The organism is Acidovorax sp. sic0104 (genome assembly GCF_019219095.1).
Taxonomy (GTDB): domain Bacteria; phylum Pseudomonadota; class Gammaproteobacteria; order Burkholderiales; family Burkholderiaceae_C; genus Acidovorax.
The window spans coordinates 1-55,686 of the sequence record NZ_JAHUWH010000025.1; the positions used below are offsets into that span (position 1 = coordinate 1).

General features: G+C 67.0%; 53 protein-coding genes (1 of these 53 only partly in view). 28 read left to right on the top strand and 25 right to left on the bottom strand.

Annotated elements, in window-relative coordinates; all coding sequences use genetic code 11:
* Both KW835_RS24690 and KW835_RS24695 read right to left on the bottom strand, forming a co-directional pair.
* Positions 1–925 (bottom strand): hypothetical protein (locus tag KW835_RS24690; protein WP_218387339.1); only part of this gene is annotated, 925 nt, incomplete at its 3' end.
* A 594-nt stretch (positions 926–1,519) separates the two neighbouring features.
* Positions 1,520–2,323, bottom strand: a complete 804-nt coding sequence (locus tag KW835_RS24695; RefSeq protein ID WP_218387340.1) for an exodeoxyribonuclease III — start codon at positions 2,321–2,323, stop codon at positions 1,520–1,522.
* Between the two features lie 10 nt (positions 2,324–2,333).
* Here KW835_RS24695 and pyrE point away from each other — a divergent pair, with 10 nt between their 5' ends.
* Together pyrE and KW835_RS24705 are read left to right on the top strand one after the other, a co-directional pair.
* On the top strand, positions 2,334–3,035 hold the full coding sequence (gene pyrE, locus KW835_RS24700; protein ID WP_218387410.1) for an orotate phosphoribosyltransferase: 702 nt from the start codon (positions 2,334–2,336) through the stop codon (positions 3,033–3,035).
* A 1-nt stretch (position 3,036) separates the two neighbouring features.
* Positions 3,037–3,726, top strand: a complete 690-nt coding sequence (locus KW835_RS24705; RefSeq protein ID WP_218387342.1) for a DUF4124 domain-containing protein — start codon at positions 3,037–3,039, stop codon at positions 3,724–3,726.
* Between the two features lie 113 nt (positions 3,727–3,839).
* On the opposite strand, the gene gatB is transcribed toward KW835_RS24705, so the two are convergent.
* The 3 genes from gatB to gatC are packed head-to-tail and all read right to left on the bottom strand — an operon-like array spanning position 3,840 to position 7,135.
* Positions 3,840–5,321: an Asp-tRNA(Asn)/Glu-tRNA(Gln) amidotransferase subunit GatB gene (gene gatB, locus KW835_RS24710; RefSeq protein WP_218387343.1), complete on the bottom strand. Its 1,482-nt coding sequence runs from the start codon at positions 5,319–5,321 to the stop codon at positions 3,840–3,842.
* Position 5,322: 1 nt separating this feature from the next.
* Complete coding sequence (gene gatA / locus KW835_RS24715; RefSeq protein ID WP_218387345.1) at positions 5,323–6,825, bottom strand: Asp-tRNA(Asn)/Glu-tRNA(Gln) amidotransferase subunit GatA; 1,503 nt, start codon at positions 6,823–6,825, stop codon at positions 5,323–5,325.
* A 10-nt stretch (positions 6,826–6,835) separates the two neighbouring features.
* Entirely contained in the window at positions 6,836–7,135 is a 300-nt protein-coding gene (gene gatC, locus KW835_RS24720) for an Asp-tRNA(Asn)/Glu-tRNA(Gln) amidotransferase subunit GatC (protein WP_218387347.1), read from the bottom strand.
* Between the two features lie 205 nt (positions 7,136–7,340).
* Between gatC and KW835_RS24725 the strand changes: the two genes are divergently transcribed.
* From KW835_RS24725 to KW835_RS26995, 5 genes are all read left to right on the top strand, one after another.
* The gene (locus KW835_RS24725; RefSeq protein ID WP_063460976.1) at positions 7,341–8,384 is read left to right on the top strand and encodes a rod shape-determining protein; all 1,044 of its coding nucleotides are present in this window, start codon (positions 7,341–7,343) and stop codon (positions 8,382–8,384) included.
* 172 nt (positions 8,385–8,556) lie between these two features.
* Positions 8,557–9,480 (top strand): rod shape-determining protein MreC, encoded by a 924-nt coding sequence (gene mreC, locus KW835_RS24730; protein WP_218387348.1) that lies wholly within the window; start codon positions 8,557–8,559, stop codon positions 9,478–9,480.
* Positions 9,477–9,995, top strand: coding sequence for a rod shape-determining protein MreD (mreD, locus tag KW835_RS24735; protein ID WP_218387349.1), 519 nt, complete (start codon positions 9,477–9,479; stop codon positions 9,993–9,995). The genes mreC and mreD overlap by 4 nt, the downstream gene beginning before the upstream one ends.
* Positions 9,996–10,159: 164 nt before the next feature.
* Positions 10,160–12,100: a penicillin-binding protein 2 gene (gene mrdA / locus KW835_RS24740; protein ID WP_218387350.1), complete on the top strand. Its 1,941-nt coding sequence runs from the start codon at positions 10,160–10,162 to the stop codon at positions 12,098–12,100.
* A 200-nt stretch (positions 12,101–12,300) separates the two neighbouring features.
* On the top strand, positions 12,301–13,365 hold the full coding sequence (locus KW835_RS26995; protein WP_255593921.1) for a hypothetical protein: 1,065 nt from the start codon (positions 12,301–12,303) through the stop codon (positions 13,363–13,365).
* A 179-nt stretch (positions 13,366–13,544) separates the two neighbouring features.
* Here KW835_RS26995 and KW835_RS24750 read toward each other — a convergent pair whose 3' ends face one another.
* From KW835_RS24750 to KW835_RS24775, 6 genes are all read right to left on the bottom strand, one after another.
* Entirely contained in the window at positions 13,545–14,441 is an 897-nt protein-coding gene (locus KW835_RS24750; protein ID WP_218387352.1) for a DMT family transporter, read from the bottom strand.
* Between the two features lie 219 nt (positions 14,442–14,660).
* Entirely contained in the window at positions 14,661–15,962 is a 1,302-nt protein-coding gene (locus tag KW835_RS24755) for a DcaP family trimeric outer membrane transporter (protein WP_218387354.1), read from the bottom strand.
* A 178-nt stretch (positions 15,963–16,140) separates the two neighbouring features.
* The gene (locus tag KW835_RS24760; protein WP_218387356.1) at positions 16,141–16,887 is read right to left on the bottom strand and encodes an amino acid ABC transporter ATP-binding protein; all 747 of its coding nucleotides are present in this window, start codon (positions 16,885–16,887) and stop codon (positions 16,141–16,143) included.
* Entirely contained in the window at positions 16,884–17,666 is a 783-nt protein-coding gene (locus tag KW835_RS24765) for an amino acid ABC transporter permease (RefSeq protein ID WP_218387358.1), read from the bottom strand. Before KW835_RS24765 ends, KW835_RS24760 begins: the two co-directional genes overlap by 4 nt.
* Before the next feature lie 36 nt (positions 17,667–17,702).
* Positions 17,703–18,467: an ABC transporter substrate-binding protein gene (locus KW835_RS24770; protein WP_218387359.1), complete on the bottom strand. Its 765-nt coding sequence runs from the start codon at positions 18,465–18,467 to the stop codon at positions 17,703–17,705.
* 363 nt (positions 18,468–18,830) lie between these two features.
* Complete coding sequence (locus KW835_RS24775; RefSeq protein WP_218387360.1) at positions 18,831–19,589, bottom strand: TSUP family transporter; 759 nt, start codon at positions 19,587–19,589, stop codon at positions 18,831–18,833.
* A 366-nt stretch (positions 19,590–19,955) separates the two neighbouring features.
* Between KW835_RS24775 and KW835_RS24780 the strand changes: the two genes are divergently transcribed.
* Positions 19,956–21,314, top strand: coding sequence for an ammonium transporter (locus tag KW835_RS24780; protein ID WP_218387361.1), 1,359 nt, complete (start codon positions 19,956–19,958; stop codon positions 21,312–21,314).
* A 197-nt stretch (positions 21,315–21,511) separates the two neighbouring features.
* Positions 21,512–21,844: a hypothetical protein gene (locus KW835_RS24785; RefSeq protein WP_218387362.1), complete on the top strand. Its 333-nt coding sequence runs from the start codon at positions 21,512–21,514 to the stop codon at positions 21,842–21,844.
* A gap of 24 nt (positions 21,845–21,868) precedes the next feature.
* On the opposite strand, the gene KW835_RS24790 is transcribed toward KW835_RS24785, so the two are convergent.
* On the bottom strand, positions 21,869–22,219 hold the full coding sequence (locus tag KW835_RS24790; RefSeq protein ID WP_218387363.1) for an antibiotic biosynthesis monooxygenase: 351 nt from the start codon (positions 22,217–22,219) through the stop codon (positions 21,869–21,871).
* Positions 22,220–22,281: 62 nt separating this feature from the next.
* A complete protein-coding gene (locus tag KW835_RS24795; protein ID WP_218387364.1) occupies positions 22,282–23,982 on the bottom strand; it encodes a GMC family oxidoreductase in 1,701 nt (566 codons plus the stop codon).
* Positions 23,983–24,279: 297 nt separating this feature from the next.
* Between KW835_RS24795 and KW835_RS24800 the strand changes: the two genes are divergently transcribed.
* The 4 genes from KW835_RS24800 to KW835_RS24815 all read left to right on the top strand — a co-directional run bounded on the left by KW835_RS24800 (position 24,280) and on the right by KW835_RS24815 (position 28,224).
* Positions 24,280–25,407, top strand: coding sequence for an ABC transporter permease (locus tag KW835_RS24800; protein ID WP_218387365.1), 1,128 nt, complete (start codon positions 24,280–24,282; stop codon positions 25,405–25,407).
* Between the two features lie 220 nt (positions 25,408–25,627).
* Complete coding sequence (locus tag KW835_RS24805; RefSeq protein ID WP_218387367.1) at positions 25,628–26,476, top strand: ABC transporter ATP-binding protein; 849 nt, start codon at positions 25,628–25,630, stop codon at positions 26,474–26,476.
* On the top strand, positions 26,476–27,441 hold the full coding sequence (locus tag KW835_RS24810) for an MlaD family protein (RefSeq protein ID WP_218387369.1): 966 nt from the start codon (positions 26,476–26,478) through the stop codon (positions 27,439–27,441). Before KW835_RS24805 ends, KW835_RS24810 begins: the two co-directional genes overlap by 1 nt.
* 96 nt (positions 27,442–27,537) lie before the next feature.
* Complete coding sequence (locus tag KW835_RS24815; RefSeq protein ID WP_218387371.1) at positions 27,538–28,224, top strand: ABC-type transport auxiliary lipoprotein family protein; 687 nt, start codon at positions 27,538–27,540, stop codon at positions 28,222–28,224.
* Between the two features lie 108 nt (positions 28,225–28,332).
* Here the strand turns inward: KW835_RS24815 and KW835_RS24820 are convergent, their stop codons facing one another.
* The 3 genes from KW835_RS24820 to KW835_RS24830 form a co-directional block, all read right to left on the bottom strand.
* Positions 28,333–29,730: an NAD(P)/FAD-dependent oxidoreductase gene (locus KW835_RS24820; protein WP_218387373.1), complete on the bottom strand. Its 1,398-nt coding sequence runs from the start codon at positions 29,728–29,730 to the stop codon at positions 28,333–28,335.
* Positions 29,731–29,835: 105 nt separating this feature from the next.
* Entirely contained in the window at positions 29,836–31,284 is a 1,449-nt protein-coding gene (locus tag KW835_RS24825; protein ID WP_218387375.1) for a DUF1501 domain-containing protein, read from the bottom strand.
* Positions 31,285–31,301: 17 nt separating this feature from the next.
* Positions 31,302–33,308 carry a DUF1800 family protein gene (locus KW835_RS24830; RefSeq protein ID WP_218387376.1) on the bottom strand — a complete coding sequence of 669 codons (2,007 nt, stop codon included), beginning with the start codon at positions 33,306–33,308 and terminating at the stop codon, positions 31,302–31,304.
* Between the two features lie 423 nt (positions 33,309–33,731).
* Between KW835_RS24830 and KW835_RS24835 the strand changes: the two genes are divergently transcribed.
* The 4 genes from KW835_RS24835 to KW835_RS24850 all read left to right on the top strand — a co-directional run bounded on the left by KW835_RS24835 (position 33,732) and on the right by KW835_RS24850 (position 36,556).
* The gene (locus KW835_RS24835) at positions 33,732–33,950 is read left to right on the top strand and encodes a CsbD family protein (protein ID WP_218387378.1); all 219 of its coding nucleotides are present in this window, start codon (positions 33,732–33,734) and stop codon (positions 33,948–33,950) included.
* A 72-nt stretch (positions 33,951–34,022) separates the two neighbouring features.
* Positions 34,023–34,604 (top strand): hypothetical protein, encoded by a 582-nt coding sequence (locus tag KW835_RS24840; protein ID WP_218387387.1) that lies wholly within the window; start codon positions 34,023–34,025, stop codon positions 34,602–34,604.
* 234 nt (positions 34,605–34,838) lie between these two features.
* Positions 34,839–35,360 carry a hemerythrin domain-containing protein gene (locus tag KW835_RS24845; RefSeq protein ID WP_218387388.1) on the top strand — a complete coding sequence of 174 codons (522 nt, stop codon included), beginning with the start codon at positions 34,839–34,841 and terminating at the stop codon, positions 35,358–35,360.
* 149 nt (positions 35,361–35,509) lie between these two features.
* Positions 35,510–36,556, top strand: coding sequence for a sensor domain-containing diguanylate cyclase (locus tag KW835_RS24850; protein WP_218387389.1), 1,047 nt, complete (start codon positions 35,510–35,512; stop codon positions 36,554–36,556).
* Positions 36,557–36,646: 90 nt separating this feature from the next.
* Here KW835_RS24850 and KW835_RS24855 read toward each other — a convergent pair whose 3' ends face one another.
* Positions 36,647–37,012 carry a hypothetical protein gene (locus KW835_RS24855; RefSeq protein WP_339385495.1) on the bottom strand — a complete coding sequence of 122 codons (366 nt, stop codon included), beginning with the start codon at positions 37,010–37,012 and terminating at the stop codon, positions 36,647–36,649.
* On the bottom strand, positions 37,009–38,454 hold the full coding sequence (creD, locus tag KW835_RS24860) for a cell envelope integrity protein CreD (RefSeq protein ID WP_218387390.1): 1,446 nt from the start codon (positions 38,452–38,454) through the stop codon (positions 37,009–37,011). The genes KW835_RS24855 and creD overlap by 4 nt, the downstream gene beginning before the upstream one ends.
* 196 nt (positions 38,455–38,650) lie before the next feature.
* On the opposite strand from creD, the gene KW835_RS24865 reads away from it, so the two are divergent.
* A complete protein-coding gene (locus KW835_RS24865) occupies positions 38,651–39,025 on the top strand; it encodes a phosphopantetheine adenylyltransferase (protein WP_218387391.1) in 375 nt (124 codons plus the stop codon).
* Between the two features lie 10 nt (positions 39,026–39,035).
* Here KW835_RS24865 and creC read toward each other — a convergent pair whose 3' ends face one another.
* From creC to KW835_RS24890, 5 genes are all read right to left on the bottom strand, one after another.
* Complete coding sequence (gene creC, locus KW835_RS24870) at positions 39,036–40,514, bottom strand: two-component system sensor histidine kinase CreC (RefSeq protein ID WP_218387392.1); 1,479 nt, start codon at positions 40,512–40,514, stop codon at positions 39,036–39,038.
* Between the two features lie 79 nt (positions 40,515–40,593).
* Entirely contained in the window at positions 40,594–42,027 is a 1,434-nt protein-coding gene (locus KW835_RS24875) for a hypothetical protein (protein WP_218387393.1), read from the bottom strand.
* A gap of 49 nt (positions 42,028–42,076) precedes the next feature.
* Positions 42,077–42,772 (bottom strand): two-component system response regulator CreB, encoded by a 696-nt coding sequence (creB, locus tag KW835_RS24880; protein ID WP_218387394.1) that lies wholly within the window; start codon positions 42,770–42,772, stop codon positions 42,077–42,079.
* Positions 42,773–42,926: 154 nt separating this feature from the next.
* Complete coding sequence (locus tag KW835_RS24885; RefSeq protein ID WP_218387395.1) at positions 42,927–43,562, bottom strand: MarC family protein; 636 nt, start codon at positions 43,560–43,562, stop codon at positions 42,927–42,929.
* A gap of 113 nt (positions 43,563–43,675) precedes the next feature.
* A complete protein-coding gene (locus KW835_RS24890) occupies positions 43,676–44,431 on the bottom strand; it encodes an SDR family oxidoreductase (protein WP_218387397.1) in 756 nt (251 codons plus the stop codon).
* A gap of 143 nt (positions 44,432–44,574) precedes the next feature.
* Here KW835_RS24890 and KW835_RS24895 point away from each other — a divergent pair, with 143 nt between their 5' ends.
* Positions 44,575–45,264 (top strand): dienelactone hydrolase family protein, encoded by a 690-nt coding sequence (locus KW835_RS24895; protein WP_218387399.1) that lies wholly within the window; start codon positions 44,575–44,577, stop codon positions 45,262–45,264.
* 20 nt (positions 45,265–45,284) lie between these two features.
* Complete coding sequence (locus tag KW835_RS24900; RefSeq protein ID WP_370633687.1) at positions 45,285–46,211, top strand: amidohydrolase family protein; 927 nt, start codon at positions 45,285–45,287, stop codon at positions 46,209–46,211.
* Between the two features lie 62 nt (positions 46,212–46,273).
* Here KW835_RS24900 and KW835_RS24905 read toward each other — a convergent pair whose 3' ends face one another.
* Together KW835_RS24905 and hemB are read right to left on the bottom strand one after the other, a co-directional pair.
* A complete protein-coding gene (locus KW835_RS24905; RefSeq protein ID WP_218387400.1) occupies positions 46,274–47,413 on the bottom strand; it encodes a magnesium transporter CorA family protein in 1,140 nt (379 codons plus the stop codon).
* 59 nt (positions 47,414–47,472) lie between these two features.
* Positions 47,473–48,483: a porphobilinogen synthase gene (gene hemB / locus KW835_RS24910; RefSeq protein WP_218387401.1), complete on the bottom strand. Its 1,011-nt coding sequence runs from the start codon at positions 48,481–48,483 to the stop codon at positions 47,473–47,475.
* Between the two features lie 409 nt (positions 48,484–48,892).
* On the opposite strand from hemB, the gene KW835_RS24915 reads away from it, so the two are divergent.
* From KW835_RS24915 to fusA, 8 genes are all read left to right on the top strand, one after another.
* Positions 48,893–49,321, top strand: coding sequence for a CopD family protein (locus KW835_RS24915; protein WP_218387402.1), 429 nt, complete (start codon positions 48,893–48,895; stop codon positions 49,319–49,321).
* Between the two features lie 13 nt (positions 49,322–49,334).
* The gene (locus tag KW835_RS24920) at positions 49,335–50,432 is read left to right on the top strand and encodes a VanZ family protein (RefSeq protein WP_218387403.1); all 1,098 of its coding nucleotides are present in this window, start codon (positions 49,335–49,337) and stop codon (positions 50,430–50,432) included.
* 208 nt (positions 50,433–50,640) lie between these two features.
* Positions 50,641–50,988 (top strand): ferredoxin, encoded by a 348-nt coding sequence (locus KW835_RS24925; protein ID WP_218387404.1) that lies wholly within the window; start codon positions 50,641–50,643, stop codon positions 50,986–50,988.
* A gap of 87 nt (positions 50,989–51,075) precedes the next feature.
* The gene (locus KW835_RS24930; RefSeq protein ID WP_218387405.1) at positions 51,076–51,729 is read left to right on the top strand and encodes a serine aminopeptidase domain-containing protein; all 654 of its coding nucleotides are present in this window, start codon (positions 51,076–51,078) and stop codon (positions 51,727–51,729) included.
* Between the two features lie 147 nt (positions 51,730–51,876).
* Positions 51,877–53,046, top strand: coding sequence for a D-alanyl-D-alanine carboxypeptidase family protein (locus KW835_RS24935; RefSeq protein WP_218387406.1), 1,170 nt, complete (start codon positions 51,877–51,879; stop codon positions 53,044–53,046).
* A 385-nt stretch (positions 53,047–53,431) separates the two neighbouring features.
* The gene (gene rpsL / locus KW835_RS24940) at positions 53,432–53,809 is read left to right on the top strand and encodes a 30S ribosomal protein S12 (protein ID WP_015012185.1); all 378 of its coding nucleotides are present in this window, start codon (positions 53,432–53,434) and stop codon (positions 53,807–53,809) included.
* A gap of 172 nt (positions 53,810–53,981) precedes the next feature.
* The gene (gene rpsG, locus KW835_RS24945; RefSeq protein ID WP_005798541.1) at positions 53,982–54,455 is read left to right on the top strand and encodes a 30S ribosomal protein S7; all 474 of its coding nucleotides are present in this window, start codon (positions 53,982–53,984) and stop codon (positions 54,453–54,455) included.
* Positions 54,456–54,609: 154 nt separating this feature from the next.
* Positions 54,610–55,686, top strand: the 5' portion of a protein-coding gene (gene fusA, locus KW835_RS24950) for an elongation factor G (protein ID WP_218387408.1). The gene runs 1,026 nt beyond the window's last position; 1,077 of the gene's 2,103 nt are visible here — the first part of the coding sequence; it begins with the start codon at positions 54,610–54,612; its stop codon lies beyond the right edge, outside the window.

Genomic DNA, 55,686 nt, shown 5'->3' on the forward strand with positions numbered 1-55,686 from the left:
CATTGGCTGCAGTGGTGAAGGTGACGTTGCTGCCCGCGACAAAGGTGTTGATGTTGCTGGCCGAACCGGTCAGTGTCAGGGCCGTGGCTGTGCCGCCCACGGTCACACCGCCGCCGCTGGTGGCCGCGAGCGTGCCGCCGGACACCGACAGCGTGGCAGTCACGCTGCTGCTGCCAGCATCCACATCCGAGAAGCTGATGCCGGTCAAGGCGGTGGCCACATCTTCCGTGACGGAAATGGTCGCAGGCACTGTGGCCACGGGGGCGTCGTTGACCGCCGTCGCATTGAGCGTGATGGTGCCATCCGCAGGGCCCGTACCCGCCGCATCGCGGATGCGGGTGGTAATGGTGGTGTTCTGCGACCAGTTGGCTGCCGGTGTGAAGGCCACGGCTGCAAGGGCCGCGTTCACATCGGAAATCGAGCCCGAGACCGTCCATACGCCGGTGCCCGCGTTGTGGGTGGAGGTGGCCGAGCCAAACGTGCCTGTGCTCAGGCTGCCTGCCGAGGCGTTGCCCAGCGTGAGTGTTGCCGTGAGGGTGTCGCCCGCGTCCGGGTCGGTGATGGCGATGTCGGCCAGCGCCACGCTGCCCGCGTCTTCGGTGAAACCCAGGGACTGGGTCAGGTTGGTGGCGGTGGGAGCAACGTTGGGGACGACTGCCGGCTCGAAGTTCAGGTCATCCACAGCAACGATGGTGTCGGTGCCGGTGATACGGATTTCATCGATGTTGTACCAGTCGCTGCCGAAAGTGAGCGTGCCACCAAAGCCAGCTGTCACGGCATTCTTCGAATACACCACTGCATTGCCACCGCTTCCACTGTTTGTTCCGGTGTCGAACGTGTCGGAAGCCACTTGCGAGCCATTGCGGTAGCCCTTGATCGTGAGAATCGAAGATGTCCCAACGCCAGCTCCGGTGTCGATTTCCATGGAGGCGATGCGGAAATCATCCCCCCCCGCGGACCGAATACGGGCATCAAATGCGCCTGCTATGCCTGTTCCTCCGCTGTCCATATTGAACACCACGGCAAGATCGGCGTTGTTCGGAGTGATACTGAAGACGGCGTCGGAAGATGTCAGTGAATTGAAGCCCGGATCTGGGGACGCCAGGGAATAGGTCACACCGTTGATAGTGACCCCACTGGCCAACAAGTCACGCGGGGTTTCGGAGTCAAAGTTCTGGTCGGCTGGAGCTGGCATCGTTCCCTACTTTCTTCACTGCTGGAATTGAAATATCGGAGGCCAGTGATACGCGGCTGATCAATTGAGACTGGCTATCGATTCAAGTTTAAGGCCCGGCTTTTAAATAGCGGCATGCTTTGTGCGCAATGAATTTCCGGTGGCGAGGAGCACACTGACCTTCAGTCACGCGATCAGCGCGAGACCTTCATGGCCCAGTGCAAAACCGCCGTGGGCCTTGGGGTCGAGACGCGCAATGGGGCGCCCTCGGGCATCGCGTCGGGACGGTGCGTTGACGGGCGGCCCTTTGCGCAACGCAACGGCGATCACTCCCGTGGTGCACGGTTAGAGACTGAAGTCGTAGTCCACCGAGATCGGTGCGTGGTCCGAGAACTTCTCGCCCTTGTAGATGGACTCGCTGCGGGCCAGGGCCGCCAGCGCGGGTGTGGCCAGGTGGTAGTCCAGCCGCCACCCCACGTTATTGGCGTACGCCTGGCCACGGTTGCTCCACCATGTGTAGGCCGTGTCGGTGGCGGTTGGTTGTAACTGACGGTAAACGTCTATCAGCCCACCGCCTTCATCAGTTGTGTGCAACAACTTTGTCATCCAGGCCCGTTCTTCGGGCAGGAATCCGCTGTTCTTCTGGTTGCTGCGCCAGTTCTTGAGATCGATCTGCTGGTGGGCGATGTTGATGTCGCCGCACAGGATGAACTCGCGTTCGCCCTTGATGCGCATGAGATGGGGATGGAACTCCGCCAGAAAGCGGAACTTGGCCAGCTGGCGTTCTTCGCCCGACGAGCCGCTGGGAAAGTAGGCACTGATGATGGACAGCTTGCGCGCGGGGGTGTCAAAGCGCAGTTCCACGTAGCGGCCTTCAGCGTCGAACTCGGCCGAGCCATATCCCACGACCACGTCCGAGGGCGCGTGGCGGGTGTAGATGCCGACACCGGAGTAGCCCTTTTTCTGAGCAAAGTGGAAGTGCCCCTGCAGGTCCGCCAGGCGCTCGAAGCGGTTGGCAATGTCTGCCGCCTGGGCCTTGACTTCCTGCACGCAAATACAATCCGGCCGCGTGGCTGCCATCCAGCTTTCCACGCCTTTGCTGGTGGCCGAGCGGATGCCATTGAGATTGAGGCTGGTTAACTTGAACAAGGATTTCCCCATGGTGGATGTTGGCGCACAAAAATATGGACAAGGCCAGCTGGCGCAGGATTTCGTACGTTTTGCCGTCGAATCGGGTGTGCTGCGCTTTGGCGAATTCAAGACCAAGGCCGGCCGACTGAGCCCGTACTTTTTCAATGCCGGGCTGTTCGATGACGGCAGCAAGATGGGCCGGCTGGCGGAATTCTATGCAAAAGCCCTGATCGCCAGCGGCATCGAATTCGACATGGTCTTCGGCCCCGCCTACAAGGGCATTCCGCTGGCTGCGACCGTGGCTGTGGAGCTGGCCCGCCTGGGCCGCAACGTGCCGTTTGCCTACAACCGCAAGGAGGCCAAGGACCACGGGGAGGGCGGCACGCTGGTGGGCGCCCCCCTCAAGGGTCGGGTGCTCATCGTGGACGACGTGATGTCCGCCGGCACGGCCGCGCGCGAGTCCATCGCCATCATCCGCGCGGCTGGCGCCACACCCCACGCGGTAGCTATTGCGCTGGACCGGCAGGAAAAAGCCACCGAGAATGGACTGGACGTGGACCACAGCGCGGTCCAGTACGTGCGCAACCAGCTGGGCATGCAAGTGTGTGCGATCGCGAGGCTGGCAGACTTATTGCTGTATCTGGCGGATAGCGGGGAAGAGGGGATGCGCTCCCACCACAATAAAGTGCTGGCCTACCGCCAGCGGTACGGCGTTAACGAGGGTCAATGATTTGAGCAGGTTGGCGTGGATCGTCGGTGTGTTGATGGGCGCGACCTTGGTCGCGGACTGCGCGCGCGCGCAGCCGCAGGGGCCGGTGGGCGGCATCTACACTTGTGTGGACCGCAACGGACGCCGGCTCACCGCCGACCGCCCCATTCCGGAGTGCCTGGACCGCGAGCAGCGTGAGCTGAGCCCATCGGGCACCGTGCGCCGCCAGATTGGCCCTTCGCTGACAGAGAACGAGCGCGCGGCCCAGGAAGCGCAGCGGCGCAAAGAGGCTGAAGAACGCGCCCGTGTGGTCGAAGAGCGTCGGCGCGAGCGGGTGCTCACGGCGCGCTACCCTGACAAGGCCACGCACGACGTCGAGCGCGCCGCTGCCATTCAATTGGTCGACGACGTCACCGCCACGGCAGAAAAACGGGTCGCCGAATTGAGGCAGCAGCGCAAAGGCTTCGATGCCGAGATGGAGTTCTACAAAAAGGATCCCAACAAGGCACCCATGACGTTGCGCCGCAAGATCGCAGAGAACGAAGACAGCATCACCGAACAGCAACGCTTTCTGGCCGGTCAGGACCAGGAGAAGCGCAGGGTGCATCAGCGGTTTGACACAGAGCTGGCGTTGCTGCGCAGGCTGTGGGATGAGCAGCGCGCACCCGCGGCCGGTACGTCACAGGTCACGGCTCCTGCTGCGTCGCGCTAGACAGCACGGATTGCCTCCGGTCTGCGCGGCGCGGAGAGGTTGCATACGAAGAGAAAGGGGCGTGAAGCCTCTTTCTCTTTGGTCCATGCCAATGCGTCCTCGTCGTAGCGTCCTCAGCCCGCCAGCTTTGCGCGCAGCACCTCGTTGACCTGCTGTGGGTTCGCCTTGCCTTTGCTGGCCTTCATGATCTGGCCGACGAGGGCGTTGAAGGCCTTGTCCTTGCCGGCGCGGAACTGGGCCACGTTGTCGGCGTTGGCCGCGATCACCTCGTCGACGATCTTCTCCAGCGCGCCGGTGTCGTTCATCTGCTTGAGGCCCTTGGCCTCGATGATCGAATCAACATACGCCAACGCTGTGTCGTGTGAGGTGCCTGGAGCGTGGGTTAGCTCTATAAAAACAGTTTTCGCGGCTGAGTTCGATATCGTTTGATCGGCGATGCGAGTAACGAGTGCCGCAAGATTGCCCGGGGGTACAAACTCAGCAAAGTCCTCGAATGTGTGATCCTCGACGGCATTCAGCCATTTGGAAACTTCACCCATGATCCAGTTGCTGGCGAGCTTGGCCTGGCCGCAGGCCTTGGCCGTCGCTTCGAAGTACGCTGCCATGGCCTTGCTTTGGGTGAGGGTCGTAGCGTCGTACTCGGGCAGGCCGTAGTCGGACACGAAGCGAGCGGCCATGGCGCGCGGCAGTTCGGCCATCTGGGCGCGCTGCTCCTGCACCCACTGCTCGGAGATGTGCAGCGGCGGCAGGTCCGGATCGGGGAAGTAGCGATAGTCGGCCGCGTCTTCCTTGGTGCGCATGGCGCGTGTCTCGCCCGTGTCGGGGTCGAACAGCACCGTGGCCTGCTGGATCGCTCGGCCGTCCTCGATCTCTTCGATCTGCCAGCGGATCTCGTAGTCGATGGCCTGCTGCATGAACTTGAAGCTGTTCAGGTTCTTGATCTCGCGGCGCGTGCCCAGTGGCTGGCCGGGCTTGCGCACCGAGACGTTGGCGTCGCAGCGGAAACTGCCTTCCTGCATGTTGCCGTCGCAGATGCCGATCCAGGTCACGATCTTGTGCAGCTCCTTGGCGTAGGCCACGGCTTCTTCGCTGGAGCTCATGTCCGGCTCGGTCACGATTTCCAGCAGCGGCGTGCCCGCGCGGTTCAGGTCGATACCGGACTGCCCGATGAAGTCTTCGTGCAGCGACTTGCCGGCGTCTTCCTCCAGATGGGCGCGCACCAGGCGCACGGTCTTCTTTTCGTCACCCAGAAAGAACTGCACTTCGCCGCCCTGCACGACCGGGATCTCGAACTGGCTGATCTGATAGCCCTTCGGAAGGTCCGGGTAGAAGTAGTTCTTGCGGGCAAAAATGCTCACTGGCGCAATGTGGGAGCCCAGGGCCAGTCCTAATTTGATAGCGCACACCACGGCTTCGCGGTTCATCACCGGCAGTGTGCCTGGCAGGGCCAGGTCCACGGGGGATGCCTGGGTGTTGGGCTCGGCACCGAAGGCGGTGGGCGAGCGGCTGAATATCTTGGATTGCGTCGCGAGCTGGGTGTGGGTCTCGAAGCCGATGACGACTTCGTAGCCGTGGATCAATTTGCTGGTCGTCATGTCACAGGCCTCCGGGTTGGCGGAGGTGGAAGTCGGTGGCTTGCTGCAGGCGGTGCGCAGCGTTCAGGAGGCGGGCCTCCTGGAAGTAGTTGCCGATGAGCTGCAGGCCCACGGGCATGCCGGCCTCGCCAAACCCTGCAGGCACGCTCATGCCGGGCAGGCCGGCCAGCGATGCGGGCAGGGTGAAGATGTCGGCCAGGTAGTCGGCCAGCGGGTCGTTGCCGTGTTCGCCCAGCTTCCAGGCCACGGTGGGGGCCACGGGGCCGGCGATCACGTCGCAGCTGTTGAACGCGTTCTGGAAGTCGTCGGCGATCATGCGGCGGATCTTCTGCGCCTGCAGGTAGTACGCGTCGTAGTAGCCGTGGGACAGCACGTAGGCGCCGATCATGATGCGGCGCTTGACTTCGTCGCCGAAGCCTTCGGCGCGGGTCTTCTTGTACATGTCCACCAGGTCGGTGTAGTCCTTGGCACGGTGGCCGAACTTCACGCCGTCGAATCGGCTGAGGTTGGACGACGCCTCGGCGGGCGCGATGATGTAGTAGACGGGGATGGACAGCTCGGTGCGGGGCAGGCTGATGGGCACGAGCTTGGCGCCCAGCTTTTCATACTCCTTGAGGGCGCTGTCCACGGCCGCTCGCACATCGGGCGCGAGGCCCTCGCCAAAGAACTCGGCGGGGATGCCAATGCGCAGGCCGTCGATGCTGTCGCTCAGCCTGGCGCCGAAATTCTCGGCGGGCACATCCAGGCTGGTCGAGTCCCGGTCAGGGTCGGGGCCGCACATGGCGGACAGGAGCAGCGCGCAGTCCTCTGCCGAGCGGGCCATGGGGCCGGCCTGGTCCAGGCTGGAGGCGAAAGCGATCATGCCGTAGCGGCTGGCGCGGCCATAGGTGGGCTTGATGCCGGTAATGCCGCAGAACGAGGCGGGCTGGCGGATGGAGCCGCCCGTGTCGGTCCCGGTCACGGCCGGCGCCAGGCGCGCCGCCACGGCCACGGCGCTGCCGCCCGAGGAGCCGCCCGGGACGCGGCTGGTATCCCACGGGTTGCGCACCGGTGCGGGAGCTTCGAACCCCACGGGGGCCACGGCCGAATTTTCGTTGGCCGAGCCCATGGCGAATTCATCGCAGTTGAGCTTGCCCAGCGTCACCGCGCCGGCCTCGGCCAGCTTGGCGACCACGGTGGCGTCGAAGGGCGACCGGTAGCCCGCCAGCATCCTCGAGCCGGCGGTGCTGGGGAAGTCGCGGGTGACGAAGATGTCCTTGTGGGCCAGCGGCACGCCTTCGAGCGCGCCTGCGGTGCCTGCCGCGATGCGGGTGTCTGCTGCCCGTGCCTGCGCCAGGGTGGCTTCTTCGTTCAGCGCCACGAAGGCGCCCAGTTGCGGGTGGGCCTGCGCGCGCGACAGGAAATGCTGCGCGGCTTCTACCGCAGAAAATTGCTTGCCGCGCAGGCCGGCGGCCAGTTCGGCCACTCCCAGGTCGTGCAGGGCTTGGTTCGTGCTGGTGGTCATGCGGGCCTCCTCACTCGATCACTTTGGGAACGAGGAACAGGCCGCGCTCCACGGCCGGCGCGCTCTTCTGGTTGGCTTCCCGCTGGTTGGGCTCGCTGGCCACATCGTCGCGCAGGCGCAGGGCCACGTCCTGGATCGCGGCCACCGGGTGCGCCAGCGGTGTGAGGCCCGATGTATCCACAGCCCGCATCTTTTCCACGATGTCAAAGAAGCCGTTCAGCTGTGTCAGCATGCGCTCACTTTCGGAGGATGTCAGCTCAAGCCGCGCCAAATTGGCAATGCGGCCGATGTCCTGGGGGGTCAGTGCCATAGGGAGGAGAATCTAGAGAAACCAGAAGTAAAGCTGTGATCCGGGGTACGCCGGAGGGAGTTATTCACAGGGGATGGGGTATTATCCCGGCTTTGCCGCGAGGCTCCCGAAATGGGAGTCAATTGCGTGAAAAAAGCCAATAAACACCCCTGAATACCCGGCGATGGCAGGCCGACGTGCATGCCGTGCCTGAGAGGACTTTTGAATGTTCGGAGCTTTCCGTCGGTACTTCTCCACCGACCTTGCCATTGACCTTGGCACAGCCAACACCCTCATCTTCGCCCGCGACAAAGGCATCGTCCTCGACGAACCTTCCGTCGTCGCCATCCGCCACGAGGGCGGGCCCCACGGCAAGAAAGTCATCCAGGCCGTAGGCCACGAAGCCAAGGCCATGCTGGGCAAGGTGCCCGGCAACATCGAAGCCATCCGGCCCATGAAGGACGGCGTGATCGCCGACTTCGTGATCACCGAGCAGATGATCAAGCAGTTCATCAAGATGGTGCATCCCCGCACGCTGTTCACCCCCAGCCCGCGCATCATCATCTGCGTGCCCTGCGGCTCCACCCAGGTCGAGCGCCGCGCCATCAAGGACGCCGCAGAAGCTGCCGGCGCCACCGCTGTCTACCTGATCGAGGAACCCATGGCCGCCGGCATCGGCGCGGGCCTGCCGGTGTCCGAGGCATCGGGCTCCATGGTCGTGGACATCGGCGGCGGCACCACCGAAGTCGGCGTGATCTCGCTGGGCGGCATGGTCTACAAGGGCAGTGTGCGCGTGGGCGGTGACAAGTTCGACGAAGCCATCATCAGCTACATCCGCCGCAACTACGGCATGCTGATCGGCGAGCCCACCGCAGAATCCATCAAGAAGAACATCGGCTCGGCCTTCCCCGGCTCCGAAGTGCGCGAAATGGAAGTCAAGGGCCGCAATCTCTCCGAAGGCGTGCCGCGCAGCTTCACCATCTCCAGCAACGAAGTGCTGGAAGCCCTGACCGACCCGCTCAACCAGATCGTCTCGGCCGTCAAGAACGCGCTGGAGCAGACCCCGCCCGAACTCGGCGCCGACATTGCCGACCGCGGCATGATGCTGACCGGTGGCGGTGCGCTGCTGCGCGACCTGGACCGACTGCTGGCCGAAGAGACCGGCCTGCCCGTGCTGGTGGCCGAAGACCCGCTGACCTGTGTGGTGCGCGGCTGCGGCATTGCGCTGGAGCGCATGGACCGCCTGGGCAGCATTTTCACGAGTGAATGATGTGCCACCCCCCTGAGCCGCTTCGCGGCTTCCCCCCGCTCTCGCAGCGCCGGGCGCTGCGGGCAGGGGGACGCACCCGGTGGCCTGGCGGAGCCAGTTCCACGGGTGCACTGGCGTTGACCGCGCCAGTGTTCTAAGCGGGGGTTAGCGCGAAGCGCTATGAATCACTGACATGCCGCTGGGTACCCTTGAGCGCAGCGCTCCTCCTTTTTTCAAACAGGGCCCGTCGGCCCTGTCGCGTTTGGCCGTCTACAGCGCTTTGGCGCTGTTTCTCATGGTGGCGGACGCGCGCTTTCAGCTGACCGGGCCATTTCGGCAAGCAGTGGGCACGGTGCTGTACCCCGTGCAGTGGCTCATGCTCAAGCCGGTGGAAATGGCCAGCCACAGTTCGGACTACTTCCAGTCGCTCACCACTGCCCAGCAAGAGCTGGATGACGCGCGCAAGAAGATGACCACCATGGGGCAGCGCGCCAACCAGGCCGAGCAACTGGCGCTGGAGAACACGCGGCTGCGGCAGCTGCTGGCGCTGCGCGAGCGGCTCGAAACCCCGGCCCAGGCGGCCGAGGTGATCTACGACACGGCCGACCCCTACACGCGCCGCGTGGTGCTCGACCGGGGGCAGATGGGCGGCGTGGAACTGGGCTCGCCCGTGATGGACGAGGCGGGCGTGCTGGGACAGGTCACGCGCGTGTTTCCGCTGGTGAGTGAGGTCACGCTGCTTGTGGACCGCGACCAGGCGATCCCCGTGCTGAACATCCGCACCGGTGCCCGCGGTGTTGCTTACGGCGACCCCGTGGCGGGCCACGGCGGTGGCATGGAGCTGCGCTTCATGCCCGCCAACGCCGATGTCCGCGAGGACGACCTGCTCACCACCAGCGGCGTGGACGGCCTGTACCCGTCAGGCCTGCCGGTGGCGAAGGTGGTGCGCGTGGAGCGCCGCGCCGACTCGGCCTTTGCCCGTATCTACTGCATGCCGCTGGCACAGGTGCAGGGCGCCCGCCACGTGGTGGTGCTCAAACCCCTGGCCGACAACAACGCGCTGCCCCGGCCTGAGCCCGCGCACCCCGTACCTTCCCGCAAAGGAGCGCGCAAATGATCATGCCGCGCGGCGAGCCGCTGCTGCTGCCCGTCAACCCGGTGTTCATCGGGGCCAGCCTTGCCACGGGCCTGGCCATCAACATGCTGCCCCTGGGCCGCATCGTCTGGACGCCCGACCTGCTCATGGTGCTGCTCGTCTTCTGGGGCGTGCACCAGCCCCTGCGCATCGGCATGGGCGTGGCGTTCGTGCTGGGGCTGTGCATGGACGTGAGCCAGTCGGCGCTGCTGGGGCAGCATGCGCTGTCATACACGGTGCTGTCGTTCGGCGCCATTGCCATCCACCGCCGCCTGCTCTGGTTCAGCGTGCCTTCCCAGGCGCTGCAGGTACTGCCGCTGTTCGCGCTCGCCCATGCGATAGAGCTCCTGCTGCGCATGGCGGCAGGGGGCATATTCCCTGGCCTGTGGAGCTTTCTGGCGCCGCTGATCGAAGCGCTGCTCTGGCCGCTGGCCAGCTGGGTGCTGCTGGCGCCGCAGCGCCGTCCTCCGGACCGTGACCAGAACCGGCCGCTGTAGCATGAGGCAACCCCCTGAGCGGCTGCGCCGCTTCCCCCTTCTCTCGCAATGCTGCGCATCGCGGGAAGGGGGGCGCCACCCGTGGCCTGGCGGAGCCAGTTCCACGGTGGCGCTGGCCTGGGCCGCGCGACTTCCGACACCTATCCGCATCTTGGTGAGCGGCCATGACTGAACTGCGCAGCAGCGAAGCCGACGCTTCGCGCTTTCGGTTGCGTGCGATGGTCATCGGGCTGGTGGTGCTGTTCGCGTTCGGACTGGTGGTGGCGCGGCTGGTGTATCTGCAGGTGATACGGCACGACGACCTGGCGGCGCAGGCCGAGAGCAACCGCACGGCGGTGGTGCCCATCGTGCCCAACCGGGGCCTCATCCTGGACCGCAACGGCGTGGTGCTGGCCACCAACTACTCGGCCTACACGCTGGAGATCACGCCCTCGCGCGCCGGGGTGCTGGATGAAACCATCGACGAGCTTGCCAAGATCGTGGACATCCAGACCCGTGACCGCCGGCGCTTCAAGCGGCTGATGGAAGAGTCGCGCAATTTCGAGTCGCTGCCCATCCGCACGCGGCTGACCGACCAGGAGGTGGCTCGGTTCACCGCCCAGCGCTACCGGTTCCCTGGTGTGGACATCAAGGCCCGGTTGTTCCGCAACTACCCGATGGGCGATGTGGCAGCCCATGCCATCGGCTACATCGGCCGCATCAACCAGACCGAGAAGGCCCGCATCCAGGATTCGGAAGACGAGGCCAACTACCGGGGCACCGAGTACATCGGCAAGCTGGGCATCGAGCAGAGCTTCGAGTCCGCGCTGCACGGCACCACCGGCGTAGAGCAGATGGAGACGTCGGCCGGTGGCCGCGCCGTGCGCAAGCTGTCCAGTCACGCGGCCACGCCCGGCGACAGCGTGATGCTGTCCATCGACATCAAGCTGCAGAAACTCGTGGAAGACCTGTACGGCAATCGCCGTGGCGCGCTGGTGGCCATCGACCCGCGCAACGGCGAGATCCTGGCCCTCGTGAGCAAGCCCACGTTCGACCCCAACCTGTTTGTGGAAGGCATCGACGTGGAGAACTGGACGGCGCTCAATGAGTCGATCGACAAGCCCCTGCTCAACCGCGCCCTGCGGGGTACGTACCCGCCCGGCTCCACCTACAAGCCCTTCATGGCGCTGGCAGCGCTGCAGCTGAACAAGCGCTCGCCCAGCATGGTGGTGAGCGACCCGGGCTTCTACACCTTCGGCGGCCACACTTTCCGCAGCCACGAGGGCGGCCTGGGCGGCGTGGACATGCACCGTGCGATCCAGTTCTCCAGCAACACGTACTTCTATTCGCTGGCGGTCGAGATGGGCGTGGACGCCATCCACGACTTCATGAAGCCGCTGGGCTTCGGCCAGAGCACCGGCATCGACTTGAACGGCGAAGTGCGGGGCACCTTGCCCAGCACCGAGTGGAAGCGCAATACCTACAGGCGCCCGGAAATGAAGCGCTGGTTCCCGGGCGAGACGGTGTCGCTGGGCATCGGACAGGGATACAACAACTTCACCATGCTGCAACTCGCGCTGGCCGAGGCCACGCTGGCCAACGGCGGCACCCGCCATCGCCCGCACATGGCCAAGGCCATCAAGAATTCGGTCACCGGCGTGGTGACCGAGATCGTGCAGCCACCCGGCGAGAACCTGGGCTATTCCCCCAAGAACGTGGAGATCGTTCGCAATGCGCTCGTGGCCGTGAACAAGGGTGGCACCGGCACGCGCGTGTTCGCTGGCTCGGCCTACACCTCGGCGGGCAAGACCGGCACCGCCCAGGCCGTGAGCCTGGGCCAGAACGTGAAGTACAACGCCAAGGCGCTGGAAGAGCACCAGCGCGACCACTCCCTGTTCGCCGCCTACGCACCGGCCGAGGCGCCCGCCATCGCCCTGGCCGTGATCGTGGAGAACGCAGGCTTCGGCGCAGCCCACGCGGCCCCCATTGCGCGCCGTGTGTTCGACTACTGGCTGCAGGGCGAGTACCCGAGCGAAGAAGACATCGCCGCCGTGCAGAAGGGCCAAGCGTCCGCCCCCATCGGCAAACCGCGCCGGGCGGCGGACGTTGCTTTGCCACTGCCCTGACAGCGGCAGGGCCCGCGACGGCGCGGCGCACCGCGCGGTCCACACCGCCAGGGCACATGGGCGGCCTCGGAAAGTTCTTGTTGAACAGGCTCTTACAGCTTGCGCGGACCTTTGTCGGCACAATCCGCCCGTGCACGCCGGGGCGCATGCCAAGACAGGCGGCGCAGACTGCGACGCCCGTCATTGAGGAGACACACACCATGCAACGCCAGCGCCGCCGGGCCCTCGGGGCTCTACCCGTCCTGCTGCTCACCGCCTGCGGCGGTGGTGGTGGCGGTGAGGCGCCTGCGGCACCCCCTGGGCCTCCTTCCCCTGCGCTGCCACCCGCTCCGCCAGCAGGCAGCGCGGCCTACGGCAACCTGTCGCGCGCCAGCGTGGGCGTGGGCGCATCGCTGCAGGGCGCCGTGCCATTCCCGCCCGACAACCCCTGGAACACGGACATCAGCGCGGCCGAGGTGGACCCTGCCTCGGACCGCCTGATCGCCAGCATCGGCGCCGACAAGGGGCTGTACCGCGACTTCGGCGCAGGATTGTGGGAGGGCGCTCCCATCGGCATCCCGTACCAGGTGGTCACCGGCCAGCAGGCGCGCGTGCCCATCGAATACCAGGCGTACGGCGACGAGAGCGACCCCGGTCCTTTCCCGATCCCGCTGGACGCGCCGGTCGAAGGCGCGCCGGGGCAGGGCGGCGACCGGCATGTGCTGGTCATCGACAAGGACAACCAGCGTCTTTACGAACTGGGGCGCGCCTTCGTGCGGGGCGGCGGCTGGCGGGCCGATGTCGGCGCGGAGTTCCATCTGGACAGCAACAACGTGAGGCCCGCCGCCAAGAGCGGGTGGACCAGTGCGGATGCGGCCGGGCTGCCCATCTTCCCAGGGTTGGCGCGGTACGACGAAGCCTCCAGGGGCGCTGGTGGCATCCGCCATGCGCTGCGGTTCACGGCGGCGCGCACGCGCCGGGCGTTCGTACCGCCTGCCACGCACTACGCATCGTCCAGCACCGACGCCAACCTGCCGCCCATGGGCATGCGCGTGCGGCTGAAGGCCGGCTTTGCGATCCCCGCCACGTTCAGCCCCGAGGCCCAGGCCATCCTCACCGCCCTCAAGACTTACGGAATGTTCCTGGCCGACAACGGCTCCGACTGGTATCTCAGCGGTGCGCCCGACGATCGCTGGGACAACGACCGCCTGCGGGCCGAACTGGCCTCGGTGAAGGGGCGCGACCTGGAGGTGGTGAAGATGGTGGGGCTCGTCACGCAGGTGTGAGGGCCTCCAAGGCAACAAGCCTTCAGCGGGCCCGATCCGGATGCAGCGACCACCGTGGCTGGTGCCGTCCGTGCCCTCCGTGTCAGCAGTGGGGGGTGGCAAATTTGCTATTGTTTTGGTAGCTGTTGGCGCTTCTACAGAAAGCGCCAGGCCGTCATTCGACTCAAAAATTGCCGAACTCAGGCCGGCAGCCGTACCTTCGCCGTGGCTGCGGGAGCCCACTGGCTGAACACCAGTGCCGCCACGATCAGCGCCGCGCCGGCGACGCCCGCCCATCCCAGCCGTTCACCAAGCAGCCCCCACGCAGTGAGTGCGGCGAACACCGGCTCCAGCCCGAACACGATGGCGCTGCGCATCGCATCCACCCGCTGCTGGCCCCAGGCCTGCAGCGTGACCACCACCACACTGGCGAGCAGGCCGAGGTGCAGCAGCGCAACCCAGGCCGCCACGGGCAGGTCCGCGGTGGATGACAGCCAGCCCATGCCGCCACCCTGGCCCGCCAGCAGCAGTGTGGACGCGAGCGCCATCACCCCCGCCTGCGCGGCCGCCATGCGCGTGGCCCGCAGCGGGCGCGCTGCGGTGCGCCGCGCGCATTCCTCGAGCGCGAGGATGTAGACCGCATAGAACACCGTGCTCGCCAGTGTCAGCGTATCGCCCAGGTTCCAGGGCTCGTTCTCGTGGAACATCAACGCCATGCCGGCACAAGCCATCGCGCATGCGGCCCACAGCGGCCAGCCGTAGCGCCGTCCCAGCGCCGCCATCGCGAGCAGCGGCACCACCAGCACGTTGAGTCCGGTCACGAACGCATTGCGGTTGCTGCTGGTGCGCGCCAGCCCCTCGATCTGCAGCCAGAACGCCAGGAACAGCAGCACGCCGAGGCCGCAGCCCCACAGCCGCTCATCGCGCCGCATGCCCCACCACAGCGGCGCCAGCACCACCAGCGCGATGACAAAGCGCAGCCAGATGATCTGCAGCGCATCAAGGTGCGCAGACAGCAGCTTCATGGCAGGGAAGGTCGTGCCCCACACCACGGTGACCACCAACAGGGCCACGAGGCCCAGACGTTCGGGTTTCATCGGCTTCAAAATAAAAAAGGCTGGTCGGTTCCCCGGCCAGCCGTCGCAACAATACTCTGCAGCGCGTGGCGCACGACACACGCCCGCAACACAGGCACGGCCCCAGGCCAGTGCCACCGTGGAACTGGCTCTGCCAGGCCACCGGTGGCGTCCCCCTCCCGGAGCGCGCAGCGCGCCGAGAGAGGGGTGAAGGCGCGCAGCGCCTCAGGGGGTGAAACCTCAATTAAACAGATAGCGTGCCTGCAGATTCAGGCGCAGCATGTCGCCCTGCTGGCCGTCGAACGTCGTGCGGCGGCCGCCGATCAGCTCGCCGCCCAGCTCCACGTTCTTGATCGGCAGGTAGTACATGCCGGCATGCCATTGGTACAGCTTGTGGTTGCCTTCGGCGCCGTACGCGTTCACATAGGCATCGCCCAGCTTGTTGCGCGAGCGGACCATGCCCAGCGACACGGTGCCGCGCAGCTTCTCGCTGAACACGTTGGACAGGCCCAGCACCACGCCGTGCGACTTGTCCAGGCGCACGGTGCCGCCGTCCAGCACCGGGTAGTTGGTGCCCACCAGGTAGGCGCCATCACCGTCGCCGTCCAGGCGCGTGTACTGTGCCATCAGCGTGGTCGTGCCGGTGATCTTGTAGCCCGCGCCCAGGCCGAAGCCCATGCCGCGCTTGCTCACGCCGTCCACACGCTGCTCGTGCGAGAGCAGGCGGGCGTTGATGTTGCCCCAGTCGAAGGCCTTGTCCACGCGGGCCACCAGGTTGGGGCTCTTGGCGCCGTCGGTGGGTTCTTCGATGGCGAACTGGAACTTGGCCAAGTTGGGGTCGTTGTAGGTGTAGCGCACCTGCGTGGGCCGGCGGAAGGTCGCGCCAGGCGGGCCGTTGAAGTCCACCGTCTCGGGCAGGTTGTCCGTGTCCATGAAGGTCGACCAGGTCTGGCCGATCAGCCAGCCGGCGTACTCGCCGTAGGCGTGGCGCAGTCGCAGGCGGCCACGGTTGCACTCGCTGCCGCAGTAGGCATAGAAGTCGGCTTCGATCTTGGTGTTGAACGTGCCGATGGAAGTAGGCGTGGAGGTCTCGAAGCCGAAGCGCGAGGTCTGCGCGGTCAGGCTGGCCTTGCCCGAGTGGTTGTCACCCAGGGGCTGCTCCATCAGGTTGGTGAAGGTGTCGCCGGGCGCGGTGCCTTTGAAGTCCTTGACCATGTTGGCTTCGGCGAAGCCATAGATGCGGATCGATGTCTCGCTGCCGGGCAAGCGGAAGCTGCCGGGAATGTCGCCCAACACCACGGCGTCCTTCTGCTTGAGCTCGACCGCATCGATGCGGTCATTCCAGGCCGATGCCGACGCGCCAGCAGGCGCTGCGGCCGGCGCCTGGGCCTGCTGTGCCTTCAGGGCATTGAGCTCGGCGCGCAGCGCCTTGAGCTCGTTGCGCATCTCTTCGAAATCCTTGGCGGTCTGGGCCAACGCTGCGGGTGGCAGGCTGCACAGGCCGGCGGCCATCAGGGCAAGGAACGTGTGGTTCAGTTTCATGGTCACTCCGGTAGGGGTTGTTGGCTTTTGTTATGAGGGGCGCAGCAACCTGGATCTCAGGTGCGCGCGTCATTGAGCGCAGGCCAGAGCGCGTCAAACGGATGGGGCGTGGCACAAGCCCTGATCGCACGTCGGCGGCTCATGCTGCGGGCGTGGCGCAGGCGACTCAGGGGGGGACTCATCCTGTCATGCGGCCGATGAAGGCACGGATACGGTCGTTCGCGGGGTTGCTGAAAAACTCTGCAGGGGGCGCGTCGTGGGCGATGCGCCCCTGGTCGAAGAACATCACGCGGTCCGCCACCTCGCGGGCAAAGCCCATCTCGTGGGTCACCACGATCATGGTCATGCCGCCGCGGGCCAGTTCGCGCATCACGTCGAGCACCTCCTGCACCATCTCCGGGTCCAGGGCCGAGGTGGGTTCGTCGAACAGCATCACCTGGGGCTGCATGGCCAGTGCCCGTGCAATGGCCACCCGCTGCTGCTGGCCGCCCGACAGCTGCCAGGGGTACTTGTGCGCATGGTCCTGCATGCCCACGCGGCGCAGCAAGGCCATGGCCTGCTCGTTGGCCTGGGCGCGCGGCGTGCGGCGGATGCGTCGGGGCGCCAGCGTCACGTTGTCCAGCACGCTCATGTGGCCGAACAGGTTGAATTGCTGGAAAACCATGCCGACCTCGCTGCGCTGCTTTTGCAGCGTGGCCAGGTCGTCGGTGACTTCTTCGCCCCCGATGGTGATGTGGCCGCAGTCGTGGGGCTCGAGCCGGTTGATGGCGCGCAGCAGCGTGCTCTTGCCGGAGCCCGAGGCGCCGATGATCACGGTGACCTCGCCGGTGTTGAACACGGTGGACACGTCGCGCAGCACATGGTGCGTGCCGAACGACTTGCAGACCCGGTCCACCACGATGAAGGGTGTGGCCTGGCGCGTCATTTGTTGCGACCTTCCACATCGAAGCGGTACTCCACCGCGTTCGAGATCTGCGTGACCAGGGTGGTGAGCAGCAGGTAGGTGACGGCCACGGTGGACAGCGTGGCGATGGGCTGGAACGTGGCAGACTGGATGCGGTTGCCCACGTTGGTGAGCTCCACCACGCCGATGGCGTAGGCCAGCGACGAATCCTTGAGCAGCGCCACGAAGTTGCTCACCAGCGGCGGCAGCGAGATCTTGAAGGCCTGCGGAAACACCACATCCAGAAAGACGTGCATGCGGCCCAGGCCCAGGGCCTTGGCGGCCTCGGTCTGGCCGCGCGGCACGGCCAGCAGGCCGGCGCGGATGGCCTCTGCGTTGTAGGCGCCCACGTTCAGGCCCAGGGCCAGCACCGCGGCGGCAAAGTCGGGCAGGTTCAGGCCCGGCACCAGCACCGGCAGCGCAAAGTAAACGAACAGGATCTGCACCAGCAGCGGCGTGCCGCGGATCACCCAGATGTAGAAGCTGGCCACCCAGCGCACGGCGGCCCAGCGCGCGGTGCGGGCCAGCGCCGCGCCGGTGCCCAGCACCAGTCCCACGCTGCCGCTGATCAGCGTGAGCCACAGCGTGGTGCGCGCGCCGTCAGAGAACGCCTGGGCATTGGGGCCGATGGGATCCGGCAGGAAGGACAGCAGCTTGCCGAGCAGTGCCAGCACCAGCACCATCAGGATGACGGCAGAGACGAGCGTGGCGTTGCTGCGCTGCTGGCGGCTCCAGCGCTGCGGCCAAAAGGCAGTGAGCATGAAAAAAGGACCCCGGTGACTACGTGCGGGTCGTGATTACTGGCAACGGACGTCTTCGTTGAAATACTTCTTGGACAGCGCGGCGTAGCTGCCATCGGCCATGACTTCGGCCAGGGCCTTGTTCCAGCCGGCGGCCAGCGAGGTGTTGCCCTTGGCCACGGCGGCGGCGATGCGCTCGATGAAGAGCATGTCGCCGAGCTTGAAGCCGGCGCCCGGGTTCTTTTCGGCCACGGCCTTGGCGACGAAGCGGTCGGTCACCCAGGCGTCCACGCGGCGCGAGTTCAGGGCGCTGCGGGCGTCCACGTCGGTGGGGAAGTTCTTCATTTCCTTGATGGAAGAGACCTTCTGCACGTTCTCGAGGTAGCTGGTGCCGGTCTGCACGGCCACCACCTTGCCCGCCAGGTCCTTGGCGCTCTTGATGGCGGGGTCCATGGCGATGATCATGCCGCCCGAGCAGTAGTGCGGGTCGGTGAAGGTGACGGCCTTGGCGCGCTCGTCGGTGATGCCGTGCGAGGCGATCACCAGATCCCAGCGGTCCTGGCGCAGGCCGGTGAGCAGTGCGTCGAAGCCCAGGGTCTTCCACTGGATGGTCAGACCCATCTTCTTGGCCACCAGCTCGGCCGTCTCGACTTCGAAGCCGGTCAGCGTGGTGCCGTTGAAGAAGTTGAATGGAGCGAACTGCCCCTCGGTCGCAATCAGGATCTTGCCGTCCTTCTTCACCTCGTCCAGCGTGCGGGCCTGGGCACTAGAGAAAGCGGCGCAGAACGCGAGGGCGGTGGCAACAGCCTTGAGCAATTTCATGGGGAGGGTCCTGTCAGGGGTATTTCAGGTACAAAAAATCCGGCATGCGGGTAAGCAGGCCGGAGGCTTTGGAGGGGGTGTGCGCAGTCGTCGCGGATTGCGATGTCTGACGTCACGAAACGGTCACGATTATAGGAACGGGTATTTTTCCTGCGCCACCGGGAAGTCGCGCAAAACACCGGTTGTGGGCGAATTCACAACAGGTTTTAGAGCGGCGCCCCCGAACTGGAGGTGGGTCGGGCCGCAGAGGCCAGGGCCTGTGAGGCCGGCGTGACCGACGCCAGTGCAGCCCTGGAGCCGGCTGCGCCGGGCCAGGGGGTGCGCTCCCCTGCAGGGGGAAGGCGCCGAAGGCGACTCAGGGGGTCATCGCAAAAACGCGTCGTAGCCGGTCTTGAGGATCAGCGTGCTCACCACCACGATGAAGATCCCGCGCACGAAGCCGGTGCCGTGCTTGAGCGCCATGTGCGTGCCCAGCAGGCTGCCCACCACGTTGGCGATGGCCAGCGTCACGGCGAAGTGCCACCAGACATGGCCCTTGGCGGCAAAAAGCGCGATGGCGGCGATGTTGGTGGCGCAATTGAGCAGCTTGGCCGAGGCCGATGCATTGAGAAAGTCATACCCGAGCATCCGCACGAACAGGAAGACGAAGAAGCTGCCCGTGCCCGGCCCGAAGAAACCGTCGTAGAAGCCGATCAGCACGCCGATCAGGCTGGCCGCCACCACCTCGGTACGGCCGCTGTAGCGCGGCGCATGGTGCCGTCCCAATTCCTTCTTGGCCAGGGTGTAGAGGAGTACGCCCAGCAGTACCAGCGGCAGCAGCTTGCGCAGAAAGTCGGCCGAGATCACCGTGACGGCCCAGGCCCCGGCAAACGACCCCGCGAAGCCCGCGGCGGCCGCAGGCAGCATGGCTCGCCAGCGCACCTGCACACGCCGGCTGTACTGCCAGGTGGCCATGGCCGTGCCCCACACCGACGCTGCCTTGTTCGTGCCCAGCAGCGTGGCCGGCGGCGCGCCAGGAAAAGCCGCGAACAGCGCCGGCACCATCACCAGACCCCCTCCGCCCACTATCGCATCCACAAACCCGGCCAACAGCGAGGCCAGGGTGATAAAAATCCATTCCATCTCAGGATTGTCGCACCTTGCGTGCTATCAATTCAGGACCGCATCGCCCGGATGGAGTGGCGGTGTGTTCTGCGACCGGGCAAGAAAAAAGCGCTGGGATCGCCAGCGCCTGGAAAGGATCTGCACCTCGTTGGGTGCTTGGATGAATATGGTTGTAGGTAGAAAGTGTCTCCTCGGGCCCCTCGCTTGGCACACCGAAGCGCGCTTTCGAGTGCCGCAACTGTAACGGCCGCACCCCCATGGTGCATTGGGGGTTTCCCGCCCCCCTTTGCAGTGCATATCCAGGTTTTTTGCTCGTCTATATGGCATTTTCTGCTGGCATGGCTCGTGCAATCCGCTTGTAACAATTTGCGAGAAGGAGCCTTCATGCAGGGAGTCGTGTACCGGGTCGTGGCAGCGGTGTTGTTGTGCCTGGGGCTGTGTGGCGCTGCGCTTGCGCAGGGCACGCAGCAGGACGCCGGGGCTTCCGGCGCGGCACCGGCGCCCCTGCGGCCTGTGATGGTGGCGCAGGACACGGTGAACGCAGCGCACACCGGATGGATGATGACCTCGACCGCGCTGGTGTTGCTCATGACGTTGCCGGGTGTGGCACTGTTCTATGCCGGCATGGTGCGAAAGAAGAACGTGCTGAATACCATGGCCAGCGTGGTGGCCATCGCGGCGCTGGTCAGCCTGTGGTGGTTCGCTGCGGGCTACTCGCTGGCCTTCACACCGGGCAGCCCCTGGCTGGGCGGGTGGGACCGCGCTGGCTTCACGGGGCTGGACTTCGACCTGGCGGGCGGCAAGCTTGCGGTGAGCCACGTGGCGCCGCACATTCCCGAATCGGTGTACGCGATGTTCCAGCTCAGTTTCGCCATCATCACCGCCGCGCTGCTGGTGGGAGCCCTGGTCGAGCGCATGCGGTTCTCTGCGCTGCTCATCTTTGTCAGCCTGTGGACGTTGGTGGTTTACGCGCCGGTGGCTCACTGGGTGTGGGAGCCCGGAGGCTGGCTGGCGCGCATGGGGGCGCTGGACTTCGCTGGTGGCTCGGTGGTCCACGTGAACGCGGGCGTCGCGGGGCTCGTCTGCGCGTGGTTCCTGGGGCGCCGCACGGGCTATGGGCGCGAGCCGTTCGAGCCCTACAGCCTGGGGCTCACGATGGCGGGCGCTGGCATGCTGTGGGTGGGCTGGTTCGGCTTCAATGCGGGCTCTGCCGTGGCTGCCGATGGCCGCGCCGGGCTGGCGATGGCGGTCACGCATATCGCGGCGGCAGCGGGCGCCTTGTCGTGGATGGTGGGCGAATGGATCGTGCGTGGCCGCCCCTCGCTGCTGGGGCTGTGCTCGGGGCTGGTCGCAGGGCTGGTGGCGATTACCCCGGCGGCGGGTTTCGTCACGCTGCGCTCGGCCTTGGTGATCGGGCTGGTGGCAGGCCTGGCCTGCTATTGGGGTGCCACGGGGCTCAAGCGCCTGCTGCGTGCCGATGATTCGCTGGACGTGTTCGGCGTGCATGGCGTGGGCGGCATTGTGGGTTCGCTGCTGACAGGCGTGCTGGCCAGTCCCACGGTGGGCGGCGTCTCGGGCAGCCTGCTCACCCAGGCCATCGGCGTGGGTGCCGTGATGGGCTACAGCCTGGTGGCGACGGCGGTGCTGCTGTGGATCACCAACTTCGTGGTCGGCCTGCGGGTGGACGAGCAGAGCGAGCAGACGGGCCTGGACATTGCGCAGCACCGTGAGCGGCTGGGGTAGACATGGCTCCCCCTGGGTCGCCTGCGGCGCCTTCCCCCAGAGGGGGACGCCACCGGTGGCCTGGCGGAGCCAGTTCCACGGTGGCCCTGGCTTGGGCAGCGCGTGTTCAGCGGCCGTGGGGATTGCGCACTATCGAGGTCTCAAACTGCCAGACGGTTTCCTGAATGACGGGGCCTCATAGCTTTCAAGGAGCGACCATGCCTGATTCCGACAAGCTGGCCATTGCCGCCCATCTGCACGTGCTGCTGCGCCGCAAGACGGGGCGTGTGACGGACACCGAGTGGATGGCCGTGAATGCGGACTACGCGGCGGAGGTGGTGCGCTTTGCGCGCCAGCGCGCGCAGGAAGACGGCGTGCCTGAGCTGGCCGACTGGGCTGACCGGCTGGACCATGCCATGCACGCGGTGGCGCCGCCAGCAGCGCGGCGGCCGCTGCTTGATGTGGCAACCCAGGCAGTGCGCCAGCGGGCCGTGCCTGCGGCGCCCGAGCCGGTGCCTGAAGCGCCGCGTTATGTGGGCGGCATCCGCTGAGGCCGCGCCGGCGCCGGGCCGTGCTCAGTGCGCGGGTGCGCCGCCGGCAAACAGGGCGGCGGTGGGCAGTAGGCCGGTGAGCTTGTCGTCGCCGTAGGTGCGCAGCACCTGCGAGACCACCACCTGGTAGCCGTCGAGCCACTGCGCCTGTGCGGCCTTGGCCTCCAGATGGGCAGGGTGGCGCATCAGCGCCTGCAGGGCGTCGAGCGACCGCCAGTAGTACACGTTGGAGACGAGGCCGCGCGCGGTGTCGTCCCACGCTTCTTCGCCCAGATAACCATCGATGGAGCGGGCCGCCGTGGCAATCACCTGGTCCAGTCGATGGAAGGCATCGTCGAACTGTTTGGTGGCAAAGATGAAGGTGGAGGAGTACATGGGGCGCGATGGTAATCACATCGCGGCCCCGCCGACACCCTGCATGTCCGTGGCCCGGCCCGTCACGCCGCTTGGCGGGCCTTCACGATCCACTCCGCCGCCTTCTCGGCCAGCATCAGCGTGGGCGAGTTGGTGTTGCCGCTGGTGATGGTGGGCATGGCGCCTGCGTCCACCACGCGCAGGCCGGCCACCACGGCGCTCGGGCCTCTGCCGGGGTCGCGCACGCGCATCTGCGGGTCCAGCACGGCCATCGGGTCGCCGTCCCGCCCCATCTTGGTGGTGCCCACGGGGTGGAAGATGGTGGTGGCGATGTCGCCGGCCAGGCGGGCCAGGTCTTCGTCACTCTCGAACTGCACGCCGGGCTTCCATTCCTCGGGCTTGTATGGGGCCAGCGCGGGCTGGGCCACGATGCGGCGCGTGACGCGCAGGCTGTCGGCGGCCACCTGGCGGTCTTCGGGCGTGGAGAGGTAGTTGGGCGCGATGGCCGGCGCGGCCTTGAAGTCGGGTGCCTTGATGTTGACGGTGCCGCGGCTCGTGGGGTTGAGGTTGCACACGCTGGCCGTGAACGCCGGGAAGCTGTGCAGCGGCTCGCCGAAGGCGTCGAGCGACAGCGGCTGCACGTGGTATTCGATGTTGGGATAGGGCTGGCTCGCGCTGCTGCGCGTGAAGGCGCCCAGCTGCGATGGCGCCATGCTCATGGGGCCGCTGCGCTTCATCGCGTATTCCAGGCCGATCTTGGCCTTGCCCCAGAGCGAGCCGGCCATCGCATTGAGCGTGGGCACACCGTTGACCTTGAACACCGCGCGGATCTGCAGGTGGTCCTGCAGGTTGGCGCCCACGCCGGGCAGGTCGACCGCCACATCGATGCCGTGCTGGCGCAGCAGTGCGGCAGGGCCGATGCCCGACAGCTGCAGCAGCTGCGGCGAATTGACGGCGCCCGCGCTGAGGATGACTTCGCCCGTGGCGTGGGCCGTGACCATCTCGTGGCCGTCCCACACCTGCACGCCGGTGCAGCGCCGGCTGCCGTCAGGCTGCGTCTCGATGACGAGCTTGGCGGCCTGCGCGCTGGTCCACATCTCGAAGTTGGGCCGGCCGTAGCAGGTGGGGCGCAGGAAGGCCTTGGCCGTGTTCCAGCGCCAGCCGCTTTTCTGGTTGACCTCGAAGTAGCCCACGCCTTCGTTGCTGCCGCCGTTGAAATCATCGGTGGCCGGTATGCCAGCCTGCTGCGCGGCCTGGGCGAAGGCGTCCAGCACGTCCCAGCGCAGGCGCTGTTTTTCCACCCGCCATTCGCCCGTGCTGCCGGTGGATTTGTTGCCGTGCAGGCGCTTGAAGTTCTCGTTCACGCCGCCGGGCTGGTCCAGGCGCCAGTGGTCTTCGTGGCGGCGGAAGTAGGGCAGGGCATTGTCCCAGCGCCAGCCGGCGTCGCCCGTCAGCTCGGCCCACTGGTCGTAGTCGCGCGCCTGACCTCGCATGTAGATCATGCCGTTGATGCTGCTGCAGCCACCCAGGGTCTTGCCGCGTGGGTAGCGCAGTGTGCGGCCGTTCAGGCCCGCGTCGGGCTCGGTGTTGTAGAGCCAGTCGGTGCGCGGGTTGCCGATGCAGTACAGGTAGCCCACGGGGATGTGGATCCAGTGGTAGTCGTCCTTGCGGCCGGCTTCGATCAGCAGCACACGGTAGCGGCCGTCGGCGCTCAGTCGGTTGGCGAGCAGGGCGCCGGCGGTGCCGCCGCCGATGATGATGGTGTCAAACGTGGTGTCGCTCATGGGCAGGGCAGATCGGGTCAGGGCCGCAGGCGTTGCGGTGCGGTGGGTGGTCGGTGCGCCATTGTGCGGATCGCACATGCCGTGTCGATAGGGGTCCTGCCTATTGCTATTGTTTGAATAGCTATAAAGTGTTCGTGGCTGGGCGGTGCAGGGTTGTTTGATATTAATTTCACACGCTGGCAGGTGGCATGCGCCCGCCGCCGCGTCCCTGGCGGGCGCCAATCCTACGCGCTGCGGGTGCGTGGCTCCGCTACCATGCACGCTCCCTTTGCCTCTTGGCGCCCGTTCGCCCTCCCCATGCCCGACCACGCACCTCGCATCGTTCGCACCGACACGCCCCAGGGCGTGAGTGCGCAACTGCATGGGCGCTGGGGTGCGGCCGAGCTGGGCACCCGCGGGCAATGGGAGGCCGTCTCCGAGCAGCTGCGGGCCAGCCCTGCAGCGCCCGGGCTGGGTTGGGACCTGACGCAGTTGCAGTGGCTGGACCACGTCGGCGCGCAGCTGGTGTGGAACCACTGGCAGCGCGCCTGGCCCGCGCAGTTGGCCTGCACCGACGGCCAGCGCGACATGCTCGAGCGCGTGGCGCAGTTCACCACCAGCACCGCGCCTGCGCGCGAGCCGTGGCGGCTGGCCGAGCAGGTGGACCATCTGGGCGTGCTCGTGCTCCATGGTCTGAGCCATGCGCGCCACATGCTGGAGATGGTGGGCCAGCTGGTGCTGGACATCGCTCGCCTGCTGCGCGCGCCCAGCCGGGGGCCCTGGCGCGACGTGTCGGGCCACCTCTACCGCATGGGCGCCACGGCGCTGCCGATCACGGCGCTGGTGGGGTTTCTCATCGGCGTGGTGCTGGCTTACCTCATGAGCCTGCAGCTGCGCCAGTTCGGCGCCGAGTCGTTCATCGTCAACATCCTCGGGATCTCGCTGATCCGCGAGCTGGGGCCCATGCTGGCCGCCATCCTGGTGGCGGGCCGCTCGGGCTCGGCCATCACGGCGCAGATCGGCGTGATGCGCGTGACCGAAGAGCTCGACGCGATGCGCGTGATGGGCATCCCGCACGGCTTTCGGCTGGTGATGCCACGCACGCTGGCGCTGGCGATTGCGATGCCGCTCATCAGCGTGTGGACCACCTTGGCCGCGCTGGCCGGCGGCATGCTGGCGGCCGACCTGGCCATGGACATCTCGCCTGCGTATTTCGTGCAGGCGCTGCCCGCCGCCGTGAAGGTGGGCAACCTGGGGCTCGCCATGGCCAAGTCGGTGGTGTTTGGCGCGGGCATCGCCCTCGTGGGATGCCACTGGGGCCTGCGCGTCAAGCCCAACACCCAGAGCCTGGGCGAAGGCACCACGGCATCGGTGGTCACCTCGATCACCATGGTCATCATCGTGGATGCGCTGTTTGCCATCGCTTTCAAGAATATTGGGATATGAGCTCCCCCCTGAGTCGCACATCGCCCGGTGTTGCCGCCAGAGTCGGCAACTCTTCGGTGCCGTCCAAGCCTGCACTGGCAGGCTCGGAGCCGCGGCCCCTCAGCCCCCTGAGGGGGGACGCCACCCGTGGCCTGGCAGAGCCAGTTCCACGGTGGCACTGGTGTGGGGCGCGCCAGTGTCGTAGGTCGGCGACGGTGCAATCGCAGTTGCGGGGGCTGCCATGACTGAACGCATTGCCAAGCCGGAGCAGATCGCCGTGGCGCCGGGGGAGGCGCCGGTGGTGGATGTGCGCGGGCTGTGGAGCATCTTCGGCAAGGGCACGGAGGCGTTCACCGTGCACCAGGACCTGAACTTCAGCGTGCAGCGCGGCGAGATGCTGTCGCTGGTGGGTGGCTCGGGCACGGGCAAGACGGTGCTGCTGCGCCAAATCCTGGGCCTGGCCAAGCCGGCGCGCGGCACGGTGACGGTGCTGGGTCGGCCCGCGTCGGAGATGGGGCGCGAGGGCGCGGCCAGCCGTGTGGGCATGCTGTTCCAGCACGGGGCGCTGTTCTCGGCCTTCAACGTGCTCGACAACGTGGCGTTCGCGCTGCGCGAGCAGGGTACGCTGCCCGACGACCTGGTGCGCGACGCAGCGCTGGTCAAGCTGCAGATGGTGGGCCTCAAGCCCGAGCACGCCAGCCGCATGCCGGCCGACCTGTCCGGCGGCATGGTCAAGCGTGTGGCGCTGGCGCGCGCGCTCATCATGGACCCGCCGCTCTTGCTGCTCGACGAGCCCACGGCGGGGCTGGACCCGAGCAGCTCCGACGACTTCTGCGCGTTGCTGCGCGAGTTGCGCGCGGCGCTGGGGCTCACGGTGGTGATGGTCACGCACGACCTGGACACGCTGTTCGCGCTCAGCACCCGCGTGGCCGTGCTGGCCGACAAGAAGGTCATCGTCACCGGCCCGCCCCACGAGGTCGCATATTTCAAGCACCCGTTCATCGAGCACTTCTTCCTGGGCGAACGCGGCCAGCGGGCGATGGCGCCGGTGCAGGCCCCCGCAGCCCAGCCAGACAAGGAACACACCTGATGGAAAACAAATCCCACGCGCTTGCCGCAGGCATCTTCGTGCTGGTGGTGGCCGCCATGCTGGCCGGCCTGGCCGTCTGGCTCACGCGCGACAGCGCCAACTACGAGCAGTACGAGCTGTCCACCAAGGACGGCGTCGGCGGCCTGCAGCCGCAGGCGGCCGTGCGCTACAAGGGCGTGGCCGTGGGCAAGGTCACCCGCATCGGGTTCGACCCGCAGGTCAACGGCAACGTGCTGATCCGCATCGCCGTGAACGAGCAGGCGCCCATCAGCCCCACGACCTTCGCGGTGCTGGGCTATCAGGGCGTGACGGGTCTTGCCCACATCCTGCTGGACGACGCCGAGAAGCCTTATCCCGAGCTCCCCCCGGGGCCCAGCGGTCTGCCGCGCCTGCCCATCAAGGCATCGCCCTTCGGCAAGCTGGCCGAGCAGGCGCCCGCCATCCTGGGCCAGGTCGAGGAGGCCACGCGCCGGGTGAACCAGGTGCTTTCCGACAGCAACCAGCAAAAACTCTCCGAGGCGATTGGCAACATCGCCCTGGCCGCCGGCAGTGTGAACGCGCTGACCCAGCGGCTCGACGCCACCGTGGCGCAACGCCTGGACCCTGCCCTGGCGTCGATACCGCCCCTGGCCAGCGATGCCCGCAAGACCCTGCAATCGCTGCAGGAAGCGGGGGCCAGCGTCTCGTCGCTGGCGGCCGACGTGAGCAAGACCACCCAGCGCCTGGGCGCCGACGGCGGGCCCATCGACCAGATCACCATCGGCACGCAGTCGCTCGCGCGCGCCGCCGACCAGTTCAGCACCACCACGCTGCCACGCCTGAACCGCGCGGCCGACGACACATCGCGCGCCGCACGTCAGTTGAGCCGCACCGCGGGCGGCGTGTCGGACAACCCGCAACTGTTCATCTACGGCTCTGGACGCGTCCCGCCCGGCCCGGGTGAAGCGGGGTTCAGCCCCCGCTGAGTCGCCTGCGGCGCCTTCCGGGTGCACTGGCAAAGGGGCCGTGCCGATTGCTGAGTCTGTGCCCTGCACCGGCGCAATGAATACAGAGGAATGGATATGAATACTATCAAAAGCATAGCTGAGCGCGCTTATATATCAAGCGTTGGCGCCGTTTTTGGCTTGATCCTGCTGGCAGGCTGCTCGGCCCTGCCCACGCCGCCCGCGCGGCCCGTGCTGTACGACTTCGGACCCGGCGCGCTGGCCCCGGTGCCCACGGACCGGCGTGCGCCGCTGCCGCCGCTGGCGCTGGCCGATGTGGACGCGCCCGGCCTGCCTGAAGGCAGCAACGCCGTGCTCTACCGCCTGATGTACTCGGACACCCAGCAGCTGCGTCCCTACAGCCAGGCCCGCTGGAGCCAGCCGCCTGCGCAACTGCTGCAGCAGCGCCTGCGCGAGCAGCTGGGCCAGCGGCGCGCCGTGCTCAAGGCCGACGACGCCGCCGCCCAGGCACGCGACCCGGCCCAGGGCAACCGCCTGCCTTCGGTGCTGCGCGTGGAGATCGAGGAGTTCAGCCACATCTTCACCAGCGCCACCGACAGCGCCGGCGTGGTGCGCCTGCGCGCGACGGTGGTGGACCTGACGCTGGCGGGCGAGGCGCTGCGGGGCCAGCGCGTCTTCATCGTCCGCACGCCGGCGCGCAGCGCCGACGCCGCAGGCGGCGTGGCGGCGCTGTCCGACGCCTCGACGCAGGCGGCGCAGGAGCTGGCGCAGTGGCTGGAGCAGGTGGCAGACGCCCGGCCTTGACGTGGCGAGGCGGCGGGCGGGCAATGAATGCTCTGGGGAATCTCTGCACCCACCGATTTGCCAAGGGTGCGCAGAGGCACGCGGCACGATGATTCGTGCAGAAGATCCCTAGGGTCTGGCGTCGGCCTTCACAGCCGGCACAGCCGTCACGGACGGCTGCCCCTCGATCCCCGTCACCACGCGGGCGTAGCGCGCAAAGCTCCAGTACGCCCAGGCCCAGTCGAGCAGGACGACCAGCCGGTTGCGAAAGCCGATCAGGAAGTACACGTGCGCGAACAGCCAGAACAGCCACGCGAAGTAGCCTGAAAAGCGCACCGGCCCTGCCGGCGAGGTGAGGTCCACCACGGCGGAGTTGCGTCCGATGGTGGCCAGGTTGCCGTAGTCGCGGTAGCGAAACGGCTGCGTGGCCTGGCCGCTGAGTCGGCGCAGGATGTTGGCCGCCACGGCCCGGCCCATCTGCTTGGCGCCGGGCGAGACGCCGGGCACGGCCGTGGGCTCCTGGCCGGGCACGTGGCTTTTGGCCGCGGCCAGGTCGCCGATCACGCTGATCTCGGGGTGGCCTGGCAGCGACAGGTCGGGCGCCACGGCCACGCGGCCGGCGCGGTCGGTGGCGCAGCCGGTGGCCTCGGCCAGGTGCCGGCCCAGGGGCGAGGCCGCAACCCCTGCTGCCCACACAATGCATTTGCTCTTGATTTGATAGCTGTTGGCGCTTTCTGAACCTGCGCCAGAGGGCGATTCGACCACCAATCCATCGCCATCGATGGCGGTAACGCGGGCGTGCAGGCGCACCTCGACGCCCAGCTTTTCCAGTTGCTCCTTGGCACGCTGGCTCAAGGCCTCCGGCATGGCCTGCAGCACGCGGGTGCCGCCTTCGAGCAGGATGATCTTCGCGCTGGCCGGATCGATGTGCCGGAACTCACCGGGCAGCGTGTGGCGCGCGATCTCCGCCAGCGTGCCCGCCATCTCCACGCCTGTGGGGCCTGCGCCCACCACCACGAAGTTGAGCCAGTCGGCGCGGCGGGCGGGGTCGGGTTCTTTCTCGGCGGCCTCGAAGGCCAGCAGGATGCGCCGGCGCACCTCGAAGGCGTCGTCCAGCGTCTTGAGCCCGGGCGCATGGGTGGCCCACGCATCCTGGCCGAAGTAGCTGTGCGTGGCACCTGCGGCGACGATGAGGTGGTCGTAGTGCAGGGGCTCGCTGGCGTGGCCGCCGTCCTTCTGGTGCACGGTGCGCGCAGCCACGTCGATGCGGGTCACTTCGCCCAGCAAGGTGGTGACGTTGCTCTGCTGGCGAAACAAGTGCCGGATCGGCGCCGCGATGGCCGGCGCGGACAGCCCGGCCGTGGCCACCTGGTACAGCAGGGGCTGGAAGAGGTGGTGGTTGGTCTTGTCGATGAGGGTCACGTCCAGCGCGGCGCCACGCAGGGCGCGTGCGGCTTCGAGGCCCCCGAAGCCGCAGCCGATGATGACAACACGGGGGCGGGGCGAGCGGGCGGGTGAAGTGGTCATGCCGCCATTATTGGGGCATGCGCGCGGTGGGCTCCCCGCGCCTGTGCGAAGCCGCACGCCGGGAGTGGGCGTGGACGCCCGGCCACCCAGGCGCGCAGGCCCGCATCAGGCCATGAAGCCCAGGTTGGCCGGGTAGTCCGCCCCGCCGAAATGGCCCAGGTTGGGCAGCACGCCCGGCAGTTCGGAATTGCTCACGCCGAACCAGCTGGCCAGCGTGGCGGCGTACTGGTCCACCGAGGTGCTGGGCAGCAGGCGGCCCTGGCCGACGTGCCATTGGTCGTTGGGGTCGCCCGCGTTGTTGGTGATGCTCACCGGCGGCGCCTTTCCGTAGAAGGCCTTGCCCTTGACGGCGCCGCCGACCATGAAGTGGTGGCTGCCCCAGCCGTGGTCCGATCCGTCGCCGTTGGAGCTCAGCGTGCGCCCGAAGTCCGAGGCGGTGAAAGCGGTCACCTTGTCGGCCAGGCCCAGCTCGACCGTGGCGTCGTAGAAAGCGGTCATGGCTTCGCTCACGCGCTGCATCAGCACGGGCTGCTGCGAGACCAGGTTGTCATGCAGGTCGAAGCCGCCCAGCGACACCATGAACACTTGGCGCTTGCTGCCCAGGCTGGTGCGGGCACCGATCAGGCGGGCCACCATCTTGAGCTGGTCGGCCAGCGGGTTGCTGGTGGGGAAGGCCGTGGCCAGGTTGACCCCGGCGATGCCCGAGGTGATGGAGGCCTCGGCCCCGATGGCCCGGGCGGTGACGCGGTTGTACTCGTTCTCCAGCGACTGGCCGCTGCCCTGCTGTATCAGCGACGTGAGTGCCGCGCGGACGGCCGTCGAGCCGTACACATTGTTCTTGACGCCGTTGATGGGGATCGCGCCGTTGGTGCTGACCTGGTACTGCAGGGCCGAGTCGCCCGACAGGAACACCGCGTTGCCGGTGACGGAGATGCAGGTGAACAGCGAGTTGCCGTTGGATGACATCGCCAGGTCGCCGAGGTTGCCGCCCCAGCCCACGGTGGAGCCTTCGGGCGAGGAAGACTGCCAGACCGACTGCTGGTCGTTGTGCGAGAACAGCTTGGGCGGCAGCGGGTACAGGGTGCGGTTGCTGTTGCTGTACTCGGCGCGGGTCAGGGGCACCACCAGCGGCCCCACGTTCAGTTGCACGGCCGCCTTGCCGGTATTGAACAGGTTCGCCAGCCCCGCCATTGCCGGGTGCAGCGCGTACTGGCGGCCGCCAGTCAATGGCGTGGTGGGGGCCAGCAGGGTGGGCGTGAGCGCCGACTTGGCCAGTGCGATGCCGCCGGCCGACTGGCCCCCGCCGCCGCCACGGATGGTGCTGTATTTGTTGTAGCTGTCGTCGTCGTAGGTGATGACGGTGTTGGCGTAGTCGTTGCCGCCGTACAGGAAGACGCAGACCAGGGCCTTGTAGTCCGTGGCGGTGAACGCCGCAGCCTCGCCGACGGCGGCGAGGTTGAGCGCGAACGGCAGGGCCGTGCCGGCAATGCCCAGTTGGGCCGAGCGGCGCAGGAAGGCGCGGCGGGAGTGGAGTTCGGGTTGGAGGAGATGCATGGCAGCGCGCCTTGGTACTACTTCTGGATCAGGTATTCGGCCGAGGCCATGACGAGGAAGATCGCGGCGGCCACGCGGTCGCGCTTGGCGTTGTCGGTGCTGGCCGCCGTGACCGTCGTTGTCTTGAGGGCGTCGGAGATCAGCTTGACGGTGGCCGCGGACAGCTGCCCGCCCGCCATGAGCAGGTTGACCCGGTCGACCAGCGCATCGGCGTCCGCCACCATGGCCAGCTCTGTGACGTAGGAGGCCTTGATGTCGTAGCCGTTGTTGCCGTTGCTGCCGTTGTTGGGCAGGTCCGGCGCATTCACGTAGACGCCGTTGCGGATCACGCCCTGCATGTAGTTCAGGTAGCCGCCCACGCTGCTTTCGTTGACGAGCTGGAACTCGGGCGCCACGGCGCCGGCCGTGGCCAGGGCTGTCGATGGCGGCACGTAGCCGGGCCGAAAGAAGTTGAACACCGACGGCGAGCGCAGCGGACTCTGCGACAGGCGCGAGCCCGCCGAGCTCAGGTCGCCGATCTTCCAGCTGCCGTATTGCGACGAGATGCCGAAGGTGCGGCCCCACTGCACGAAGCGCAGCATGGGCTCGCGCAGCCTTCCGAACATCGGGTTGGACAGGCCGGCCGGGCCGCGTGCCTCATCGTCCAGCAGCACCGCCTTGATGACCGCCCGCATGTCGCCGCGCACACCCGAGCCGTTGTTGTTGAACGCCGCAGAAACCCGGCTCACGTAGCCGGGGGACGGGTTGCTGGTGACCAGGCGCTGGATCAGCTGCTTGCCGATGAAAGGCCCCACATTGGGGTGGTTGAAGATGGTGTCCAGCGCGGTCTTGAGTGCGTCGGCACCGGGTGTGCCGGCGGCGATCGAGGCCCCCAGGAACGTGGAGGCCAGCGTGGAATGCAGCGACGCGTTCAGCGACATCGGCAGCCGCGTGAAATTCGTGCTGGGCACGGTGCGGGAGGTGCCGGGCACCGTGGTGGGGCTGTTCTGCGACTGGTTGTAGTCGTAGCCGGTGAACACGCGGGCGAGGTTGGTCACGTCGCTTTGCGTGTAGCTCTCGACCAGCTGGCCTGAGCCATCGCGCTTGGCCGTGCCGTCCTGGTTGAGCTCCACGAGGCCGATGGACATGAGCTGCAGGATTTCGCGCGCGTAGTTCTCATCGGGCTGGCGGCCCGTGGCGGTGTTTTCCTTCTGATTGCCGCGCGTGTTGAGGTAGTAGCCCATCGCCGGGTTCAGCGTCACGTCTTCCAGCAATTGCCGGTAGTTGCCGAACGCATTGGCCACCAGCTGATCCCAGTAGTGCGCCATCGCGTGGCTGCGCCAGCTGAAGTCCAGGCCCGAGAGCGACACCACGCAGATCTCCGACAGCGCGAGCGCCACCCGCTTGCGCAGGCCATCGGTCGACGTCATGAGCTGCTGCCAGATCATCGCGTCGCCGGGGTAGGTGTTGTCGTAGTACGAGGTGGCGCTGTTGACCGCGTTGTAGCCGCGCTGGTTCAGCCAGTCCCAGCCCTTGGTGCCCACCGGCTTGCCGAACTGGTCGTTGATCCAGCCGTTGTAGCTGCTGGCGCGCAGTGCCGCGATCTCTGCTGTCGAGGCCGAGAACTGCGACTGAAGGAGAAAGCGCGCCGCTTCCTGGTCGGTGGTGGCCGCGGGGTAGGCATAGCTGCCCGGGACGGGCGCCGGAGGGGGCGGCGGTGTGGCGGGCGAGGGTGCCGGTGCCGTGGGGTCCGCAGGGGGCGCCGGCGTGGGGTTGGGGCCGGACGGCGGTGGAGGCGGCGTCGTGCCCGGACCCGTCGGCGTGCCAGGCGAGGTGCCCAGGTCGGGGATGGAGGGTGGGCTGGCGTTGTCGCTGGCGGAATCCCCGCCACCGCCGCAGGCCGCCAGCGCCACGCTGGCCATGAGCGCGGCCAGGGTCGCGTCGCGGGGCAAAGGCGCCGGGCGTGGCGCCCGCTCGGTGGCGTGGGGAACCTCGGTCACCCCCTCGGCCATCGCAGCCGAGGGTGCTTCTTTCATCAGTGTCATGGTGTTGTGCTGGTTATCTGGCCGCAGTCCATCGCGCAGTTCCGTGGCACACCCTGCAAACGGTACGGTGTGCTGATGCGCTATTGCGATCTGGTGCCATTCGCTTTCGATTCAGTGTATGGATTTGCAACACTCGGCATCCAGCGGTAAATCGTGATGAGAGATGACAAAGCGTCACCAAATGAAACGGTTTGCACAACGCGCCTGCTTTCGATTAGCGCCACCTACAGGCAGCGCATTGGCCCGGCGGCGGACGCACCGCCTTGTCTGTCACGCCTGTAGTCCAGCAGCCGACGTCGGCTTCCCCCCACTGCCTACGCACCGGACGGCGCGCAGTTTCTACATTCACTCCATCGCTGCACGGCACCCGATACCGCCACATCGGCGGCAGGCCCAGCGAATCAACCCTAGAGGAGGAAGACCATGAACGAAGACACCATCAAGGGCAACTGGAAGCAATTCAAAGGAAAGATGGTCGAGCAGTGGGGCAAGCTCACCAACGACGACCTGGACGTCATCGATGGCAAGCGCGAACAGTTCCTGGGCAAGCTGCAAGAGCGCCAGGGCATTGCCCGCGACGAAGCCGAAAAGCAGCTCAAGGATTGGCAGTCGCGCCACCCTGACTTCCGCTTCAACGACTGAAGCAAACTTCTCTCGCCTTTACCTACCCCCACCCCATACCAAATCACAGCACCGCTGCTTGAGGAGAAAACCATGAAATTTGCACGCACCCTGATCGCTTCCGTCGCCGCCGGCCTGTTGGCCACCTCCGCCTTCGCGCTGACCGATGCCGAATACAAGGCCGGCAAGGAAAAGATCTCCGCCGACTACAAGGCCGCCAAGTCGCAGTGCGACAGCCTGAAGGCCAACGCCAAGGACATCTGCCAGAAGGAAGCCAAGGGCGCCGAAGATGTGGCCAAGGCCGAGCTCGACGCGCAGCACAAGCCCAGCCCCAAGGCCACCCGCAAGGTCGCCGATGCCCGCGCTGACGCCACCTACAACGTCGCCAAGGAAAAGTGCGACGACCTCAAGGGCAACGACAAGGACGTGTGCGAGAAGGACGCGAAGGCTGCCCGCGTGAAGGCCAAGGAAGACGCCAAGGTTGCCGAAGTGCAGGCCAAGCCCGCCGACAGCGCCGCCGAAAAGGGCGCAGCCGTGGCAGAAGCCAAGAAGGATGCCAACGCCGAGAAGAACGATGCCGCCTACAAGGCCGCCAAGGAGCGCTGCGACGCGATGTCGGGCGATGCCAAGTCCAAATGCGTTGACGACATGAAGCGCATGTACGGCAAGAGCTGATCGCGCAGCCTTGCGCCGGACGGAAGGGCCGCAGGCGGATGCCTGCCGGCCCCCGACGATGCCCCGCCAGGCCCCGCCTTGAGCGGGGCATTGTCTTTTGCGGGGCATTTCGTTTGGCGCGGCTTCGCTGGTTGCGGCAAGCATGACCTGCATCAACACCCTGCGCGCCCTGCAAAACTAACCTCGCTCCCTTGTCTTTCACACGGTGCGTGCGGCGCACGAAGGGAACACTCCATGGCACAACTCGAATGGTCGGACGCGCTGGCCCTGGATCTCGACCTGATGGACGATACGCACCGCGAATTCGTGGAGCTGCTGGCGGTGGTGGATGCAGCCGACGATGCGCAGATCCTGGCCGCATGGCAGGCGCTGGTGGAGCACACCGACCACCATTTCGGGCAGGAGGACGCCTGGATGGCCTCCACACGGTTCGCATCGGGCAACTGCCACAGCATGCAGCACCGGGTGGTCCTGCAGGTCATGCGTGAAGGCACTGCGCGTGCCCAGCAGGGCGATCTGCAGGTCCTGCGCGTCATGGCGAGCGAGCTGGCCCTGTGGTTCCCGCAGCATGCGCAGAGCATGGACGCGGCGCTGGCCTTGCACCTGCGCCGTGTGGGGTTTGACCCCGCCACCGGCGTGGTGCATGCGCCCCAGGCGTTGCCCCAGGGCTTGATCCACGGGTGCGCGAGCGCCAGCTGTTCCGACACCGTTGGCGCAGAATCGGCAACTCACAGTCCGCAGCCGGCGTTGGCCTGAGGGCAGCCTCGGCCACGCGTGGCGCGTCGGCCGCCTGCGCCAGCCGAGGCGGTGTGAATGCGCACCCGCCATGGCGCGGGTTGTTGCGCATGGGTTTCATGCAGGGGTGTGGCATGCTGCAAGGGTGCTGCGCCACTGCATCTTCTGCCATGGACACCCTTGCCTTCCCCGACCCGCTGATCGACGACCCGCAGCGCCTGCAGGCCCTGCGGCGCTATGCCGTTCTGGACACCCCGATGGAGCCCGCCTACGACGAGCTGGCGGACATGGCGGGGCACATCTGCGCGGCCCCGGTGGCGTTGATCAGCTTCCTGGACCGCGAGCGACAGTGGTTCAAGGCCGCGATGGGCCTGGCGGTGCAGGAGACCCCGCTGGACCAGTCCATCTGCCGCTACGCCGCGCGCCAGACCGGCGTGTTCGTGGTGCCCGACCTGGCGCTGGACCCGCGATTTGCGCACTTCGACATCGTCACGCAAGAACACCCCATGCGCTTTTACGCCGGGGCGCCGCTGGTCACGCCCGACGGCTATGTGCTGGGCACCCTGTGTGTGCTGGACTACGTTCCGCGCCTGCTGGCGCCACGCCTGCAGGAGCTGATGCTGGCCTTGGCCCGCCAGGTGATACGGCTGCTGGAGCTCAAGCGCGCCAACGAACGCCAGGGCCACATGCTGGTGGAGCTGGAAGAGGCGCGCCGCCAGATGGCGGTGCTGGCCCACACCGACGTGCTTACAGGCCTGTCCAACCGCCGGGCCTTCACCGAACGCCTGCGCCAGGAGCTGGCTTTGCTGCAGCGCGGCGGCGAGCCTGCCAGCCTGCTGATGCTGGACGTGGACCACTTCAAGCGTGTGAACGACCTGCACGGGCACCATGCGGGCGACATGGCCCTGCAACACGTGGCCGCGCTGTGCCGCGAGGTCTTCCGTGCCGCCGACGTGGTGAGCCGCTGGGGCGGCGAGGAATTCATGGCGCTGCTGCCCGCGACCGGCGTGGACCAGGCCGGGGCGGTGGCAGAGCGCCTGCATGCTGCACTGGCAGCCCGGCCCGTGCCGGGAATCGAGCCAGCCCTGGTGCTGACCGCGAGCATGGGGCTGTCGGCCTTCGAGCCGCTGCACCCGCTGGACATCACGCTGCGCACCCTGGATGCGGCGATGTACACCGCCAAGCGCGAGGGGCGCAACCGCACGGTGGCCGTCTGAGGCCGTGCTGCCGGCGAACGCTACTTTTTTGAGAGCTAAAGCCGCTTGCGCACAGTGCGCCAGATGGCATTCTGGGCCGCACTGCGCGCTTCATCCGCCGCTGTGGCGCGGCAGCATCAGGATCGCCATCCGCCAGCACAGGTCCCGCAGCGCCCGGCGCATCGCGGGCGACCCGGCGCAGGGCCGTCCGTCCTCTGCGGGGTTGCGAAACGCAGCCTCCAGAACGGCCTGCTTGGCGCTGCGCAATGCGGCCCGGTCCTGCGACTGCACTGCGGCCATCAGGCGGTCGCGGTAGCGCTGCACGCGCTCCGCTTCCGCCATCGACAAAGCGGTGCCAGGCGGTGGCTCCACGCAGGGCAGGCTGCGGGGCCCGTCCGGTCCCTGGCAGGCCGCCCCGGCCAGGTGCCGTGCCCAGGCGGCGGCTGCGGGCAGCGGGGAAGTTGAGGCGGATTTCACAGTGCCTCCGTGCGGGCGGGTGCGGTGCGTGCGGCCGCGGGGGGCGGTGGCGTGGGCCGTTGCGGCGCGCTGCCTTGCGAGAGCCCGTACCAGTTCACCTTGCGCGTGAGCACCATCACCGCTGCCAGCACCAGGAACAGGGCGATCGCGCCCACGGCCAGCGCGGTCTGCTCCAGCTGCAGCAGCACGTACAGGAGCCCGTACAGCAGCGCGATGCCCGCGCCCAGCGGAATGCCGCGCGCCAGGCCGCCCAGCATGTGGCTGGCGTAGTAGGCGAGCAGCAGCACGCAGGCGCTGGCCGCCGCCGCGTACGAGATGCCGAACGGCAGGTGCTCCGACAGGCTCACCAGCAGCAGGAAGAAGCTGCACAGCGCGCTGCCCACCAGCAGGTACTGCACGGGGTGTACGCGCAGCTTCTTCATCAGCTCGAACAGACCCACGGCCACGAAGGTGAGGGCGATGAAGAGCACGCCGTACTTGGTGGCGCGGTCGCTCAGCGAATACGGGTTCACCGGGTCGATGAAAGCCACGTTGAAGCTGTCGGCGCAGTCGCGCGGCGTGGCGCCACCGGGGGCGTAGTCGGCCGGGCTGTCGTCGTATCCGCCGATACAGATGCGGCTGCCCTTGTCGATGTCGGCCTGCGCGGTGGTGGCCAGCGAGGAGAGGCGCCACTGTGCCGAGAAGCCGTTTTTCGTCACCTCGCGCTCCGATGGCAGGAAGCGCCCGCCGAAAGAGGGGTGCGGCCAGCTGCTGGTCATCTGCACTTCGGTATTGCCCCCCAGCGGCACGATGGCCAGGCGCTCGGTGCCCACCAGCTCCAGGTCCATGCTGGCGGTCAGGCCGGCGGCCTGGCCGCGCACCGTCTCGGGCAGCGTGGCGTGCAGGCCGCGGCTGTAGGTGGGGTGGAAGGTGCCGGGGCGCAGGGCCAGCGTCTGCTCTCCCAGGGTGAGCTGCGCGGTGCGGATGCCGCGCGCATCGCCCACGGCCACCATGATGATCGGTGCACCGCAGTGCATGCGCGAATTCTTCTGGGTGCTTTGCGGCTGCAGGCTGGCCAGCGAGCCCCATTGCGCCGTGAGGTGGGTCTTCAGGTTGAAGGTGTTCACCTTGTGCAGGCCGCGTGCCCGCTGCTCCATGGCGGCGCCCGAGCGCAGCTTGAGCTGCTCGGGCATGGCGGTGAGCAAGAACTCGCGCCGCTGCTCCACCATGCGGCGCTCCTCGCCCTTGCCGGTCTCCACGTCCCAGCTCTCCACGCAGGCGCTGTGGATCATGGGGCCCATCAGCGTCTGCGGCCCGGCCAGGCTCTCGGCCACGCTCTGCGCGGTCAGGCTTCGGTACCGCAGCCGGTCGCGCACCACGTCCTCGATCATGGACAGGCCGAACAGCAGCAGCACGGTGATGGCAGCCAGCGCCGCCAGTTTGATGAACAGTGGGTGTTTCAAGGAGTCCTCCGCAAGTGATGTGGAGGGCAGTGTTGGCGGCGTGCGTGAGGTGTCGATGAAGTTTGTGAAGCCGGTGTGAAGTGGCGCGAGGTGCAAGAGATCCGGCGCGAAGCCCGTTACCTGAAAGGTCATCGACGGCGGGCTCGGACCGGCCTAGAAACGGGTGGTCCGTCTCTTCATGAATAAAGGTGTGCGCATGCGCAAGATCGTCTCAGGGGTGCTCGTGCTGGTGGCCGTGATCCATGTCCTGCCGCTGGCCGGGGTTCTGGGGGCCGGCAAGCTGTTCCAGCTGTACGGCGTGCCGTTGCAGGACCCGAACCTCGTGCTGCTGATGCGCCACCGGGCCGTGCTTTTCGGCCTGCTGGCCGCGCTGCTGGGCTATGCAGCGCTGCGGCCCGACTGGCATCGCATCGCGCTGGTGGCCGGCCTGGTGAGCGTGGCGTCATTCCTGTGGCTGTGGCTGGACGCGCCGGGCACCAACGGTGCGATGGACACCATTGCACGCGTGGATGGGGTCGCGCTGGCGTTGCTGGTGGTGGCTGCCATCGCGCATGCCAGAGGGGGCCGGTAGCAGGCCTCGCTCAGTCCATGCCAGGGGTCGCCCGGGGGCCGAACTCCAGCGCCACGCGCAGGCCCGGCGCCGTGTTGGCCACCACCATCTGCCCGCCGTGCAGCGCCATCACGCGCCGCACGATGGCCAGCCCCAGGCCCGAGCCGCTGCGCTCGCCGCTGGGCCGCGCCGTGGTGAAGAAGCGCTCGCCCAGGCGCGGCAGTGCGTAGTCGGGCACGCCGGGGCCCGCGTCCTGCACGGCCACGGTGCCGCCCCGCAGCTCCACCTGCACCGTGCTGCCCTCGGGCGCGAAATCGATGGCGTTGTCCAGCAGGTTGGTCAGAGCCAGCGTCACCAGCTCCGCTTCCCACGGGCCGCTGCTGCCCGTGCCCGACAGTGCAAGCGTGATGCCCCGCTGCGCGGCGCGCGCGCGTATCTGGGCGATGGCGGCCTCGGCGCAGCCCTGCAGCGGCACGGGCGCACGGCCTTCCGCATGGTGGCGCTGCTCCAGCTTGGACAGCTCCAGCAAGCGGTCGATGATGCGCTGCAGGCGCTCGCTTTGCTGCACCACCTGGGTCGCGAACTCGGCGCGGTCGGCGGCGGGCAGCTCGTCCTGCAGCAGTTCGCCCGCGCCACGGATGGCTGCCACGGGGCTCTTGAGCTCGTGCGTGAGGGCGCGCACATAGCCTTCGATGTAGTCGCGCCCCTCCAGCCGGGCGCGCATGCGGTCCATGGCGCGTGCCAGGTCGCCCAGCTCGCCGGGCACCTGCGGCACGGCCAGCGCTGCGGCGGGCGGGGCGTCGGCGTCGCGACGCTCGCCATCCGCCGGGCCTTGCACGCTCAACGCGTAGTCGCGCAGGCGCCGCACGTTCCATACCATCCACAGCGTCACGGCCACGCCCACTGCGGCCGACAGCGCCAACAGCAGCAGCCCGCCCATGAACACCTTGCGCTCGGCGCGGTCGATGAAGCGCTGCACCGTGCGCGTGGGCTTGGCCACCGTGAGCACCCCGGCAATCTCGTCCTTCACATAGATCGGCGCCGCCACATGCATCACGCCGCTGGTGTCGTCGCTGTCCACGTCGCGTGTGGAGCGCGCGCCGTACTCGCCACGCAGTGTGCGTGCCACATCGCGCCACTGCGAGTAGTCGGCCCCGATGGCGCGGTTTTCCGAATCGAACAGCACCCGGCCCTGCCGGTCGGTCACGTAGATGCGGTAGTCCAGCGACTGCTTGGAAAACCCCCAGATCGCCGCATCGACCGGCCGGCTCGCATAGCGGCGCACGTGCTGCGCGAACGGGCTGGCCTGCCCGCCGCCATCCGCCAGCCGCCCGGCGGCCAGGTCTTCGCTGGCCAACTCCGCGAGGATGTTGGCCGTGTCGACCATCATGTCCTCCATCACCTCGCGCACGCTCGGCTTGATCTCGGCCATGAACACGCGCAGCACGAAGAACGCGGCGATGCCGTTGATGAGGAAAAAGGCGAAGAGAAGGCGGATGCCCAGGCGCATGGGTCAGCGGACCCTTCTGCTTAAACAGAAGCTGCAAAAAATTGCCGGGTGCGCGCAGGCGGCGGATCTCATGCCCATTTCACCCGCGCAACCGAACGCGATAGGTCGAGGATCGGCCGGGGTTCTGGTTCTGCTTCTCGCGGCCTTCAAACACCAGGCTGCTGGTGGCCGCATCCCATTGCATGGGTTCCTGGGTGTAGGGGTCGTGCAGCGTCTGGGGTGACCTGGCCAGCCAAGCGGGCATGTCGGGCGGGGCGACCTGTTCTACGGCGGCACGGCGCTGCAGGAGGACAAGGCGGCGATAGCCGTCGATGTCTGCCACCCGCTCGATGTATGTACGGTAGACAGGCACTGTGGTGGCAAAAACGCAAGATCCGGCGACGTTGCGCAAGCGTTTCCAGGGCAAGCAAACGCTGTCATCGTCTACTAGTTGCATGATCCTGGAGAAGGCCGCACTTTGTTGATGAATCGGCAGAGCACTGACAGCACGTACTTGCTTCAGGTATTCGATGCTTTGATTCACCGTTTGCCTCGGCAAATAAGCCACACGGCTTGGTCTGTTCAAAGCATGCTTCCACCATGCAAGGGGGTCATCTCCCGCGGACGGGTAAAAGCCAGAGTCCGCAGGGGGATACAGGATGCTGGCAATGTATTGCATTTCCCCCTTCAGCGCTGATTCCAGGGATGTGGTCGGTGCGGATAGCAGTTCTTCGATCGCCTTGGACTCCGCCATAGGCGGTGCCGATGCCGTTCGTGCGCTCGCGTCGCTCAGCCACCGCAACTCCCGGTGCTGCATGGCCAGCGCGACCATGGAGGCAATCAAGCTGTTGGAATGGCTTGCCAGGCGGCTTCGCAGTTGAACGGCCTGGTGGGCGATGTCCAGGGCTTGCTGCGGTCGCCCATGCATCCATTCCTGCGATGCCTGGGCCAGCCAAAGCTCATGAGCGCGTACGAGGAGCCCATAGGGTGGGAATTCAGACTGCAGGTAAATAGGGGCGGGGTTGCTGAACTGCGGAGAACCGGCCGCAGCCGCCAGCCGCTGCAGCAGGGCCTGGTGGGTTTTTGCCAGAGCCTGCACTTCATCGCCGTGCTTCACAAACCAGGCAAAACAATCCGACTCGTCGACCGGGCAACGAAGCCGGCCGGGCAGTACGTCATCCAGCGGGGATTTGGCGGGGATGGGCGAGGGTATCCCTTCCTGCCGGTCGCCATGGACCTCCACCCAGCGCCTGCGCTCGATTTCGCGCGCGAGGCGCGTGCGGCCCAGTGCCACGGCGTCACCGATTGCACCACCCCCGATGGGCGCATCCAGCCCCATGACGATCAGATAGCCGTTGCCCTCCAGGGCTTGCTCAGTGGGCGGTGTGTACTGCAGCGCCTGCTGGGCGGCCTCGCTCAGGGCATCGTCGTTCCAGTTGGCAACGATCAGTGCGGCCAGCCCCAGAGCGGCCAGTCCCCCCAGGGCCAGCATCAGCCAGCCCAGTGCTTTCAGGCAACGGCGTAGGTACTTCATAAAAAATGATAGCTATTAGCGCAGGCTGGAAAGGCTCCAGGGCCGATTCTTAAGGCACATCAAGGCAATACCCCATGCCCCGGTGCGTGCTGATGTACTCGGTCGCTGCATCCACCTCGCGCAGCTTGGCGCGCAGGGTCTTGATGTGGGTGTCCACGGTGCGGTCGGTGCTGTCGCTGTCGTCGCCCCAGGCTGCTGCCAGCAGGGCTTCGCGCGAATGGATGCGGCCTGCGCCGCGCAGCAGGTGGGCCAGCAGGCGGTACTCGCGCCGGGTCAGCGCGAGCGGCTGGCCGCGCAGGCTGATGCGCTGGCCGTGTTCGTCGTCCTTGAAAATATGGGCAGCCGGCGGCGCGGCGCCCGCGACGGGCCGGGCACCTGCGCGCCGCAGCAGCGCCTTGACCCGCGCGGCCAGCTCGCGCGGGCTGAAGGGCTTGGCCAGGTAGTCGTCCGCGCCCAGCTCCAGGCCGAGGACTCGGTCGATCTCTTCGCCATGGGCGCTCAGCATGAGCACCGGCACGGTGGATGTGCGCTCGGCGTGGCGCAGTTCGCGCAGCAGGTCGAGCCCGCTGCCATCGGGCAGTCCGACATCGAGCACGAGCAGGTCAAAGTGCGAGGCCCGGATCTGGCGGCGGGCGTCGTCCACCAGCAGGCTGTGCGTCACGGCCAGGCCGTCGCGCTCCAGCGCATAGGCCACGGTGCGGGCGATGGCAGGGTCGTCTTCGAGCAGCAGCAGCCGTGCAGTCATTTCTCAATCGTCCGTTGAATCACCTGTGGCCGATGCCACTGGCACGACCCCAGCCAGCGCACACGTGGAACTGGCTCTGCCAGGGCACCGGGTGCGTCCCCCTCCCGCGAAGCGAGAGAGGGGGAAGACGCGAAGCGTCTCAGGGGGTGATTCATCATCTTGCGATCAACACCGGGAAGATCTTGCCCAGTCCGTCGGCCATCACTTCCACGGCCAGGGCGGCCAGGATCAGACCCATGAGCCGGGTCATCACGTTGATGCCGGTCTTGCCCAGCACGCGGGCAATCGGGTCGGCCAGTGCAAAGCACACGGCGGTGGCCAGCGCGATGACGACGCCGTAGCCCACCAGCGCCAGTGTCTGCCAGATGCCTTGGGCGCGGTCGGCATAGATCACCACCGTGGACATGCTGGCCGGGCCGGTGAGCAGGGGGATGGTGAGCGGCACCACGGCGATGGAGCTGCCCGCCGCTGCCTTCTCGGCGCCTTCTTCATACTCGTTGGTGCTGGGCTTGGCCTCGGCGGGCTGGGCGTTGAGCATGTTCATCGCGCTGATGAGCAGCAGCATGCCCCCGCCCACCTGGAAGCTCTGCAGCGAGATGTTGAAGAAGTCGAGGATCTGAAGGCCCAGCAGCGCGCAGGCGGCGATCACGCAGAAGACGCTGAAGCTGGCGACCTGGATGGTGCGCCGCCGCTGCGGGTACGAGAAGCCCTGCGTGTAGTGGATGAAGAACGGCACGATGGCCAGCGGGTTCACGATGGCCAGCAGGGTGATGAGGGGCTTGAGGTCCATCAGGGTGCTCCGAAGGGCAAGAGGGCAGGGCGTTTGTGCGCGAGTATGCGGGGTTTTCTGCCGCCAGGGCCCGCCGGGCATGCTGCGCTGCAGCGCACGGCGCGCCGTGCCGGTCAACGTCCGCCGGAGACATCCATCAGCGTGGCCGTGGTGTAGCTGGCTGCGGGCGACATGAGCCACACGATGGCTTCGGCCACCTCATCGGCGGTGCCGCCGCGCAACATGGGTACCTGGTGCGACAGGTCGCGCACCCGGTCGGGCAGGCCGCCGCTGGCGTGGATGTCGGTCTCGATGAGGCCGGGGCGCACGGCATTCACGCGGATGCCGTCGGCGGCCACCTCGCGGGCCAGGCCGAGCGTCATGGTGTCGATGGCACCCTTGGCCGCTGCGTAGTCCACATACTGGCCGGCAGCGCCCAGGCGCGACGCGGCGCTGGACACATTGACGATGCTGCCGCCCGCGCCGCCGTGCTGCGCGCCCATGCGCAGCACGGCTTCGCGCGCACAGATGAAGCTGCCGATCACGTTGATGTCGAACATGCGCCTTAAGCGCGCCACGCTCATCGCTTCCACGCGGGCCGGCACGTCCACCACGCCCGCGTTGTTCACCAGTGCAGAGAGGCGGCCCAGTTGCTCGTCCACGGTGCGGAACATGGCCAGCACCTGGGCTTCGTCCGCCACGTCGGCCTGCACTGCGATGGCGGTGCCGCCCGCCGCAGCGATGGATGCGACCACCGCCCGGGCGGCCTCGGCGTCGCGGGTGTAGTTGACGGCCACGGCCCAGCCCTGGCGCGCCGCCAGGCGGGCGGTCGCCGCGCCGATGCCCCGGGATCCTCCGGTGATCAAGGCTACTTTGGGGTGGTCGGCCATGGCAAGTCTCCTGAAAAATGGCCTGCATTTGAACAGAGTAAGGTGCTGCGGCCAGAATGGTGCGTCCGCCGGGTTGGTGACCGTTTCCACCCGTTTGCGCCAGTCTCGCCATTCCACCGATCAACGAATCAAGGAGTCATGCCATGGGTCAATTCGTCAACCTCACTTCCAGCGATGGCACCGTGGTGCCCGCCTGGGTCGCGCAGCCCGACGCTGCGCCGCGTGGCGCCGTGGTGGTGCTGCAGGAGATCTTCGGCGTGAACTCGCACATCCGTGCGGTGGCCGACCGCTTTGCCGCACGCGGCTACCTGGCGGTGGCGCCGTCCACCTTCCACCGCGTGCAGCAGAACGTGGAGCTGGGCTACACCGGTGACGACATGCAGGCCGGCATGGGCCTCAAAGCCGCCGTGGAGGCCCTGCCAGCTCCCGGCGTGATGCCCGACATCCAGGCCGCCATCGACTACGCCGCGCAGCAAAGCGGCCGCAAGGTGGGCATCGTGGGCTTTTGCTGGGGCGGCCTGCTCACCTGGCGCGCGGCCTGCACGCTCAGTGGCCTGTCGGCGGCCGTGCCGTACTACGGCGGCGGCATGACCTCGCCTGAGGAAGCCGCCCGCAAGCCCCAGGTGCCGGTGCTGGCGCATTTCGGCCAGCGCGACCACTACATCCCGGTGGACAGCGTGCAGGCCTTCGCCCGCTCCCATCCGGAGGTGGAGGTGCACCTGTACGAGGCCGACCACGGGTTCAATTGCGACCAGCGTGGCAGCTACGACGAGGCCTCCGCCATGGCTGCGCGCGACCGTACCCTGGCGTTCTTCGACAAACACCTTGCCTGAGGGCTGTCTCCATGGCCGCCATGCTTCGGGTTGTGAAGCCTTTTTGGCGCCTGGCGCTTTCTGGTAAAGCGCTGGCAGCTATTTTTTTGATAGCGTCTGGGTGTCAGGCCCATGCGGCCGACTACAGCGGCCCGCTGTTCGACGCCCACCTGCACTACAACGAGGAGGCTTGGGACGGCAAGGCTGGTCCGCACCCGCCCGCCGATGTGCTGGGCCGCATGCAGAAAAGCGGTGTGCGCGCCATCGTCGCCAACTCGCGGCCCAACACAGGCTCGCTCACGCTGGCCGGCCTGCCGCAAACGCGCGAGGCCGGCGTGGCGGTGGTGCCCTTCGTGCGGCTGTACCGCAACCGCGCTGACTACACCGGCTGGTTTGCGGATGAGAGCATCTACACCATGGTGCAGACGGAGCTGGCGCGCGGAACGCCGGCAGGGCCCTACCGCGGCATCGGCGAGTTCCACCTGTACGACAGTGCCAACGCCGATGGTCCGGTGGCCAAGAAGCTCATGGCGCTGTCCGAAGAGCGCGACCTGGTGGTGCTGGCGCACGTGGACGATGCGGCCATCGACCTGCTGATGGCCAACACACCTTCCAAGGGCCGCAAGCTGCGGCTCATCTGGGCGCACACCGGCATTGGCGGCGCGCCGGTGGACCGTGTGGACGCCTTGTTCGCACGCTACCCCGGCCTGGTGGGCGAGCTGTCGTACCGCCCCGGCCTGGTGTGCGACGACAACCAGCTGTGCCCCGCGTGGCGCACGCTGCTGCTCAAGTACCCCACGCGTTTCGTGATCGGCTCCGACACCTGGGTCAACCAGCGCTGGCAGCACTACGAGAGCCTGATGGCAGGCTATCGCACCTGGCTGGGCGGCCTGCCGGCCGATGTCGCGCGCAAGGTGGCGTGGGACAACGCGGCAGGGCTGTTCGGCACGCCAGCCCCGGCACGTTGATCGGGAGCGACGGGTTGCGGCTTTGGGTGGCCGTGCCGGGCTGCCACAGGCGGCTCAGGCGCTTAGCGCCGGGTGCGTGACAGGTATTGCTTGCGCCAGAACAGCGCGACCAGCGCCACCGCGATCGCGACCATGGAGCCCATGGCCCACCAGAAGCCGTCGGCCTTGTGGATCAGCGGGATGAACTCGAAGTTCATGCCGAAGATGCCGGCAATCAGGTTCAGCGGAAGGAACACGGCGGTGAGCGCCGTGAGGGTGCGCATGATGTCGTTGGTGCGGTTGCTCTGCACCGAGAAATGCATCTGCACGGCCGTTTCGGTGCTTTGCTCCAGGCGGCGCACGTGGTGCACCACGCGCTCGATGTGCTCCAGCACGTCGCGGCTGCGCACCTTGAGCAGGTCCAGCTCGCGCAGGCCCGTGGGCGAGTCGGGCAGGGCCCAGGTTTCCAGCGCGTCGATCCAGTCCTGCACGGCGGTGCGCTGGTCTTCGCAGATCTCGTCGAGCTGGTGCAGCGACAGCCGCGCCTCCAGCAGGGAGCTCCAGTTCACGTAGCGGGCGCGGGGCTTGAGCAACTCGTTTTGCCAGTGATCGAGCTGGCGCGTGAGCTCGCGGCGCAAGTCCAGGTAGCCGTCCACCATGAGGTTGACCACGCGCAGCATCAGGTCGGCCGGGCTGGCGGGCACGCGCGCGCCGGGCACGGGGCTGCTGCGGCCTTCGCCGGGGCTGGCTGGCAGCGAGGCCAGCAGCCGCGTGGCGTAGGCGTCGCGCACCGAGCAATCGGTGGGGTGCACGGTGAGCAGCAACTGATCGAACACCGCAAAGCCCACGGGGCTGGTGTCGATGCGCCGCAGCACCGGCGGCCCCCCGCGCCGCAGGGTGCTGGCGGCGGCGTGGGCATCGTCCGGTGGCGACGGGGGCTGCGCGGCATCGCCCTGTGCCGTGGCCAGCCGGCGGAACACCAGCAGGTCGTACTGCGAGGTGTAGTCGTAGTGCGACGGCAGCTGTGCGTTGAGCAGGTCGGACACGTGCAGGTCCACCAACTGCAGGCCCACCAGCGCCTGCAGGCGGCCCTGGATCTCGGCCAGCCGGGCCTGGAAGGCGCTGCGCGAGCAGGCGATCCAGACGAAGCCCTGCGTGGGCATGTGGCCCGGCAGGCTGTCAAGCTCCTGCACGCCGCCGCTGTGGATGTGAAAGATGCGCATCGAGGCCGGCTCAGGGGTTGCGGATGCCACAGGGGCGGGTACGGCGGCGGCCACCGCGGTTACGGCTTCTTGTGCTGCAGCAGCCGGGCCACGTCGCGCGCGAAGTACGTCAGCACGCCATCGGCGCCCGCGCGCTTGAAGGCCAGCAGGCTTTCCATCATCACGGCGTCGTGGTCCAGCCAGCCGTTGGCCGCAGCGGCCTTGACCATGGCGTACTCGCCGCTCACCTGGTAGGCGAAGGTGGGCACCTTGAACTCGTCCTTCACGCGGCGCACGATGTCCAGGTAGGGCAGGCCGGGCTTGACCATCACCATGTCCGCGCCTTCGGCGATGTCGAGCGCCACTTCGCGCAGTGCCTCGTCGCTGTTGCCGGGGTCCATCTGGTAGACGTTCTTGTCGGCCTTGCCCAGGGCGCCGCGCGTGCCCACCGCGTCGCGGAAGGGGCCGTAGAAGGCACTGGCGTACTTGGCACTGTAGGCCATGATGCGCGTGTGGATGTGGCCCTGCACTTCCAGCGCGTCGCGGATGGCGCCGATGCGCCCGTCCATCATGTCGCTGGGCGCGACGATGTCCACGCCTGCCTCGGCGTGGGTGAGCGCCTGGCCTGTGAGGATCTCCACCGTCTCGTCGTTGATGATGTAGCCCGTCTCGTCGAGCACGCCGTCCTGGCCGTGGCTGGTATAGGGGTCCAGGGCGACGTCGGTCATCACGCCCAGGGCCGGAAACTCCTTCTTCAGGGCACGCACCACGCGCGGGATCAGGCCCTCGGGGTTCAAGGCCTCCTTGCCGTCCGGGAACTTCAGGGCCGGGTCGATGGCGGGGAACAGGGCCATCACCGGGATGCCCAGCTTCACGCAGTCCTCGGCCACGGGCAGCAGCAGGTCCAGGCTCAGGCGGTCCACGCCAGGCATGGAGGCCACCGCCTCGCGCTGGTTCGTGCCTTCGTGCACGAACACGGGGTAGATCAGGTCGTCCACGGTGACCGCGTTTTCGCGCACCAGGCGGCGGGTGAAGGCGTCGCGGCGCAGGCGGCGGGGACGGTTCTGGGGGAAGAGGGCGGGGCTTTGCATGGCGGAATTATCCCCCTGTAGAGCCGGGCCTCTTTCCCCCGGACGAGGCGTACCGCGTGTCCCGGCAAAGCCTGCTTAAAACAGGTGCACCGGCGCGCAACGCGCCGGTCTTGAACCTGCTCAGGCCCACTTCGCTGGAGCACGGGAGCCCCTGGAAATGCCGCTTGTAACATGGTGTTTCCGGTGCTAAATTGGCGCCGGGCAGCACCCTGCCCCCCGCTTTTCCTCCCTGAGCGGGGCCTTGCATTGCAGCGATGCAAAAGAGGCTTCCCGGCCCGGCGTACCTGCCGGGCTTCTTTTTTGGGTGGTAGCAGGCTCCGAATGCCTGAGGGGTGCACGCCACACCGTTCAGCGCCTCTGCGCAGGTTTTCGTGCCCAAAGGGTACCGAACGGCCCTTAAACTGCCTGCATGCTCTGGGTAAAAGCCTTTCACATCGTCTTCGTGGCCAGCTGGTTTGCCGGCCTGTTCTATCTTCCGCGCATCTTCGTCAACCTGGCCATGGTGGCTCCGGGTTCGGCGGCAGAGCGCGATCGTCTGCTGCTCATGGCGCGAAAGCTGTTGCGCTTCACCACGCTGCTGGCGGTGCCCGCGCTGGCGCTGGGCGCCTGGCTGTGGCTGGGCTACGGCATCGGCCGCGGCCCTGGCAATGGGTGGATGCACGCCAAGCTGGCGGTGGTCGTGCTGGTGATCGGCTACCACCACGCCTGCAGTGTGCTGCTGCGCAAGCTGGCCGACGGCACCAGCCGCAGGAGCCACGCGTGGTTCCGCTGGTTCAACGAGGTGCCGGTGGTGCTGCTGTTGTGCGCGGTGGTGCTGGTCGTCGTCAAGCCGTTCTGAGTCCGGGAGGCCGGTGCACAAGACCTCCGCCTGGCCCCTGGCGCTGATCTATGCGGCGCTGATCGTTTTTGCCAGCCTGTTCCCGTTCGACGGCTGGCGCGCCCAGGGCATCGACCCGCTGGTTTTCCTGCTGGCCCGCCTGCCGCCCCCGTACTGGACGGGCTTTGACGTGGCCACCAACGTGGTGGGCTACGCCCCGCTGGGCTTTCTGCTGGTGCTGGGCATGCTGCGCTCGGGCTGGCCGCGGGGCGCGGTGTGGCTGGCCACGCTGGCGGGCGGGCTGCTGTCGCTCTCCATGGAGTTTCTGCAGATCTACCTGCCCCGGCGCGTGCCGTCCAATCTGGACCTGCTGCTCAACATCGGGGGCACCTTGGCGGGCGCCTTGGTCGCTGCGCTGCTCGAGCGCATGGGCGCCATCGACCGCTGGAGCGACTTCCGGGGGCGCTGGTTCGTGAGCGACGCCAGCGGCGCCATCGTGCTGCTGGCGCTGTGGCCGCTGGCGCTGCTGTTCCCGGCAGCCGTGCCCTTCGGGCTGGGCCAGGTGCTGGAGCGGCTCGAAGGATCGCTGATCGAGATCCTGGCCGACACGCCCTTCCTGGAGTGGGTGCCGCTGCGCGAGGCGCCGTTCGAGCCGCTGTCGCCCGGCGGCGAGTTGCTGTGCGTCACGCTGGGGCTGCTGATCCCGTGCCTGCTGGGCTATTGCGTGATCCGCCAGATGGGCCGCCGGGCGCTGTTCGCGCTGGGGGTGGTGGCCATCGGTGTCACTCTGACGGCCCTGTCGGCGGCGCTCAGCTGGGGCCCCGTGCATGCCTGGGAATGGATGGGTCTGCCTACGCGCGTGGGTATGTGGGGCGCCTTGGTCCTGGCGATGCTGATGCTGGGTCTGCCCCGCCGTGCCTGCGCCGCTGTGCTGCTGGTGGCTCTGGCCTGGCACCTGGCGCTGCTCAATCAGGCGCCCACCAGTGCCTACTTTGCCCAGACCCTGCAGATCTGGGAGCAGGGGCGGTTCATCCGCTTCTATGGGCTGGGCCAGTGGCTCGGCTGGTTGTGGCCGTACGCGGCGCTTTTGTATGTGCTGGTGCGGGTGTCGAAGAAGGAACGCACCCCTTGAGCCGCCTGAGGCGTCTCGGTGCGTACGCCAGAGGCGACCGCTCTTCGTTGCCGTCCAGGCCTGCGCAGGCAGGCCTGGAGCCGCGGCACTCAGCCCCTCTCTTGCGCTGCGCGCGGGAGGGGGACGCACCCGGTGGGCTGGCGAAGCCAGATCCACGGGCGCACTGGCCTGGCGCGCGCCAGTTGCGGCGGGTTCGTAAAATGTCGGCATGAGCGACAACCCTACTGCGCCGGGCTACTACCAGCGCCACATCTTTTTCTGTCTGAACGACCGCACCAACGGCGAAGACAGCTGTGCCCACCACAACGCGCAGGCGGGTTTTGACCGCTGCAAGGCGCAGGTCAAGGCTGCCGGACTGGCAGGCGCTGGCAAGGTCCGCGTGAACAAGGCCGGCTGCCTGGACCGGTGCGCGGGCGGGCCTGTCGCCGTGGTCTACCCCGAGGGCACCTGGTACACCTATGTGGACACGGCTGACATCGACGAAATCGTCGAGTCGCACCTCAAGAACGGCCAGGTGGTGGAACGCCTGGTCACGCCGGCGGAACTTGGGCGCTGAAAGCGCATCTGTCCCTGGTATTGAATGTTTTTGGCTGCCAGCGCTTGACCATCTTGCGCAGGTAGCTATGGATTAAGTAGCAAAACCGTGAATGCACAGACCGAACGCCTGACCCTCACCGGCGCTGCAGGCGCCATCGAGGCCGTGCGCGACAGCGCCGTTCTGGCCGATGGGATGGCTGCCCCGCGCGGCGTGGCCATCATCGCCCACCCGCACCCTCTGTTTGGCGGCACCATGGACAACAAGGTGGTGCAGACCATTGCGCGGGCCTTCGTGCACTGCGGCTGGACCGCCGTGCGCTTCAACTTCCGCGGTGTGGGGGCCACGGCCGGCGTGCACGACGACGGCCAGGGCGAACTGCAGGACCTGCTGGCCGTGATCGAACAGGTCGCGCCTGCGGCCGAGGGCCAGCGCATTGCGCTGGCGGGGTTCTCGTTCGGCGCCTTCGTCACCAGCCATGCGCTGGCCGCGCTATGGCCCGAGGGCCGCGTCGACACCGCCGTGCTCGTGGGCACCGCAGCCAGCCGCTTTGCCGTGGCTCCGGTGCCCCCCGAGGCCCACCAGCGCACCCTGGTCGTGCACGGCGAGGCGGATGACACCGTGCCGCTGTCTGCGGTCATGGACTGGGCGCGGCCACAGATACTGCCTGTCACAGTCATTCCCGCAGGGGGGCATTTCTTTCACGGACAATTGCCGCTTCTGAAAAATCTGGTGGTGCGCCACCTGCAGGCAGCAGCTTGAGAGGCTCGCTCACGGCGGGCGTTGTCGCCTGCCCTGGCGGGCCTGGCACCCGTGCCGTACCCGCACCCCGCGCATTGCCCAGCGTTTCCTGTCTCTCTCCCTTCCTTCCTTCCTTCATCCATCCCATCCCAGCCCAGTCTCCCGCCCATGAAACGAATCCTGTCCACGCTGCGGTCCCTCGCCGTCTTTGCCGCAGTGGCCCCGGCCGCCTTTGGCGCTTTCGCCCAGGCGCCCCAGCCCCCTGAAATCGCCGCGCGCACCTACCTGCTGGTGGATGTGACCGCCAATCAGGTGCTGGCCGCCAAGGACATCGACGCGCCGGTCGAGCAGGCGTCGCTCACCAAGCTCATGACGGGCTACCTGGTGTTCGACGCGCTGCGCGCCAAGAAAATATCGCTGGAGCAGAAACTGCCCGTGAGCGTGCGTGCCTGGAAGATGCCGGGTTCGCGCATGTTCATCGACCCCAAGATGCAGGTGCCGGTCGAAGACCTGATCAAGGGCATGATCGTGCAGTCCGGCAACGACGCCACCATGGCCCTCGCCGAAGGCGTGGGCGGCACGGCCGAGAACTTCGTCAAGCTCATGAACGACCAGGCGCAGGCCCTGGGCATGAAGGGCACGAGCTACAAGAACCCCGAAGGCCTGACCGAACCCGGCCACACCACCACGGCGCGCGACCTGTCCGTGCTGGCCATGCGCCTGATGAAGGACTTTCCGGAGTACATGCACTACTACGCCACCAAGCAGTACAGCTATCCGGGCACGCCGGCGTCCAACGGCACCAACCGCAATTCGCTGCTGTTCCGCGACCCGACGGTCGATGGCCTCAAGACCGGCCACACGGCCGCTGCCGGCTACTGCCTGGTGGCCACGTCCAAGCGTGAGTTCCCGGGCGTGGGCCAGCGCCGCCTGCTGTCCATCGTGCTGGGCGCCGCCAGCGAGAATGCACGCGCCAACGAAAGCCAGAAGCTGCTGAACTGGGGCTACACCGCGTTCGAGGCGGTCAAGCTGTTCGACGCCGGCAAGCCGGTGGCGACGCCCGCCGTCTGGAAGGGCACCGAGAGCACGCTCAAGATCGGCCGCGAAGAAGCCATCGTGGTCGCCGTGCCCTCGGGCAGCGCCGGCAAGATCGCCACCCAGATCGTGCGCCCCGACCCCCTGGTGGCGCCGTATACCAAGGGCCAGTCCATCGGAACGCTCAAGGTCGCGCTGGGCGAGCAGACGCTGGCGGAAGTGCCCCTGGTCGCCCTGGAAGAAGTCCCGCAGGCTGGCTTCCTGGGTCGTGCCTGGGACGCGATACGCCTCTGGATAAAGTAGCAGGTACATCCCCCTGAGGCGCTTCGCCTCGGAGCCACCGCCAGAGGCGCCGGCTCTTCGGGCACGTCCAAGCCTGCGCAGGCAGGCTTGGAGCCGCGGCCCTCAGCCCCCTCTCGAATGGCTGCGCCATTCGGGAAGGGGACACCGCCAGCGCACGCAAGCGAAGCGCTGCATACGCAGCGGGGAGGCCCTTGCGCGGCGGCCCTGGCATGGGCCGCGCACCTTTACAGGGCGTGCCGCGTGTGGTGCATGGGCCTTCAGAGAAAAGAAGCCGAGCGCTTGCCCGTTTTGGGGCTTGCTGCTACATTAGAAGGCTTTTCGGAATTTCCGAAGGGATTCACGTTTTCGCTTTCACGAAGCAAATTCACGTTTAGGGACGTATTTCATGCCAACCATCAATCAACTGGTCCGTCAGGGGCGCGAGGTCGAAAAGACCAAGTCGAAAAGCCCTGCGATGGAAAACTCTCCACAGCGCCGTGGCGTGTGCACCCGTGTGTACACCACGACGCCTAAGAAGCCTAACTCCGCTCTGCGTAAGGTCGCCAAGGTGCGCCTGACCAACGGTTTCGAGGTGATCTCCTACATCGGCGGTGAAGGCCACAACCTGCAGGAACACAGCGTGGTGCTGGTTCGCGGCGGTCGTGTCAAGGACTTGCCTGGTGTGCGTTACCACATCGTGCGCGGCTCGCTTGACCTGCAAGGCGTCAAGGACCGTAAGCAAGCGCGCTCCAAGTACGGCGCGAAGAAGCCAAAGGCCAAGTAAGCCCTGGCCTTCTGGTCTGAAGAATTTTCGGTGCTGTCTCCCGCGTGGCGCGGTGAAGCAGCGTAGTGACCCCAAACGCAGGTGTTCTGCGCGGGTCGAGTAAGTGGGAGTCCTTCATTGGCTCTCGCGGTGTCTGAAAAGATGCCAACTGAAGCAAAGATAGAGGTAAAAAATGCCACGTCGTCGCGAAGTCCCCAAACGTGAAATCCTGCCGGATCCCAAGTTCGGCAATGTAGAGCTGTCCAAATTCATGAACGTGATCATGGAAGGCGGCAAGAAGGCTGTTGCAGAGCGCATCATTTACGGTGCCCTGGAACTGATCGAGAAGAAGCACCCTGACAAGGACCCCCTGGAGGCTTTCACCGTTGCCATCAACAACGTGAAGCCCATGGTGGAAGTGAAGTCCCGCCGCGTCGGTGGTGCCAACTACCAGGTGCCCGTGGAAGTGCGTCCTGTGCGCCGCCTGGCCCTGTCGATGCGCTGGATCAAGGAAGCCGCCCGCAAGCGCGGCGAAAAGTCGATGGCCCAACGCCTGGCCAACGAGCTGCTGGAAGCCACCGAAGGCCGTGGCGGTGCCATGAAGAAGCGTGACGAAGTGCACCGCATGGCCGAAGCCAACAAGGCATTCAGCCACTTCCGCTTCTAAGCGAATCGACGACCGGTCTCGTCGCCAAGCGCAAGGCTGCCGGCATTTCTGCCTGCAGCCTTGTGGCGATTGAGGCGGTCACAAAATTGACGGAGCGCCGCCCCACAATGGCTGCCCCGTCCCCTGAATAACACGACCCATCCAAGGACTCACCATGGCTCGCAAGACCCCCATCGAGCGCTACCGCAATATCGGTATCTCGGCCCACATCGACGCTGGCAAGACCACGACGACCGAACGTATCCTGTTCTACACCGGTGTGAACCACAAGATCGGTGAAGTGCACGATGGCGCTGCCACCATGGACTGGATGGAGCAAGAGCAAGAGCGCGGCATCACGATCACGTCGGCTGCCACGACCTGCTTCTGGAAGGGCATGGACATGTCCTACCCCGAGCACCGCTTCAACATCATCGACACTCCCGGCCACGTGGACTTCACGATCGAAGTGGAGCGTTCCATGCGCGTGCTGGACGGCGCCTGCATGGTGTACTGCGCCGTGGGTGGCGTGCAGCCCCAGTCGGAAACCGTCTGGCGCCAGGCCAACAAGTACAAGGTGCCCCGTCTCGCATTCGTCAACAAGATGGACCGTACGGGCGCCAACTTCTTCAAGGTCTATGACCAGATGCGCCTGCGCCTGAAGGCCAACCCCGTGCCCGTGGTGATCCCGATCGGCGCGGAAGACAACTTCACCGGCGTGGTCGACCTGCTCAAGATGAAGGCCATCATCTGGGACGAAGCCTCGCAAGGCATGAAGTTCACCTTCGAAGAAATCCCTGCCGACCTGGTGGAGTCCGCCAAGGAATGGCGCGAGAAGATGGTCGAAGCCGCTGCTGAAGCGTCCGAAGAGCTGATGAACAAGTACCTGGAAGAGGGCGACCTCTCCGAGGAAGAGATCAAGACCGGTCTGCGCACGCGCACGATCGCGACCGAAATCCAGCCGATGCTGTGCGGCACCGCGTTCAAGAACAAGGGCGTGCAGCGCATGCTGGACGCTGTGATCGACTACCTGCCGGCACCCACCGACATCGATGATGTGACGGGTACCGACGAAGACGAAAACCCAGTGACCCGCAAGGCGGACGACAACGAGAAGTTCTCGGCCCTGGCGTTCAAGCTGATGACCGACCCATTCGTGGGTCAGCTGACCTTCGTGCGCGTGTACTCGGGCGTGCTCTCCAAGGGCGACACCGTCTACAACCCGATCAAGGGCAAGAAGGAGCGTATCGGC

What these genes read in the sequence shown, in the direction of transcription:
- pyrE (WP_218387410.1), top strand. Translation starts at nt 2,334, where the DNA reads ATGGTGGATGTTGGCGCACAAAAATATGGACAAGGCCAGCTGGCGCAG.
- gatB (WP_218387343.1), bottom strand. Translation starts at nt 5,321, where the DNA reads ATGACGACCAGCAAATTGATCCACGGCTACGAAGTCGTCATCGGCTTC.
- gatA (WP_218387345.1), bottom strand. Translation starts at nt 6,825, where the DNA reads ATGACCACCAGCACGAACCAAGCCCTGCACGACCTGGGAGTGGCCGAA.
- gatC (WP_218387347.1), bottom strand. Translation starts at nt 7,135, where the DNA reads ATGGCACTGACCCCCCAGGACATCGGCCGCATTGCCAATTTGGCGCGG.
- KW835_RS24725 (WP_063460976.1), top strand. Translation starts at nt 7,341, where the DNA reads ATGTTCGGAGCTTTCCGTCGGTACTTCTCCACCGACCTTGCCATTGAC.
- mreC (WP_218387348.1), top strand. Translation starts at nt 8,557, where the DNA reads ATGCCGCTGGGTACCCTTGAGCGCAGCGCTCCTCCTTTTTTCAAACAG.
- mreD (WP_218387349.1), top strand. Translation starts at nt 9,477, where the DNA reads ATGATCATGCCGCGCGGCGAGCCGCTGCTGCTGCCCGTCAACCCGGTG.
- mrdA (WP_218387350.1), top strand. Translation starts at nt 10,160, where the DNA reads ATGACTGAACTGCGCAGCAGCGAAGCCGACGCTTCGCGCTTTCGGTTG.
- KW835_RS26995 (WP_255593921.1), top strand. Translation starts at nt 12,301, where the DNA reads ATGCAACGCCAGCGCCGCCGGGCCCTCGGGGCTCTACCCGTCCTGCTG.
- KW835_RS24750 (WP_218387352.1), bottom strand. Translation starts at nt 14,441, where the DNA reads ATGAAACCCGAACGTCTGGGCCTCGTGGCCCTGTTGGTGGTCACCGTG.
- KW835_RS24755 (WP_218387354.1), bottom strand. Translation starts at nt 15,962, where the DNA reads ATGAAACTGAACCACACGTTCCTTGCCCTGATGGCCGCCGGCCTGTGC.
- KW835_RS24760 (WP_218387356.1), bottom strand. Translation starts at nt 16,887, where the DNA reads ATGACGCGCCAGGCCACACCCTTCATCGTGGTGGACCGGGTCTGCAAG.
- KW835_RS24765 (WP_218387358.1), bottom strand. Translation starts at nt 17,666, where the DNA reads ATGCTCACTGCCTTTTGGCCGCAGCGCTGGAGCCGCCAGCAGCGCAGC.
- KW835_RS24770 (WP_218387359.1), bottom strand. Translation starts at nt 18,467, where the DNA reads ATGAAATTGCTCAAGGCTGTTGCCACCGCCCTCGCGTTCTGCGCCGCT.
- KW835_RS24775 (WP_218387360.1), bottom strand. Translation starts at nt 19,589, where the DNA reads ATGGAATGGATTTTTATCACCCTGGCCTCGCTGTTGGCCGGGTTTGTG.
- KW835_RS24780 (WP_218387361.1), top strand. Translation starts at nt 19,956, where the DNA reads ATGCAGGGAGTCGTGTACCGGGTCGTGGCAGCGGTGTTGTTGTGCCTG.
- KW835_RS24785 (WP_218387362.1), top strand. Translation starts at nt 21,512, where the DNA reads ATGCCTGATTCCGACAAGCTGGCCATTGCCGCCCATCTGCACGTGCTG.
- KW835_RS24790 (WP_218387363.1), bottom strand. Translation starts at nt 22,219, where the DNA reads ATGTACTCCTCCACCTTCATCTTTGCCACCAAACAGTTCGACGATGCC.
- KW835_RS24795 (WP_218387364.1), bottom strand. Translation starts at nt 23,982, where the DNA reads ATGAGCGACACCACGTTTGACACCATCATCATCGGCGGCGGCACCGCC.
- KW835_RS24800 (WP_218387365.1), top strand. Translation starts at nt 24,280, where the DNA reads ATGCCCGACCACGCACCTCGCATCGTTCGCACCGACACGCCCCAGGGC.
- KW835_RS24805 (WP_218387367.1), top strand. Translation starts at nt 25,628, where the DNA reads ATGACTGAACGCATTGCCAAGCCGGAGCAGATCGCCGTGGCGCCGGGG.
- KW835_RS24810 (WP_218387369.1), top strand. Translation starts at nt 26,476, where the DNA reads ATGGAAAACAAATCCCACGCGCTTGCCGCAGGCATCTTCGTGCTGGTG.
- KW835_RS24815 (WP_218387371.1), top strand. Translation starts at nt 27,538, where the DNA reads ATGAATACTATCAAAAGCATAGCTGAGCGCGCTTATATATCAAGCGTT.
- KW835_RS24820 (WP_218387373.1), bottom strand. Translation starts at nt 29,730, where the DNA reads ATGACCACTTCACCCGCCCGCTCGCCCCGCCCCCGTGTTGTCATCATC.
- KW835_RS24825 (WP_218387375.1), bottom strand. Translation starts at nt 31,284, where the DNA reads ATGCATCTCCTCCAACCCGAACTCCACTCCCGCCGCGCCTTCCTGCGC.
- KW835_RS24830 (WP_218387376.1), bottom strand. Translation starts at nt 33,308, where the DNA reads ATGACACTGATGAAAGAAGCACCCTCGGCTGCGATGGCCGAGGGGGTG.
- KW835_RS24835 (WP_218387378.1), top strand. Translation starts at nt 33,732, where the DNA reads ATGAACGAAGACACCATCAAGGGCAACTGGAAGCAATTCAAAGGAAAG.
- KW835_RS24840 (WP_218387387.1), top strand. Translation starts at nt 34,023, where the DNA reads ATGAAATTTGCACGCACCCTGATCGCTTCCGTCGCCGCCGGCCTGTTG.
- KW835_RS24845 (WP_218387388.1), top strand. Translation starts at nt 34,839, where the DNA reads ATGGCACAACTCGAATGGTCGGACGCGCTGGCCCTGGATCTCGACCTG.
- KW835_RS24850 (WP_218387389.1), top strand. Translation starts at nt 35,510, where the DNA reads ATGGACACCCTTGCCTTCCCCGACCCGCTGATCGACGACCCGCAGCGC.
- KW835_RS24865 (WP_218387391.1), top strand. Translation starts at nt 38,651, where the DNA reads ATGCGCAAGATCGTCTCAGGGGTGCTCGTGCTGGTGGCCGTGATCCAT.
- creC (WP_218387392.1), bottom strand. Translation starts at nt 40,514, where the DNA reads ATGCGCCTGGGCATCCGCCTTCTCTTCGCCTTTTTCCTCATCAACGGC.
- KW835_RS24875 (WP_218387393.1), bottom strand. Translation starts at nt 42,027, where the DNA reads ATGAAGTACCTACGCCGTTGCCTGAAAGCACTGGGCTGGCTGATGCTG.
- creB (WP_218387394.1), bottom strand. Translation starts at nt 42,772, where the DNA reads ATGACTGCACGGCTGCTGCTGCTCGAAGACGACCCTGCCATCGCCCGC.
- KW835_RS24885 (WP_218387395.1), bottom strand. Translation starts at nt 43,562, where the DNA reads ATGGACCTCAAGCCCCTCATCACCCTGCTGGCCATCGTGAACCCGCTG.
- KW835_RS24890 (WP_218387397.1), bottom strand. Translation starts at nt 44,431, where the DNA reads ATGGCCGACCACCCCAAAGTAGCCTTGATCACCGGAGGATCCCGGGGC.
- KW835_RS24895 (WP_218387399.1), top strand. Translation starts at nt 44,575, where the DNA reads ATGGGTCAATTCGTCAACCTCACTTCCAGCGATGGCACCGTGGTGCCC.
- KW835_RS24900 (WP_370633687.1), top strand. Translation starts at nt 45,285, where the DNA reads ATGCTTCGGGTTGTGAAGCCTTTTTGGCGCCTGGCGCTTTCTGGTAAA.
- KW835_RS24905 (WP_218387400.1), bottom strand. Translation starts at nt 47,413, where the DNA reads ATGCGCATCTTTCACATCCACAGCGGCGGCGTGCAGGAGCTTGACAGC.
- hemB (WP_218387401.1), bottom strand. Translation starts at nt 48,483, where the DNA reads ATGCAAAGCCCCGCCCTCTTCCCCCAGAACCGTCCCCGCCGCCTGCGC.
- KW835_RS24915 (WP_218387402.1), top strand. Translation starts at nt 48,893, where the DNA reads ATGCTCTGGGTAAAAGCCTTTCACATCGTCTTCGTGGCCAGCTGGTTT.
- KW835_RS24925 (WP_218387404.1), top strand. Translation starts at nt 50,641, where the DNA reads ATGAGCGACAACCCTACTGCGCCGGGCTACTACCAGCGCCACATCTTT.
- KW835_RS24935 (WP_218387406.1), top strand. Translation starts at nt 51,877, where the DNA reads ATGAAACGAATCCTGTCCACGCTGCGGTCCCTCGCCGTCTTTGCCGCA.
- rpsL (WP_015012185.1), top strand. Translation starts at nt 53,432, where the DNA reads ATGCCAACCATCAATCAACTGGTCCGTCAGGGGCGCGAGGTCGAAAAG.
- rpsG (WP_005798541.1), top strand. Translation starts at nt 53,982, where the DNA reads ATGCCACGTCGTCGCGAAGTCCCCAAACGTGAAATCCTGCCGGATCCC.